Source organism: Avibacterium volantium, assembly GCF_900635775.1.
GTDB classification, from domain to species: Bacteria; Pseudomonadota; Gammaproteobacteria; order Enterobacterales; family Pasteurellaceae; genus Avibacterium; species Avibacterium volantium.
Map to the genome: position 1 here is coordinate 462672 of NZ_LR134167.1, position 57097 is coordinate 519768.

General features: G+C 40.6%; 58 protein-coding genes, 2 tRNA genes, 3 rRNA genes and 1 pseudogene (2 of these 64 only partly in view). 46 read left to right on the forward strand and 18 right to left on the reverse strand.

Annotated features, from left to right (window positions below):
• Window positions 1-246, forward strand: the 3' end of a protein-coding gene (gene rpoC, locus ELZ61_RS02240) for a DNA-directed RNA polymerase subunit beta' (RefSeq protein ID WP_126373548.1). The gene continues 4017 nt to the left of window position 1, outside the view; the window shows 246 of its 4263 coding nt (coding positions 4018-4263); its start codon lies beyond the left edge, outside the window; the stop codon is at window positions 244-246.
• 190 nt (window positions 247-436) lie between these two features.
• Entirely contained in the window at window positions 437-1015 is a 579-nt protein-coding gene (locus ELZ61_RS02245) for an acetate uptake transporter (RefSeq protein ID WP_338418675.1), read from the forward strand.
• A 33-nt stretch (window positions 1016-1048) separates the two neighbouring features.
• Here the strand turns inward: ELZ61_RS02245 and ELZ61_RS02250 are convergent, their stop codons facing one another.
• The 9 genes from ELZ61_RS02250 to rfbB all read right to left on the reverse strand — a co-directional run bounded on the left by ELZ61_RS02250 (window position 1049) and on the right by rfbB (window position 10318).
• Window positions 1049-1975: a glycosyltransferase family 2 protein gene (locus ELZ61_RS02250; protein WP_277870319.1), complete on the reverse strand. Its 927-nt coding sequence runs from the start codon at window positions 1973-1975 to the stop codon at window positions 1049-1051.
• Window positions 1972-3084, reverse strand: a complete 1113-nt coding sequence (locus ELZ61_RS02255) for a mannose-1-phosphate guanylyltransferase/mannose-6-phosphate isomerase (protein WP_126371134.1) — start codon at window positions 3082-3084, stop codon at window positions 1972-1974. Before ELZ61_RS02255 ends, ELZ61_RS02250 begins: the two co-directional genes overlap by 4 nt.
• Window positions 3085-3105: 21 nt before the next feature.
• On the reverse strand, window positions 3106-5313 hold the full coding sequence (locus tag ELZ61_RS02260) for a glycosyltransferase (RefSeq protein WP_126371136.1): 2208 nt from the start codon (window positions 5311-5313) through the stop codon (window positions 3106-3108).
• Between the two features lie 92 nt (window positions 5314-5405).
• Window positions 5406-6122: an ABC transporter ATP-binding protein gene (locus ELZ61_RS02265; RefSeq protein ID WP_126371137.1), complete on the reverse strand. Its 717-nt coding sequence runs from the start codon at window positions 6120-6122 to the stop codon at window positions 5406-5408.
• Window positions 6123-6124: 2 nt separating this feature from the next.
• On the reverse strand, window positions 6125-6907 hold the full coding sequence (locus ELZ61_RS02270) for an ABC transporter permease (RefSeq protein ID WP_126371139.1): 783 nt from the start codon (window positions 6905-6907) through the stop codon (window positions 6125-6127).
• Between the two features lie 14 nt (window positions 6908-6921).
• Complete coding sequence (gene rfbC, locus ELZ61_RS02275; RefSeq protein ID WP_126371141.1) at window positions 6922-7464, reverse strand: dTDP-4-dehydrorhamnose 3,5-epimerase; 543 nt, start codon at window positions 7462-7464, stop codon at window positions 6922-6924.
• A 19-nt stretch (window positions 7465-7483) separates the two neighbouring features.
• Window positions 7484-8365 (reverse strand): dTDP-4-dehydrorhamnose reductase, encoded by an 882-nt coding sequence (gene rfbD / locus ELZ61_RS02280; RefSeq protein ID WP_126371142.1) that lies wholly within the window; start codon window positions 8363-8365, stop codon window positions 7484-7486.
• Window positions 8366-8367: 2 nt separating this feature from the next.
• Window positions 8368-9237 carry a glucose-1-phosphate thymidylyltransferase RfbA gene (rfbA, locus tag ELZ61_RS02285; RefSeq protein ID WP_126371144.1) on the reverse strand — a complete coding sequence of 290 codons (870 nt, stop codon included), beginning with the start codon at window positions 9235-9237 and terminating at the stop codon, window positions 8368-8370.
• A 13-nt stretch (window positions 9238-9250) separates the two neighbouring features.
• Window positions 9251-10318 carry a dTDP-glucose 4,6-dehydratase gene (gene rfbB, locus ELZ61_RS02290; protein WP_126371145.1) on the reverse strand — a complete coding sequence of 356 codons (1068 nt, stop codon included), beginning with the start codon at window positions 10316-10318 and terminating at the stop codon, window positions 9251-9253.
• Window positions 10319-10461: 143 nt separating this feature from the next.
• On the opposite strand from rfbB, the gene ELZ61_RS02295 reads away from it, so the two are divergent.
• From ELZ61_RS02295 to tnpA, 8 genes and pseudogenes are all read left to right on the forward strand, one after another.
• Complete coding sequence (locus tag ELZ61_RS02295; protein ID WP_126371147.1) at window positions 10462-11073, forward strand: hypothetical protein; 612 nt, start codon at window positions 10462-10464, stop codon at window positions 11071-11073.
• Window positions 11054-11707, forward strand: coding sequence for an IS1595 family transposase (locus ELZ61_RS02300; protein WP_126371148.1), 654 nt, complete (start codon window positions 11054-11056; stop codon window positions 11705-11707). Before ELZ61_RS02295 ends, ELZ61_RS02300 begins: the two co-directional genes overlap by 20 nt.
• Before the next feature lie 36 nt (window positions 11708-11743).
• Window positions 11744-12622 (forward strand): annotated as a pseudogene (gene wbaP / locus ELZ61_RS02305) (undecaprenyl-phosphate galactose phosphotransferase WbaP); the annotation flags it as partial.
• A 110-nt stretch (window positions 12623-12732) separates the two neighbouring features.
• Window positions 12733-13533 (forward strand): NAD(+) diphosphatase, encoded by an 801-nt coding sequence (gene nudC / locus ELZ61_RS02310; RefSeq protein ID WP_126373553.1) that lies wholly within the window; start codon window positions 12733-12735, stop codon window positions 13531-13533.
• 11 nt (window positions 13534-13544) lie between these two features.
• Complete coding sequence (hemE, locus tag ELZ61_RS02315) at window positions 13545-14609, forward strand: uroporphyrinogen decarboxylase (protein ID WP_126371151.1); 1065 nt, start codon at window positions 13545-13547, stop codon at window positions 14607-14609.
• A gap of 9 nt (window positions 14610-14618) precedes the next feature.
• Window positions 14619-15209 (forward strand): YjaG family protein, encoded by a 591-nt coding sequence (locus tag ELZ61_RS02320; protein WP_115248625.1) that lies wholly within the window; start codon window positions 14619-14621, stop codon window positions 15207-15209.
• A 157-nt stretch (window positions 15210-15366) separates the two neighbouring features.
• Window positions 15367-15639: an HU family DNA-binding protein gene (locus tag ELZ61_RS02325; RefSeq protein ID WP_017805492.1), complete on the forward strand. Its 273-nt coding sequence runs from the start codon at window positions 15367-15369 to the stop codon at window positions 15637-15639.
• A gap of 187 nt (window positions 15640-15826) precedes the next feature.
• Window positions 15827-16291 carry an IS200/IS605 family transposase gene (gene tnpA, locus ELZ61_RS02330; protein ID WP_126371153.1) on the forward strand — a complete coding sequence of 155 codons (465 nt, stop codon included), beginning with the start codon at window positions 15827-15829 and terminating at the stop codon, window positions 16289-16291.
• A 322-nt stretch (window positions 16292-16613) separates the two neighbouring features.
• Here the strand turns inward: tnpA and ELZ61_RS02335 are convergent, their stop codons facing one another.
• Together ELZ61_RS02335 and ELZ61_RS02340 are read right to left on the reverse strand one after the other, a co-directional pair.
• Window positions 16614-18023 carry a sulfatase gene (locus ELZ61_RS02335; RefSeq protein WP_126371155.1) on the reverse strand — a complete coding sequence of 470 codons (1410 nt, stop codon included), beginning with the start codon at window positions 18021-18023 and terminating at the stop codon, window positions 16614-16616.
• Between the two features lie 19 nt (window positions 18024-18042).
• Window positions 18043-19803 (reverse strand): solute:sodium symporter family transporter, encoded by a 1761-nt coding sequence (locus ELZ61_RS02340; RefSeq protein WP_126371156.1) that lies wholly within the window; start codon window positions 19801-19803, stop codon window positions 18043-18045.
• Window positions 19804-20262: 459 nt separating this feature from the next.
• Here ELZ61_RS02340 and ELZ61_RS02345 point away from each other — a divergent pair, with 459 nt between their 5' ends.
• The 7 genes from ELZ61_RS02345 to ELZ61_RS02375 all read left to right on the forward strand — a co-directional run bounded on the left by ELZ61_RS02345 (window position 20263) and on the right by ELZ61_RS02375 (window position 29023).
• Entirely contained in the window at window positions 20263-21045 is a 783-nt protein-coding gene (locus ELZ61_RS02345) for a DeoR/GlpR family DNA-binding transcription regulator (protein WP_103855029.1), read from the forward strand.
• Between the two features lie 41 nt (window positions 21046-21086).
• Window positions 21087-22919, forward strand: a complete 1833-nt coding sequence (gene glmS, locus ELZ61_RS02350) for a glutamine--fructose-6-phosphate transaminase (isomerizing) (protein WP_126371158.1) — start codon at window positions 21087-21089, stop codon at window positions 22917-22919.
• A gap of 170 nt (window positions 22920-23089) precedes the next feature.
• Window positions 23090-24319: an MFS transporter gene (locus ELZ61_RS02355; RefSeq protein ID WP_126371160.1), complete on the forward strand. Its 1230-nt coding sequence runs from the start codon at window positions 23090-23092 to the stop codon at window positions 24317-24319.
• 149 nt (window positions 24320-24468) lie between these two features.
• Window positions 24469-25119: a cell division ATP-binding protein FtsE gene (ftsE, locus tag ELZ61_RS02360; RefSeq protein WP_126371162.1), complete on the forward strand. Its 651-nt coding sequence runs from the start codon at window positions 24469-24471 to the stop codon at window positions 25117-25119.
• Between the two features lie 279 nt (window positions 25120-25398).
• A complete protein-coding gene (gene ftsX / locus ELZ61_RS02365; RefSeq protein ID WP_126371164.1) occupies window positions 25399-26313 on the forward strand; it encodes a permease-like cell division protein FtsX in 915 nt (304 codons plus the stop codon).
• Window positions 26314-26637: 324 nt separating this feature from the next.
• A complete protein-coding gene (gene asd / locus ELZ61_RS02370; RefSeq protein WP_103854427.1) occupies window positions 26638-27753 on the forward strand; it encodes an aspartate-semialdehyde dehydrogenase in 1116 nt (371 codons plus the stop codon).
• A 280-nt stretch (window positions 27754-28033) separates the two neighbouring features.
• Window positions 28034-29023, forward strand: a complete 990-nt coding sequence (locus tag ELZ61_RS02375; protein ID WP_126371166.1) for an alpha/beta fold hydrolase — start codon at window positions 28034-28036, stop codon at window positions 29021-29023.
• On the opposite strand, the gene crcB is transcribed toward ELZ61_RS02375, so the two are convergent.
• Together crcB and ELZ61_RS02385 are read right to left on the reverse strand one after the other, a co-directional pair.
• Window positions 28983-29366 carry a fluoride efflux transporter CrcB gene (crcB, locus tag ELZ61_RS02380; protein WP_126371168.1) on the reverse strand — a complete coding sequence of 128 codons (384 nt, stop codon included), beginning with the start codon at window positions 29364-29366 and terminating at the stop codon, window positions 28983-28985. The two genes, ELZ61_RS02375 and crcB, sit on opposite strands and share 41 nt — an antisense overlap.
• Window positions 29367-29384: 18 nt before the next feature.
• A complete protein-coding gene (locus ELZ61_RS02385) occupies window positions 29385-30203 on the reverse strand; it encodes a Cof-type HAD-IIB family hydrolase (protein WP_126371170.1) in 819 nt (272 codons plus the stop codon).
• Window positions 30204-30287: 84 nt separating this feature from the next.
• Between ELZ61_RS02385 and ELZ61_RS10655 the strand changes: the two genes are divergently transcribed.
• From ELZ61_RS10655 to ilvA, 6 genes are all read left to right on the forward strand, one after another.
• Window positions 30288-30461, forward strand: a complete 174-nt coding sequence (locus ELZ61_RS10655) for a hypothetical protein (RefSeq protein WP_164550711.1) — start codon at window positions 30288-30290, stop codon at window positions 30459-30461.
• A 94-nt stretch (window positions 30462-30555) separates the two neighbouring features.
• Window positions 30556-32202 (forward strand): acetolactate synthase 2 catalytic subunit, encoded by a 1647-nt coding sequence (gene ilvG / locus ELZ61_RS02390; protein ID WP_126371172.1) that lies wholly within the window; start codon window positions 30556-30558, stop codon window positions 32200-32202.
• A 25-nt stretch (window positions 32203-32227) separates the two neighbouring features.
• The gene (ilvM, locus tag ELZ61_RS02395) at window positions 32228-32446 is read left to right on the forward strand and encodes an acetolactate synthase 2 small subunit (protein ID WP_126371174.1); all 219 of its coding nucleotides are present in this window, start codon (window positions 32228-32230) and stop codon (window positions 32444-32446) included.
• A gap of 48 nt (window positions 32447-32494) precedes the next feature.
• Window positions 32495-34336 carry a dihydroxy-acid dehydratase gene (gene ilvD, locus ELZ61_RS02400; RefSeq protein ID WP_126371176.1) on the forward strand — a complete coding sequence of 614 codons (1842 nt, stop codon included), beginning with the start codon at window positions 32495-32497 and terminating at the stop codon, window positions 34334-34336.
• An 88-nt stretch (window positions 34337-34424) separates the two neighbouring features.
• Window positions 34425-35102 carry a DUF1345 domain-containing protein gene (locus ELZ61_RS02405; RefSeq protein ID WP_126371178.1) on the forward strand — a complete coding sequence of 226 codons (678 nt, stop codon included), beginning with the start codon at window positions 34425-34427 and terminating at the stop codon, window positions 35100-35102.
• Between the two features lie 10 nt (window positions 35103-35112).
• The gene (gene ilvA, locus ELZ61_RS02410) at window positions 35113-36660 is read left to right on the forward strand and encodes a threonine ammonia-lyase, biosynthetic (protein ID WP_126371180.1); all 1548 of its coding nucleotides are present in this window, start codon (window positions 35113-35115) and stop codon (window positions 36658-36660) included.
• A 168-nt stretch (window positions 36661-36828) separates the two neighbouring features.
• On the opposite strand, the gene gdhA is transcribed toward ilvA, so the two are convergent.
• The 5 genes from gdhA to metN all read right to left on the reverse strand — a co-directional run bounded on the left by gdhA (window position 36829) and on the right by metN (window position 41804).
• Window positions 36829-38178 carry an NADP-specific glutamate dehydrogenase gene (gene gdhA, locus ELZ61_RS02415; RefSeq protein ID WP_126371182.1) on the reverse strand — a complete coding sequence of 450 codons (1350 nt, stop codon included), beginning with the start codon at window positions 38176-38178 and terminating at the stop codon, window positions 36829-36831.
• 245 nt (window positions 38179-38423) lie between these two features.
• Window positions 38424-39050: a YchE family NAAT transporter gene (locus ELZ61_RS02420; protein ID WP_126371184.1), complete on the reverse strand. Its 627-nt coding sequence runs from the start codon at window positions 39048-39050 to the stop codon at window positions 38424-38426.
• Window positions 39051-39218: 168 nt separating this feature from the next.
• Window positions 39219-40049 carry a MetQ/NlpA family lipoprotein gene (locus tag ELZ61_RS02425; RefSeq protein WP_126371186.1) on the reverse strand — a complete coding sequence of 277 codons (831 nt, stop codon included), beginning with the start codon at window positions 40047-40049 and terminating at the stop codon, window positions 39219-39221.
• A 38-nt stretch (window positions 40050-40087) separates the two neighbouring features.
• Window positions 40088-40777, reverse strand: coding sequence for a methionine ABC transporter permease (locus tag ELZ61_RS02430; RefSeq protein WP_103854440.1), 690 nt, complete (start codon window positions 40775-40777; stop codon window positions 40088-40090).
• Entirely contained in the window at window positions 40767-41804 is a 1038-nt protein-coding gene (metN, locus tag ELZ61_RS02435; RefSeq protein WP_126371188.1) for a methionine ABC transporter ATP-binding protein MetN, read from the reverse strand. Before metN ends, ELZ61_RS02430 begins: the two co-directional genes overlap by 11 nt.
• Window positions 41805-41973: 169 nt before the next feature.
• Between metN and gmhB the strand changes: the two genes are divergently transcribed.
• The 23 genes from gmhB to rplQ all read left to right on the forward strand — a co-directional run.
• Window positions 41974-42531: a D-glycero-beta-D-manno-heptose 1,7-bisphosphate 7-phosphatase gene (gmhB, locus tag ELZ61_RS02440; protein WP_126371190.1), complete on the forward strand. Its 558-nt coding sequence runs from the start codon at window positions 41974-41976 to the stop codon at window positions 42529-42531.
• Between the two features lie 355 nt (window positions 42532-42886).
• Window positions 42887-44428, forward strand: a 16S ribosomal RNA gene (locus ELZ61_RS02445).
• Window positions 44429-44516: 88 nt separating this feature from the next.
• Window positions 44517-44593, forward strand: a tRNA-Ile gene (locus tag ELZ61_RS02450).
• Window positions 44594-44616: 23 nt separating this feature from the next.
• Window positions 44617-44692, forward strand: a tRNA-Ala gene (locus tag ELZ61_RS02455).
• Between the two features lie 324 nt (window positions 44693-45016).
• Window positions 45017-48136 (forward strand): 23S ribosomal RNA (locus ELZ61_RS02460).
• 134 nt (window positions 48137-48270) lie between these two features.
• A 5S ribosomal RNA gene (gene rrf, locus ELZ61_RS02465) occupies window positions 48271-48386 on the forward strand.
• The 16S, 23S and 5S rRNA genes sit together here with 2 tRNA genes alongside, the layout of an rRNA operon.
• A 514-nt stretch (window positions 48387-48900) precedes the next feature.
• Window positions 48901-49272 (forward strand): 50S ribosomal protein L14, encoded by a 372-nt coding sequence (gene rplN, locus ELZ61_RS02470; RefSeq protein WP_005548786.1) that lies wholly within the window; start codon window positions 48901-48903, stop codon window positions 49270-49272.
• A gap of 10 nt (window positions 49273-49282) precedes the next feature.
• Window positions 49283-49594 carry a 50S ribosomal protein L24 gene (gene rplX, locus ELZ61_RS02475; protein ID WP_103855457.1) on the forward strand — a complete coding sequence of 104 codons (312 nt, stop codon included), beginning with the start codon at window positions 49283-49285 and terminating at the stop codon, window positions 49592-49594.
• Window positions 49595-49614: 20 nt separating this feature from the next.
• Window positions 49615-50154, forward strand: coding sequence for a 50S ribosomal protein L5 (gene rplE / locus ELZ61_RS02480; protein WP_103854527.1), 540 nt, complete (start codon window positions 49615-49617; stop codon window positions 50152-50154).
• A 12-nt stretch (window positions 50155-50166) separates the two neighbouring features.
• The gene (rpsN, locus tag ELZ61_RS02485) at window positions 50167-50472 is read left to right on the forward strand and encodes a 30S ribosomal protein S14 (RefSeq protein WP_103854526.1); all 306 of its coding nucleotides are present in this window, start codon (window positions 50167-50169) and stop codon (window positions 50470-50472) included.
• 36 nt (window positions 50473-50508) lie between these two features.
• Entirely contained in the window at window positions 50509-50901 is a 393-nt protein-coding gene (gene rpsH / locus ELZ61_RS02490) for a 30S ribosomal protein S8 (RefSeq protein ID WP_103854525.1), read from the forward strand.
• 15 nt (window positions 50902-50916) lie between these two features.
• A complete protein-coding gene (gene rplF / locus ELZ61_RS02495; protein ID WP_046098796.1) occupies window positions 50917-51450 on the forward strand; it encodes a 50S ribosomal protein L6 in 534 nt (177 codons plus the stop codon).
• A 13-nt stretch (window positions 51451-51463) separates the two neighbouring features.
• Complete coding sequence (gene rplR / locus ELZ61_RS02500) at window positions 51464-51817, forward strand: 50S ribosomal protein L18 (protein ID WP_046098797.1); 354 nt, start codon at window positions 51464-51466, stop codon at window positions 51815-51817.
• Window positions 51818-51832: 15 nt separating this feature from the next.
• Window positions 51833-52333 (forward strand): 30S ribosomal protein S5, encoded by a 501-nt coding sequence (rpsE, locus tag ELZ61_RS02505; RefSeq protein ID WP_126371192.1) that lies wholly within the window; start codon window positions 51833-51835, stop codon window positions 52331-52333.
• Window positions 52334-52339: 6 nt separating this feature from the next.
• A complete protein-coding gene (gene rpmD, locus ELZ61_RS02510; RefSeq protein ID WP_103854522.1) occupies window positions 52340-52519 on the forward strand; it encodes a 50S ribosomal protein L30 in 180 nt (59 codons plus the stop codon).
• 4 nt (window positions 52520-52523) lie between these two features.
• A complete protein-coding gene (gene rplO, locus ELZ61_RS02515) occupies window positions 52524-52958 on the forward strand; it encodes a 50S ribosomal protein L15 (protein WP_103855458.1) in 435 nt (144 codons plus the stop codon).
• A gap of 7 nt (window positions 52959-52965) precedes the next feature.
• Window positions 52966-54291, forward strand: a complete 1326-nt coding sequence (gene secY, locus ELZ61_RS02520; RefSeq protein ID WP_126371194.1) for a preprotein translocase subunit SecY — start codon at window positions 52966-52968, stop codon at window positions 54289-54291.
• 26 nt (window positions 54292-54317) lie between these two features.
• A complete protein-coding gene (gene rpmJ, locus ELZ61_RS02525; protein ID WP_005548767.1) occupies window positions 54318-54431 on the forward strand; it encodes a 50S ribosomal protein L36 in 114 nt (37 codons plus the stop codon).
• Window positions 54432-54571: 140 nt separating this feature from the next.
• Complete coding sequence (gene rpsM / locus ELZ61_RS02530) at window positions 54572-54928, forward strand: 30S ribosomal protein S13 (RefSeq protein ID WP_017805524.1); 357 nt, start codon at window positions 54572-54574, stop codon at window positions 54926-54928.
• A 15-nt stretch (window positions 54929-54943) separates the two neighbouring features.
• Window positions 54944-55333 (forward strand): 30S ribosomal protein S11, encoded by a 390-nt coding sequence (gene rpsK / locus ELZ61_RS02535; RefSeq protein WP_012072238.1) that lies wholly within the window; start codon window positions 54944-54946, stop codon window positions 55331-55333.
• Window positions 55334-55361: 28 nt separating this feature from the next.
• Window positions 55362-55982: a 30S ribosomal protein S4 gene (gene rpsD / locus ELZ61_RS02540; protein WP_103854519.1), complete on the forward strand. Its 621-nt coding sequence runs from the start codon at window positions 55362-55364 to the stop codon at window positions 55980-55982.
• Between the two features lie 32 nt (window positions 55983-56014).
• Window positions 56015-57004, forward strand: a complete 990-nt coding sequence (locus ELZ61_RS02545) for a DNA-directed RNA polymerase subunit alpha (RefSeq protein ID WP_126371196.1) — start codon at window positions 56015-56017, stop codon at window positions 57002-57004.
• Between the two features lie 39 nt (window positions 57005-57043).
• Window positions 57044-57097, forward strand: partial view of a 50S ribosomal protein L17 gene (gene rplQ / locus ELZ61_RS02550; RefSeq protein WP_103854517.1) — the 5' portion only. The gene runs 336 nt beyond the window's last position; 54 of the gene's 390 nt are visible here — the first part of the coding sequence; it begins with the start codon at window positions 57044-57046; its stop codon lies off the right edge, out of view.

A 57097-nucleotide genomic window follows, 5' to 3' on the forward strand; every position in this document is an offset into this window, starting at 1 on the left:
AAACGCGATGAATTGCGTGGCTTGAAAGAGAACGTTATCGTTGGTCGTTTGATTCCAGCAGGTACAGGTTTTGCGTATCACCAACAACGCCAGAAAAACCGTGCTGCAGGTATCATTGAACCTGAACAGCCAACCAAAGCATCAACCATTTCTGATGAAGAAATTGCATCAGAATTTACCTTCACCGCAGACGATGCAACCGCAAGTCTTGCTGAAATGTTAAATATGGCAGAAGATGCAGAATAATCGCTAAAAGCAACCAAAAGCCCGAACATCGTGTCGGGCTTTTTTATTTGTGCGAATAAATAAGTGCGGTGAAAAATTTGTAAATTTTCTACCGTACTTAAAAATCACCTTATCCAAAGTTTTCCACTTGATTTCTATAAAATTGCTTTATTTTCAAAGCAATATCAAGCATAATCCGCCCTTTGATTTTATTAACAAACTAGGAAAACAAATGACAACTCAAACAACAGAAAAATTGGCAAACCCGGGCCCATTAGGGTTATGCGGTTTTGCTTTAACTACTTGGCTATTAAGTTTAATTAACGCCGGCATTTTTGATAAACAAGATGGCATTTCTATTGTGCTTGCCATGGCATTCGCTTTTGGCGGAACGGCACAATTAATCGCAGGCATTATGGAATACCGCAAAGGCAACACCTTTGGTTTCACTGCCTTTATCAGCTACGGATCATTTTGGTGGTCTTGGGCATTGTTGGTACAATTTATGCCAACAGCCAGCCCTGCATTTTTAGGCTGCTATTTAGCCGCGTGGGGAACATTCACCTTAATGATGTTCATCGCCTCTTTCAGCAAGCCAAAAGCATTGCGTGTAGTGTTCTTTTTCTTAGTATTAACCTTCTACGCACTAGCAATCGGTGATGGTTTTGGCTATCACGGCTTAGTACAAATCGGCGGCTGCCTAGGCCTAATCACCGCACTCAGCGCTTTCTACCTCGCTGCAGCAGAAATGATTAACGAAAATTTCGGTAGAGAGGTTTTACCGATTTAGTTTATTGTATGGAATAAATAATGTTTATTTGCATTATTTATTCCAGTATTGCTTATGCATACTGAAGAGTCGAATAAACGTTTTCGGTAATATACCGTAATAAGTACCCAATTTATATCCAATAAATTTGAATAAGGTTGTGAATATTGCTCTAGGAATCCAAAAAGGAGCATTTTTTGTTAGATATTTCATTTCAGATAGTACAAATCGCCGCCCTTCACCTGTTGGCTTGCCAAATTTTTCTTGTATCCAATTTTCTTGTTTTTGAAAGACTCCCGTATCAAAATAACGTTTAAATTCCTGCCAAGGAGTGTAGTTATGGGAGTGATGTACTGTGGCTTCAGTAGAATAAGCAATCTTATATCCAGCTCCAATAATTCTTGCGGCTAAATGCATATCTTCTGCCATAATTACATTATCGGGAAATCCTCCTAGTTCTCTAAATAAAGAAGCTCGATATGCAGCAAAAGAATTAGAGATAAATACTGTTTTTATCCCTAGCCTAGCAATATCTTCTTGGCTTTTTATTATTGTCTTGTCTGGGTAGTTGAATAAGCGAGCGTGTGTAGCTAATGGATTTGCATCTTTATGTGGAAGTTGACGTCCATACACCGCACCTACTTGAGAATCTGAAAATGGTTCAATAATTTTTTGCAGGCTAAAGGGAGATGAGAGCAGTGCATCTTGTGTCAGAAAAACGAAAATATCAGCATCTTTGGACAAGGAGGCTGATAAATTTCTCGTACCACCATGATTAAACTCACGAGTAGGAATAACAGTTACCTCAAAATTAGCCTGCTCAGATAATTCAACTGTTTTATCGCGAGAAGATGAGTCGATAATAATAACTTTATCTGCTTTTAATTTCTGCTGCTGATAAGTTTGAATCCAAGATTTCCACAGTTCACCAGCATTATAAGTGGGAACAAATAGAGCTATTTTCATAGCAATCCATGTCATTTATATTTGCATTTTCCTAGACTATCCAAGCGTTCTACTACTTGTTTTATTTTTTGAGTACTATCTTTTTCTGCAATTAGTAAAACATCTTTCGTTTGTATGATGATTAGATCTTTAATACCTATCGTTGAAATTACTCCATGTTCTGAAAATATATAATTATTATTGCTTTCTAATGTGATTATATCTCCTTGTAAAACATTACCATCATTATTTTTTTCAGAAATATCCCATAATGAACTCCATGACCCTACATCATTCCATCCAATATCTATTGGTATCACAATTGATTTTTTTGTTCTTTCCATTACAGCATAATCGATAGAGTCCTGAGGACAGTTTTCATATGAACTATCTTTTATTCGTATAAATTTATCATCCTGTATTGCGTCATTAATAGAAAGTTTACAAACATCATAAATATCAGGTCTATATTTTTTTAATTCATCAAGATAAGTCTGAGCTGTAAACATAAAAATTCCACTGTTCCATAAATATCGACCACTATTTATATATTCTTGTGCTATTTGATAATTAGGTTTTTCAACAAACTTCTCCACTAAAAAACTATTTTTATAAAAATAATCTCCTTTCTTAATATATCCATATCCAGTTTCAGGCTTATTAGGTTTAATTCCAAAAGTTAGCAAGATATTTTTTTCTGTATAGTTTTTATATGTGTTAATAGTATCGCAGAAAGTATCCATATCTTGGATAAAATGATCAGCTGCTAATATTAAAATTATTGCTGATTTATTCTTGCTGGTTAAATAAAACGAAGCGAGGGCGGCTGCTGGAGCCGTATTTTTTCCAAATGGTTCTAATATTATACTAGACTCTGTTTCACCTATTTCTCTAAGCTGCTCTTTAACAATAAAGCGATGAGCATCATTACAGATTACTAAAGGAGGTTGGCAATTTTTTATTTTTTCTAATCTTTTTATCGTTGTTTGTAGCATGGATAGTTCGTTATTTCCAAATTTTAAGAATTGTTTCGGATATGACTCCCTAGACAGCGGCCATAGTCTAGACCCCGTCCCTCCTGCTAATATCACTGGGTATATTGGAACAGAAAAATCTTCATTTTCCATATTATTATATTCAAGCATATTATTTCATTTCCTTATTGGTTAATTAGGTTGAGTGGAGTTTAGTGACTCTTTCAATAAAGATAGTAATTTTTTCTCAGTGTTTTTATATGATAAAACATTTTTAACGGTCAGGTATCCCTCTCTTCCATATTTCTTCCTGAGATTAGTATCATAATAAAGTTTTAATAAATAATTCGTAGCCTCTGAGATATTAGGGTCGGCCCACAGCCATCCTTTTTCATATGGTCCCCAATTATCTGGAATTTGTATCATTGAAAAATCTACTTTTAATATTGAGTTTCCTATATAATCTTGAACTCCAGAATAGTTAGTGCAGATTACTGGGGTATGGCTAACCATGGCTTCGGCGATAGTTAATCCAAATCCTTCTGAACGGAATAGAGCTAAGTATACATCAATTATTTCATAGAAATAGTTTATTTCAGCATTTTCCCAAAATGAAGTAAAAACTTTTATCCTAGAGTCGTTGCCAATAATATCCAAAATCTTATTATAATCTTTTATATTGTTATTTATACCAGATATTTTTAATATTAGGCATGCATCATCTTTATCTTTAAAGGCCTCTTTAAAACACTTTATAACACCTTCAGGATTTTTTCGGAAATAATAACTATTTAGATCAAAAATATATCCAGCAATAAATTCATATTCTTCTCTTATTTTTTTTAAGTCTCTTTGTATGGTTTTTGATTCCACTTCAGTTTCATCCACAATATGTTGAAGAACTCCTTTGTGGCATTGCACATCTTTTAATGCTTTCATCATATAGTTACTGATACCCCACACTGAATGCAAGTTTTTTGATGCTTTCCTGAAAGCTAAAATAGGATTATCAGATTCCCAAGCCCAGATCCCAATTACGCAGCTAAAATATTTACATATTTCAAAGAATTCTTTTTCTATAAAAAGAGTCTCAGGAGCATTATAGTGATTGATAATAAATAGTGGAGGATTAGAAAGTAAATTATTTATAACCTGGTTTTTCCAAGAATGATCATTTAAATCAAATTTAATTACATTAAATCCCATTTCTTCCAATAAATGTATGTATCCTCTAGATGCTCTTCCAACTCCAATAGTAGAGCTTAAATAGCCGATATAGTAGATGTTTATATGACGGTAATATCCGTTTAGAAAATTTTCTTTATCTTTTGATAAAGTAATTCTGGCTTCGAGCATTTTGCGGAGATTGGATAACTCATTTCTTTCAATAAGTAAATTCACATCATTAGGATAGTTTATATATCTTTCTATAAGAATATTGTAATTTCTCTCTTGCAACTTCTGTTTTTCTAAGGATGGAAAAGAGCCTCCGTGTTTGTGAAAAACAAATAAGTTAGTTACATGGATATTTTTATATCCTGCAACTATTGCTCTTTGTGACCAGTCATTCTCTTCGCAGTAGCCTTTTCCATATATTTCATCAAACATACCAATTTTCTTTACTAGTTTCTTATTTACTCCCATACAAAAACCTACAGCTGTGGGAATTTCTATATATGTATTCTCAAAGTTTACTGTTCTGAAATATGAATCTATTTGATTGACATCAAGGTCTAAAAGCATTTTATTATCTTTTAGGTATTTAGGAAAACTGCAGATAGTTCCAGCATTTGTGAATGGCGTTGTACTAGCAATATTTTCCATGGTGAAGATAGGATACATCAAACGTTCTAACCAATAAGGAGGAACTTCTACATCTGTATTGAGTAAAACAAAATGATTATCTGTTAATTCTACCAATTTGTTTACTGTTTTTATAAATCCAAGGTTCTCATTATTTTCAATTAGTAAAAAATTTATACCGTAGCTTTCTTTTATACTTTTTAAAAAAGGACTGACTCTCTTATCTGTACTTTTATCATTGCAAACTAATAATCTATAAGGAATACTTGTATTATTTTTAATGCTATTGAATAATGGTAATAAATAATCGAATCCATTATATACAGGAATAATAATGTCAATGGGCTTTTCAGTTGTTAATTTTGGTATTTTTTCTTCATCTAATAAGAAGTATTTTCTGATATCATTTAGTTCTATATTTTCTTTAGTGCTATTATGAGGGATTGCACTATTAAATTTTTTTCTTATCTTATCTATGGTAATTCTAAGTCCGCTGTATCTTACTTCATAGATAACCCTTTTAACTAGATCGGGGTTATTATTTATAGCCTTTATGATACTTTTAATTATCAAATATACTTTGAATATTTTTTTCATTTATAAGGAATCCTTTTATATTATGATTAAATGGATATATAATAATTTAATTACTTTATATAATATAAGTTTAAATTGACTTTTGAATAGTCCTAATCTAGTACGTCAGAAATTTTCCCCGTCATTTTTACAGTTCCTTTTTCTATAAAAGCTATATTGCTACATACTTCTTTTACCTGTACCATAGAATGAGAAACAAATAATAGTGTGGTACCCCCTTTTAATAATTCTGCCATTCTTACTTTACATTTTTCTTGGAAAGCCTGATCTCCCACGGATAAAATTTCATCTATAACCAAAATATCTGCTTTTACCATTGTAGCAATTGCAAAGCCAAGTCTTGCAGACATTCCAGAAGAATAGTTTTTTATAGGAACATCAACAAAATCTGATAATTCGGAAAACTCAATAATCTCATCAAATTTTGATTGCATAAATTTTTTATTATGGCCAAGTAATGCACCGTTTAAAAAGATATTCTCCCTTGCAGTAAGTTCGTAATCAAAGCCAGCACCAAGTTCAATTAAAGGAGCTATTGTTCCTGATACTGATACTGTTCCTGTATAAGGTTGAAGAATACCGCAAATCAATTTAAGCAGGGTTGATTTACCAGAACCATTATTTCCAATAAGTCCCCATGATTCTCCCCTTCTAATCTGTAGATTAATGTCTTTTAGAGCAAAAAACTCTTCAAACATTAGCTGACCTTTAAGAAGTTTTATAACGTATTCTTTTAGGCCAGTTATATTTTCAGTCGCTTTGTTAAATCTAACAGATGCATCTTGTATATCTATAATAATATCATTCATAGTTATATATATAAAATAAATTGATTTTGTTTACGGTTAAAGACCCATAGTCCGATTGCTAACATTACAATAGCAGTAATAGAACCTTGATATAACCAATCCATTGGTAGCGGTTTGGCATAGAGAACAAGATCTCTAAATTGTAATAAATAGCCATACATAGGATTTAGGTTTTGGTAAATTACCTGGTACTCATCGGAAATAATTGAGACGGGATAAAAGATTGGGGTTACATATAACCAGATAGAAATTAAGACGCCCCATAGATACTGTATATCTCTAAAAAATACGGTACTACTTGCTAGTAGTAAACTAAGACCTAAAGTAAATAGATAAACTTCCATAAATACTATAGGGATTAAGAGTATATACCATGAGATAGGTGTAGAAGTAATAAGCATTACTAGCGCTAATGCCACCAGCGAAAATAACAGATTCACTAATGAGCTTGTTACTCTTGATATAGGGAATATTGCCTTAGGTACATAGGTTTTTTTGAGTAATGCTCCATTTCCAGTGATTGAAGATACGGACATATTTGTCGCCTCAGCAACAAAGTTGAACAGCACTTGTCCAGTAAGTAAGTACACTGGATAATTTGGTACATCAAATCTAAATAGACTAGAAAAGACAACTACTAAAACGAGCATCATCATTAGTGGATTTAAGATACTCCAAATATAGCCAAGATAACTATGTCTATACTTTAGTTTTATATCTTTTATGATTAGCTGTTTTAATAATTCTCTATAACGATAGATTTCTGAAATCTCTTTTTTTATCATATTTAAAATACTTTTTACTCAAATAGAACTGCTTTATGAAGAGAGCTACCTAATAAATCTTTATTTGATAAATTAGGCTCTCCAATTATGGGCCATTCAATACCTACAGTAGGGTCATTCCAAATCAAGGAGTGTTCGGCATTAGGATTATAATAGTCAGTACACTTATACACAAATTCGGCTTCATCACTTAAAACATAAAAACCATGGGCAAATCCTTCGGGCACCCATAATTGTCTTTTATTTTCAGCTGATAAAATTTCCCCTACCCATTTACCAAAAGTTGGTGAATTTTTACGGAGATCCACTGCAACATCAAAAACAGCTCCTGAAATTACCCTTACTAGCTTTCCTTGAGTGTTTTCTGTTTGATAATGTAGTCCTCTTAATACACCTTTAGTAGATTTTGAATGGTTTTCTTGTACAAAAGTTCGATTGCACACATTTTCTTTAAACCATTGGTCGCGAAAGGTCTCCATAAAGAAACCACGTTCGTCACCAAAAACTTGGGGTTCTAGAATTTTTACATCAGGAATAGTTGTGTCAATAATTTTCATTATGATGTCCTGTTTTCAATTAAATATATGCTCTTATATTTTTTAACGCATCTTGCCAATTACTTGGGGATATATTAAATGCATTTCTTATTTTTGTATGGCTTAGTTTCGAATTTGCTGGACGTTTTGCTGCAGTTGGGTAACTTAGTGTATCAATAGCTTTAAGATTAGGCATAACATTTAATAGACCGTCTTGATTTGCATTATTAAAGATAGCTTGAGCAAATTCAAACCAATTCACATAGGGATAACCTGAGAAATGGTAAATACCGTAAGAAATGCTTTTTTCGGCAATAATAGTATCCGAAATTTTGATCAGTGCATTAGCGATATCTCCAGCATATGTTGGTGAGCCAAATTGATCGGATACAATACCTAACTCATTATGCGTCTTTGCTAAGCGCAACATTGTTTTTACAAAGTTATTACCGTATTCGCAAAAAACCCATGCGGTTCGTAAAATAATTGTTTTTTGGCAATGTTTTTGGGCGACTATCTCGCCTTGTAATTTTGTTTCACCATAGACACTTTGGGGATTCACCAGATCTTCTTCAGTATATAGATTCGCAAGGTTTTTATTTCCATCAAAAACATAATCTGTAGAAATGTGTAATAAAGCTGCAGATATTTCTTCGCAAGCAATAGCTAGATTTTTTACTCCATCAACATTAATCAATTTAGCTGTCTCTTGATCAGATTCTGCTTTATCTACTGCAGTATATGCAGCTGCATTAATCACAACATCCGGTCTAAATTGTTTAATTGTATGATTTACCGCTTTTATATCGGTTATATCTAGTTGATCACGATCAAGGGCAAGTAAATCTACTTTATCTTTCAATCGTTCAACTAAGCATTGACCTACTTGTCCATTGCTTCCAGTAACTAGAATCCGAGGCATGATTATTGCTCTCCAACTAAATGTAACAAATATTGACCATAACGATTCTTTTTCATCGGAGTGGCAAGTTGAATTAATTGCTCTGTTGTCAGCCAACCATTGCGCCAAGCGATTTCTTCTAAGCAAGCAACTTGTAGAGCTTGAATATTCTCAATTGTACGGACGAAGGAGGACGCCTCATGTAGGCTCTCATATGTACCCGTATCTAGCCAAGCGAATCCACGACCTAATAGTTGCACTGTTAATGAACCATCTTCCAAGTACATTTGATTTAAGGTAGTAATTTCTAATTCCCCTCTCGCAGAAGGCTTAATTTGTTTTGCAAAATCCACAACACGATTATCATAAAAATAAAGTCCAGTCACGGCCCAATTGGATTTTGGATGTTCTGGTTTTTCTTCTATTGATAAGGCTTTGAAATTTTCATCAAATTCCACAACCCCAAAACGCTCGGGGTCCTTGACTTGATAGCCGAATACCGTTGCCCCAGATTGCTGTTCTCTTGCCTGAGAAAGGAGTTGACTGAAATGTTGACCATAGAAGATATTATCACCCAAAACTAAGCAACAGCGATCATTACCTATAAATTCTTCTCCAATGAGAAAGGCTTGTGCCAATCCATCTGGGCTAGGTTGTACTGCATATTTAAGTTTTATCCCAAAATCACTCCCGTCACCTAAAAGTCGTTTAAAGCTTTCGTTATCTTCAGGTGTAGTGATGATTAGAATATCTCTAATTCCTGCTAGCATTAGTACAGAAAGAGGATAATAAATCATTGGTTTATCATAAACAGGTAATAACTGCTTTGATACACCACGAGTGATAGGGTAAAGACGCGTACCTGAGCCCCCAGCTAAAATAATTCCTTTCATCTATTTTTTACCCTTATAAACTTTTGGAACCTAAACGTTCTAAATTATAGGAACCATCTAAGACTCTTTTCCACCATTTAGAATTATTGAGATACCATTCTACAGTTTTACGCAAGCCCGTATCGAAAGTTTCTTCAGGATACCAACCTAGTTCTTTTCCTATTTTGCTAGCATCAATAGCATAACGTAAGTCATGTCCTGGTCGATCTGTCACAAAGGTAATTAAATCAGAATAATGAGTTACACCTTCAGGTTTATTCGGTGCAAGCTCCTCTAATAATTCGCAGATAGTTTTAACAACCTCTAAATTGGTTTTTTCATTATGTCCACCAATATTATAAGTTTCTCCAATTTGGCCTTCTGTCACTACTTTGTAGAGTGCACGAGCGTGATCTTCAACAAACAGCCAATCCCGGATTTGCTGACCATCACCATAAACCGGTAATGGTTTGCCATCTAGGGCATTCAGAATCATCAAAGGAATCAGTTTTTCTGGGAAATGGTAGGGACCATAATTATTTGAACAATTGGTTATAATTGTAGGCAATCCAAATGTGCGATGCCAAGCTCGCACTAAATGATCACTTGATGCTTTTGATGCTGAATATGGGCTACTTGGTGCATAAGGTGTAGCTTCTGTGAATAATTCATCTGTATTATGCAAATCTCCATAGACTTCATCTGTAGAAATGTGATGAAAACGAAAATCTTGCTTTTGGTTTTCGGGCATTGCTGACCAGTATTGCCTTACTGCCTCCAACAGCGTGTAAGTGCCAACAATATTTGTCTCAATAAAGGCGGCTGGACCGTCAATAGAACGATCAACATGGCTTTCTGCTGCTAAATGCATTACTGCATCAGGTTGGTGCTTTTGTAAAACCTTTTGTAATGAGATAAGATCACAGATATCTACTTGTTCAAAAGCATAGCGAGCATTATCTGAAATCTCATCAAGTGACTCAAGGTTCCCAGCATAAGTGAGTTTATCCACATTAATAACGCTATGTGAAGTGTTTTTTATGACATGACGAACGAGTGCTGAGCCGATAAAACCAGCGCCTCCAGTAATCAAAATTTTCATATAAACCTATTGAGAGAATGACAAATATTGAATTTAGTTAGCTATTTTATCTACATTCATTGGCTATAGCAACAAAACTACATAAAAAGATTTTGTTTTAGCATATTTAGAGAGTTATAATCCTATTCAGGCAGGAGACAATTATGCAAAAAAAAGATTTTTACTATAAAGCAACCTTTATGCTGCTTGATTTTTGTTCGGTTTTTGTTCCTTTTTTTCTCGTATTATGTTTGGTAAACATTTTTTATCCTAATGTAACTTCATTAATTCCAGATTATTCTATTTATAAGCAATCATTTTTACATTTTTTTATTACTTTTTTCTGTATTTTATGGTTTTGGCTAAGGTTAAGACATTATACTTATAGAAAAACGTTCTGGGTTGAGTTAAGAGAAGTAATATATACATTATTTTTGTTTTGTATTATTGAATTATCTTTGATTGCATTCTTAAAACTTACCTTTTCTCGTACTTTCTTTATGCTAATGTGGGGGAGTATATTTTTATTATTTCCCCTAGTTCGTTTTATAGTAAAATATATTTTAATAAAAAATGGGAGGTATAGAAAAGAAACAGTTATTATTGGTACGCAAGAAAATGCGATGGAGGCTTATCAAGCTATTAAGAGTGAGTTTTTCTTAGGGTTTGATGTGAAGTATTTTGTTGATGTGAATACTTCCTCTGAAGATTGTTTTAGGGGCTGTAGTAGATTAGCAACAATGCTATACTACAAAAATGAAGATAACATATTGTAAATTAAAGAAATCTATACAGAAAAAACTGCTTGAGTTTTTTGTCGCAGAAGTTACTGCAAGAACGGCAGCAAATTTGCTAGATATTCAACCGAATACAGCCGCTTTGTTCTACCATAAAATCAGGCTTGTGATTGGCTATCATTTATCCCTTGAAGTTAACGAGATTTTTGAGGGGGAAATTGAACTAGACGAAAGCTATTTTGGTGGTCATCGAAAGGGAAAACGAGGACGAGGAGCGGCTGGAAAAGTTGCTGTTTTTGGGTTACTAAAACGACAAGGAAAGGTATTTACTGTTGTGGTTGAAAACACCAAGAGTGAAACATTACTCCCTGTTATTAAAAGAAAAATAAAGCCTGATAGCTGGGTTTATACGGACACTTATCGCAGTTATGATGCTCTTGATGTGAGTGAATTTCACCACGAACGAATCAATCATTCCGAGCTATTTGCGGTGAAACAAAATCATATTAATGGCATTGAAAATTTTTGGAATCAGGCGAAGCGGATACTGCGAAAATATAATGGAATTAGCCGAAAAAACTTTCCTTTATTCTTGAAGGAATGTGAATTTCGGTTTAACTTTGGGACACCAAAAGAGCAGTTAAAAATATTGCGAAAATGGTGTGAAATTTAGGGCTAATCTACTACAGCCCCTTGTTTTAATAAGTATTTAAAGCATTTAAATATTCCTATTTTATATCCTGATACACATAATTTATTTTCTTTGGTAGATAAGAATACTACCCAATTTATTTTGGCATTGGAAGAAAATCAAGCTAATGAACTGGATTATTGGGTTCGGCTGCTAGCAAAGCATCATTGCCGAGCCATTTCCATTGTGCCGAGTTTAAAGGGATTGCCGTTGTGTAACACGGATATTTCCTTTATTTTTAGTCACGAAGTTATGTTATTGCGTGTACAGAACAGGTTAGCTAAACGTAGCTCTAGAATCTTAAAAAGAGCAGTGGATATTTTTATTTCCTTATCTTTAATTATTGTACTTTCACCTTTTTTATTATGGTTATATTATCTTGTGGCAAAAGATGGTGGAAAAGCAATCTATGCGCATAAGCGTGTTGGAATGAATAAAAAAGTTTTTGGTTGTTTAAAATTTAGAACAATGGTGCTTAATTCTGATGAAGTCTTGCGTAATTTATTAAAAAACAATCCTGAAGCACGGGCTGAGTGGGAAAAAGATTTTAAATTAAAAAATGATCCTAGGATCACCAAAATAGGCCATTTCCTGCGTAAGACAAGTTTAGATGAGCTGCCACAGTTATTTAATGTGCTTAAAGGTGATATGAGTTTAGTTGGCCCTCGTCCAATTGTTCGCCAAGAATTAATAAGATATAGAGATGAATTAGATTATTATTTGATGACTCGTCCTGGAATGACGGGACTATGGCAAATTAGTGGAAGAAATAATATCGATTATTCCACAAGGGTTTATTACGATGCTTGGTATGTAAGAAATTGGTCAATTTGGAATGACATAACAATTTTATTTAAAACAGCAAGAGTTGTATTTGAAAAAACAGGTGCTTATTAACAGCGTAAGCAAATGTATTTTTCATAGCAAAATGAGCGTAACCCTGTAAAATAGCCCCAAATCTTAAACAACCAAAACCAAAGTGCGGTGAAATTTTTATGAGTTTTTCAATGAGACCTGTTGAGTCAGCAAGACAAGGTGCTTGGCTTTTAACCCAAGGATCGAATATTTTTCTTATCGAGGGAAAATTGCCCGAAGGAAAGGCGGAAGATTTCCAATTAACGGGGCGTTTGGTGATGGAAATCGGGTGTTGGAATGGCGCGCCGCTTTGGCTTGTTGCCGAGCAGGAAGATGGTCGAGAATATACTTCATTGCGTAGCCAACTTCATTTGCCAGAAGTGCAATTTAATTTGCTCAATCGTGGCGTGGAGATTAATCATTTTCTGAAAACCCATCGCTTTTGTGGGAAGTGCGGTTCAAAAATGGCAATGACAAAAGAAGAATTGGCCGTGCAATGTGAAAATTCCGCCTGCGGATACCGCACTTATCCCGTGATTTGTCCTTCGATTATTGTGGCGGTTCGCCGTGGTAAGCAGATTTTGCTCGCCAATCATCAGCGTCATCAACAGGAAAAAATGTACACCACGTTGGCGGGTTTTGTAGAAGTGGGAGAAAGTTTTGAGCAAACCGTGCAACGGGAAGTGTTTGAAGAAACAGGGATTCAGGTGAAAAATATTCGCTATTTTGGCAGCCAGCCTTGGGCGTTCCCCAATTCTCAAATGGTGGGATTTTTAGCCGATTATGCTGCGGGGGAAATTCGCTTACAAGAAGCAGAACTGCAAGATGCCCAATGGTTTGATTATGATAAACCCTTGCCAAATTTGCCGCCACAAGGCACTATTGCGTTGAAATTAATTAATGCCACACTGGCACTTTGTGCCGATGATGATAAAAGTGCGGTAGAAAAATAAAGGAATTTAAGATGTTTGAATTAAAAAATGATCGTTATTTGCGTGCGCTTTTGCGCGAACCTGTGGATATGACCCCCGTTTGGATGATGCGTCAAGCTGGGCGTTATTTGCCAGAATACAAAGCCACGCGTGCGCAAGCAGGGGATTTTATGTCCCTTTGTCGCAATGCAGAATTGGCTTGCGAAGTGACGCTACAACCTTTACGCCGTTACGATTTAGATGCTGCCATTTTGTTTTCTGATATTCTCACCATTCCTGATGCAATGGGGCTAGGCTTGAGCTTTGGCGCAGGCGAGGGGCCTAAATTTGCGCGTCCTATCGAAAATAAAAGTGCGGTGGAAAATTTGCCAATTCCTGATCCGGAACAAGAATTGCAATATGTGATGAATGCGGTGCGCACCATTCGCCGTGAACTCAAAGGTGAAGTGCCGTTGATTGGTTTTTCTGGCAGCCCTTGGACGCTTGCCACCTATATGGTGGAAGGGGGCAGTAGCAAGGCTTTCACAAAAATCAAAAAAATGCTTTATACCGAACCACAAACCTTGCATTTGTTACTCGACAAATTAGCAGATTCCGTTGCCCTTTATCTCAATGCACAAATCAAAGCGGGTGCGCAATCGGTGATGATTTTTGATACTTGGGGCGGCGTGCTAGCTCATCGTGAATACCTTGAGTTTTCGCTGCAATATATGCAGAAAATTGTGGAAAATCTTATTCGTCATAATGAAGGACGCAAAGTGCCAGTTACCCTCTTTACCAAAGGTGGCGGCTTATGGTTAGAACATATCGCCAATACTGGTTGTGATGCAGTGGGCTTGGATTGGACTGTGGATCTTGCAGACGCCAAAAAACGTATCGGGCATAAAGTGGCGCTACAAGGCAATATGGATCCTTCCGTGCTTTATGCTTCACCAGAGCGCATTGAACAAGAAGTGCGGTCGATTTTAGCGGATTTTGGCGAAGGCAGCGGCCACGTTTTCAATCTCGGACACGGTATTCATCAAGATGTGCCAGAAATCAGCCCGAAAATTTTTGTGGACGCAATCCATCAATATTCTCAGCCTTACCACAAATAAGGATAAACAATGCGAAATCCTATTCATAAACGTTTAGAAAATTTAGCCAGCTGGCAACATCTCACTTTTATGGCGTGCCTGTGTGAGCGAATGTTGCCGAATTTTCAGCTTTTTTGCCAAGTTACGGAACAGCCCGCGCAAAGCCGAATTTATCAAAATATTCTAAATTTAACCTGGGAATATTTAACCGTGAAAGATGCCCACATCAATTTTGATAATCAACTCGAAAAATTTGAGGCGATTATCCCTGATGTGAATAATTATGATTTTTACGGCGTTGTACCTGCGATTGAAGCGTGCGAAGCACTTTCTGAATTATTGCATAGCCTAATTGCAGGTGAAACCTTAGAACACGCCGTACAAGTGAGTTTGATTTCTTTACAAACTGTTATCGGATTATTGGAAACCAATTTAGACCGCGAATTATCCGAGCAAGAACTCAAAGCAAGTGAAGAAATTGAACAAGAATTAGATGTGCAATGGCAGATCTACCGTGCGCTGCGAGAGTGCGAAGAACGCGATGTTTCCTTGATTTTAGCCCTTAAAAATGAAATTCGCGCAGAAGGAATCTCAAATATTGGTATAGAAATTAGTCAATAATGTGATTTAGATTACATTTTTGCTATTTATTGCTTTGCTTTATATAGAAGTTGATTTATTCTTTACCACACTGTGCATACAGTATTTATTATTGAGTTAGGCGTTAGGCGTATCCTAACACTGTTAATTTAATCAAAAAATAGAGAAGGTACAATTTATGAACAAAACGGATTTAATTGATGCAATTGCAAGTGCAGCAGAGTTAAACAAAAAACAAGCTAAAGCTGCATTAGAAGCAACTTTAGATGCTATCGCAGGTAGCTTAAAAGCAGGTCAGCCAGTTCAATTAATCGGCTTTGGTACATTCAAAGTGAACGAGCGTAAAGCGCGCACAGGTCGTAATCCACAAACTGGTGCAGAAATCCAAATTGCAGCGTCTAAAGTGCCTGCATTCGTTGCTGGTAAAGCATTAAAAGACGCGATCAAATAATTAATTGCCCTTATTTTTCTAACCCTGCCTAATGCAGGGTTTTTTATTATAGCTAGACAAAGTCTAGCTATAAAAACCATACGCTATGCGTATGGAATCAAAGAGCTTAAGCGGTGAACAGAATAAAAAAGTCCTCCTATAATGAATAAGGCTGACAACCAAAATTCAGAATATAGGAGGATAAGTCATGGCAAGTAAATCCAATGACGATTCAAGTCTATCACATACAAGATGGAACTGTAAGTATCATATTGTCTTTATTCCGAAGTATAGAAGAAAGGCAATTTATGGAAAATTACGAGTAGATATAGGCGGTATTTTAAGGCAGTTATGTACTTACAAAAATGTAGAAATCCTAGAAGCACATGCGATGAAAGATCATATTCATATGTTAGTCAAGATCCCCCCGAAATTGGCAGTATCGAGTTTTATGGGTTATCTGAAAGGGAAGTCATCGCTAATGATATTCGAAAGACATGCGAATTTAAAATATAAGTATGGAAGTCGGAATTTTTGGGCGAAAGGGTATTATGTAAGTACAGTGGGTCTAAATACGAAGGTAGTAGAAGAATATATCAGGAATCAAGAGAAGGAAGATATGATTTCAGATAGTTTATCGAAGAAAGAATATGTAGACCCCTTTAAGGGGTAATCCATAGAGTTATTGTGCGGTTGTCAGTTTTTCACATGCCCTTTGAGGGGCATGTGAAGTCCTAGGCCCTTATAGGGTAGCCTAAAAACCGCACGTTTTACGTGCGGATTGTTATTGGATCATTTTGTCAACTGCGGTTAATCCAACGTTCCTATTTTTTAAAGAAGGCGTGAACAGTTTGCTTTATTTGATGATATGTTTTAGCGTTTTTGGGGAGGAGAAAGGCGAACCGTAAAATTCTCTAGGTGATGAATAGGGCTTTATTCTACGTAAAACCAATGTACTACTGTGGCGTGACAAACCACGCCACAGTCATAATTTATTATGATGGATAATTGGGGTTAGGTTGAGGGATTTTTGCGTTTACGTCTATTTTCCACTTGTCAAGTTTTTGTTTTAATGCTTTCACAATATCGGGATATTGTTTACTCAGATCGTGCTTTTCTCCGACATCACGATATACATTATAAAGTTCAAGTTTTCCATCTTCAAAAAACTCTAGCAATTTCCATTCACCATCACGGATTGCACAACCGGGGGTACAGCCTTGATTGCTATAGTGAGGGTAATGCCAGTAAAGTTCTCGGTCAAGTGCGGTCTGTTTTTGCAATAAAATCGGCAGGATACTGACGCCATCACAATGTTGTTGAGGAATGAGGGGCAATTCTGCGGCTTGCAGTAGGGTTGGATAAAAATCTGTTGAGGTAACAGGGGTTTCTAGTAAGAGATTTGGGGCAATTTTGCCTTTCCAGCGGATAATTAAAGGTTCGCGTGTTCCACCTTCATACATCCAGCCTTTGCCTTCACATAGTGGGGCGTTGGTAGTAGGAGACCCTTCGGCAGTGGCTAAGCCGCCATTATCACTATAAAAAATCACGATCGTGTTTTCTTCCAGATTGTTTTCTTTTAAGCAATCAAGTACGCGACCAATATTCCAATCAAGGTTCTCGACCATTGCGGCATAAACGGGGTCGCTTTGGATTTTTCGGCGGATGATATAGTCTTCTTTTTTATGTTCACAAGGGAAATGTTCACCTCGTTCAAAAGGGTCTATTTGATCTAAACCGAGCATTCGTGCTTTTTGTCGATATTTTTCTACGAGGTGAGAATGGCATTCTATTGGGGTATGAACTGCATAATGGGATAAATGCATAAACCAAGGCTGGTCGCTTGATTGATGTTCATTGATAAGCTTAATCGCCTCATCGGTTAGGCGATCGGTTAAGTATTCTCCTTCTGGTCCGTCTGGCAGTGTTTCAATGCCATAAGGGGAAAAATACCCATTAAAAGGGTGTCCCCAGTCGCAGCCACCAATATTAACATCAAAACCGTGTTTATCCGGATAAGTTTCAACGCGTTTTTCATTGTGCTTGCTTAAATGCCATTTACCGATATGCCAAGTCTTATACCCACCTTGTTTGAGGGCTTTGGCGAGAGAAAATTCATCCGTTGTTAGATGATCGATATAGGGTACATCAGCTAATTTACCTTCAGAATGTCCGCCGAGCCATTGGGTCATTCCTAATCTTGCAGGATATTTGCCTGTTAAGATACTGGCCCGAGTTGGGGAACATACAGGACAGGCTGCGTAAGCATCGGTAAATCTTGCACTCTCTTGAGCAAATTGATCAAGGCGAGGGGTTTCATAAAATGTACTGCCATAACAACCTGTATCACTCCAGCCATAATCATCTAATAAAATGAATAGAATATTGGGTTTTTGCGTCTTCATAATTTCTCCTTAAAAATGTTTATTTTTTCACCGTATTTTCGTAGCGTTTTTGAATGTAATTCGCATAAAGTGGTTGGATTTTCAGATGTAACCATAAACAAAATACAACGCAGATGAGCAACGTTGTTAGGAAATAAGCCCCAAAATTAGGGGAAACCACGCCATTAGGATAGGCTAATCCGACATCAGAAAAGATGACATAAATTAAACTGGCACAAGACAGTAATGCTCCACTTGTGAGTAATGAATATCGCCATACTGTCATTGGAATTTTAGCGTTCCGTACGGCGAGGGTTCGCTTAGTTGACGCGGGTTTATACATTGCCCAAGCAATTAGTAAACAGATTTCAAGGATAAAGAGTAAGCCGTAAACGTGCATCCAGTGTATGGTGATGTATTTTTTTAAACCGAAAACAAGCAGGTAATACACGACAATATGCAAAATAATCATTAGTTTTGCTGCGTTTTCTGCTACTCGTAGTTTTTTGCCAAATAAGCCAATTAAGACTAAGCTAACAATAGGGATAGCAATGAACCCGGTGAATTGTTGTAAGAAAATAAATAGCCCCTGCGGTGCATAAAACAAGTTTGGTGCAATAACGATGGTGATGATAGAGCATAGAATACCGAATTGCTGGGAAACCTTAATGACCTTTTGATCATCGGCATTTTGATTAATTAAAGGTTTATAAATATCCACGGCAAAGAGGGTTGATGCCGAATTAATTAAAGAGTTATAGGTTGAGAACACCGCTCCTAACAGCACAGCAACAAATAAACCGAGTAATGGAGCAGGTAAGACATTAGCGACTAAATGAGGATAGGCTAAATCTTTGCTCTCAAAGTCTGCCCCATATAAATGGAAAGCAAGCAAACCGGGGAATAAGGCAATAAATGGCACGATCATTTTAAAGAAACCTGCCAATAATAAGCCTTTTTGCCCTGATTTTAGGCTTTCGGCACCTAATGCACGTTGAATAATAAATTGATTGGTTCCCCAATAAAAAGTTGCCGTTACCATTAGCCCCGTGAATACCGCAGCAATAGGAATGGCATCTAATTGAGATCCTGTACCAATAGCATTTAATTTTTCTGTATTGGTGGTTGCCAGATAATGCAAGGTCTCAAGTAAATTGCCTTGAATTTTCTCACCTAATGCCATTAAACCAAAAATTGGGATCAAGCAGCCGATGAGCAGCAGCCCAATGCCATTTAAGGTGTCGGAAACTGCCACCGCTTTTAAACCACCTGCAATGGCATAAATTGCACCAATAATGCCAATGATAATGGTACAAAGCCATAATGCTTCCATTTTAGACAGACCGAGCCAGCTCTCTATGCCAAGTATTTTCATTAAGGCGAGTGCGCCACCATATAACACGGTCGGAGACCATACAAAAATATAGCCAAACATAAATAAATAGACGATTAGCTTACGCGTTCCTTCGCCGTAATGTGAGCTTAAAAACTCAGGCATTGTGGAAAATGCCCCGCCGAGATACATTGGCAAGAAAAGAATAGCAAGTAAAATAATGCCTCGAATTGCCCAAATTTCCCACGCCAGAGCGGTCATATTTCCCGCATAAGCGACTCCACTTTGCCCCACCAGTTGTTCTGTGGAGATATTGGTTAATAGTAATGAACCTGCAATAAATAAAGCACCTAATTTATTGCCAGCCAGAAAGTACCCGCTTGATGTAGATACTGTCCCTTTTGTTTTTTGCCACGAAAACCAAGCCACAAAAAACATAAATGCTAAACACGTGATTAATGCGAACATACCGCCTCCAATAAATATTGATAGGATTTTGTTTAAATTTAGCACTATGTATCTTGAGCTTTTATGATAACGATCATTAATGACCTGTGATACAGTTCACATTTTTAAATAAAAAGTAAATAGTTGCAAAAAGCTTGTAATAACAGAAAAAACAAGATTAGCTTAGCACAATAACATCAAGTGTAGTTTTTATCTGCGGAAATAACCTATTTTCTTTGTATGTAAATCGACACAAATTTACTTGATAAGCATTCAATGTACGCTAAATGAGCAATTAAGCATTCTAAGTTAGTAAAAAATCGCAGCATAGCTGAATCACTATATTTGCTAGAACAGTAAAATCACCGCTCCAATGTGAAAAGTACAAAAGAAAATTTTTGCTTCTTGTTTTTATTGCCTTTACATTCCTGATTTATTTCTATAATATTCCGAACCGAAATTTAGATCTGATTTAAGATTATGAAACGAAATATCCAGCCCAGAAATACGCAACAACGCCGTCATCGCATTGTGCAATTATTACAAAGCCAAGGCGAAGTGAGTGTGGAACAGCTTGTACAGTTATTTGAAACTTCAGAGGTAACAATCCGCAAAGATTTGACCGCACTTGAAGCAAATGGTGTGTTGGTACGCCGCTATGGTGGGGCGATTTTAATGCCGCAAGAGTTGCTTGATGAAAGTCAAGATGAACATCTTTCAAAACGAAAGTTAGCTATTGCGAAAAAAGCGGCGGAACGCATTGCCGATCATAATCGCATTATTATTGATAGCGGTAGCACCACTGCGGCGCTGATCAATCAGCTCAATAAAAAGCAAGGCTTGGTGGTGATGACGAACTCCCTTTCCGTTGCCACCCAATTGCGCGCTTTAGAAAATGAGCCAACGCTGTTGATGACAGGGGGGACTTGGGACACCCGTTCTGAATCTTTTCAAGGGCAAGTAGCAGCGCAAGTGTTGCGTTCATACAATTTTGATCAGCTCTTTATTGGCGCGGACGGTATTGATTTAGAGCGTGGCACGACCACCTTTAATGAATTAGTGGATTTAAGCCGTGTGATGGCGGAAGTTTCCCGTGAAGTTATTGTGATGGTGGAATCACAAAAAATCGGCAGAAAAATGCCAAATATCGAATTAACTTGGCAGCAAATTGATGTGTTAGTCACGGACGATTTGCTCGCCGCTGAAATTAAACAACAAATTGAAGCGCAAGGCGTGGAAGTCATCTGCGCAAGTGCGGTGTAAATTTTTCAACTTTTTTATTTTCTAACCAGAGAGGACATTTTATGTGTGGAATTGTGGGTGCAGTAGCACAACGTGATGTAGCAGAAATTTTAGTCGATGGCTTACATCGTTTGGAATACCGTGGTTATGATTCAGCGGGTATTGCGGTGCTAGATGCAAATCATAATATGCAAATCGTACGCCGTGTAGGCAAAGTAAAAGCCTTAGATGAAGCCCTTGAAGCACACCCAATTTTAGGTGGCACAGGGATTGCACACACTCGTTGGGCAACGCACGGTGAACCTTCAGAAGCCAACGCTCACCCACATCGTTCTGGCAAAATTGCGGTGGTACACAATGGAATTATCGAAAACTATGAAGAATTGCGTGAAGAATTACAAAAACGTGGTTATGAATTCCTTTCGCAAACCGACACCGAAGTGATCGCCCATTTAGTGGAATGGGAATACCGCAGTGCTAGCTCATTATTAGAAGCGGTGCAAAAAACCGTGGCACAATTGCGTGGCGCTTACGGTACGGTGGTAATGCACCAAGACGAACCTGAACATTTAGTGGTTGCGCGTTCTGGCAGCCCATTGGTTATCGGTTTAGGCGTGGGGGAAAACTTCCTTGCTTCCGATCCTTTAGCGTTATTAAGCGTAACACGCCGTTTCATTTATTTAGAAGAAGGCGATGTGGCGGAAATTTCTCGCCGTGATGTACAAATTTTTGATGCGCAAGGTAATGCTGTTGAGCGTGAAATGCACGAAGGGCATTTTGAAGCCGATGCGGCAGACAAAGGGCAATATCGCCACTATATGCAAAAAGAAATTTTTGAACAGCCTGTTGCGATTATGAACACCTTAGATGGCCGTATTGTTAATGGTAAGGTAAACATTGATGCCATTGGCCCTAATGCAGCAGAAATCTTGAAAAAAGTGGAACACGTTCAAATTGTGGCGTGCGGAACGTCATACAACGCGGGAATGGTGGCGCGCTATTGGTTTGAATCCATTGCTGGCGTAAGCTGTGATGTGGAAATTGCGTCAGAATTCCGCTATCGCAAATTTGTTACTCGCCCAAATAGCCTGCTTATCACCCTTTCTCAATCGGGCGAAACCGCAGATACCTTGGCGGCATTACGCTTAGCTAAAGAATCAGGTTATATGACGGCGATGACAATCTGTAACGTAGCAAGTTCTTCTTTAGTGCGTGAGTCAGATTTCGCCTTTATGACCCGTGCGGGCGTGGAAATTGGTGTGGCATCAACCAAAGCCTTCACCACCCAATTAACCTGTTTATTGTTATTAAATGCGGCAATCGGACGCCTAAAAGGCACGCTGAGCGAAGAACAAGAACATCACATTGTACAGGCTTTACAACGTTTGCCTGCGCAAATTGAAAGTGCATTAGTTTACGATAAACAAATTGAAAAATTATCTGAAGATTTTGCTGATAAACACCACACTTTATTCTTAGGACGTGGCGAGTTTTACCCAATCGCAATGGAATCTGCATTGAAATTGAAAGAAATTTCCTACATTCACGCAGAAGCCTATGCAGCTGGGGAATTAAAACACGGCCCACTGGCTTTAATTGATAGCGATATGCCGGTGATTGTGGTTGCACCAGAAAATGATTTACTTGAAAAAGTGAAATCAAATATTGAAGAAGTGCGCGCCCGTGGCGGTCAGCTTTATATCTTTGCTGATCACGATGCAGGTTTTAGTGATGGTGAAGGCTTTAAAACCATCGTGCTACCGAAAGTGGACGAAGTAACCGCACCAATTTTCTACACTGTGCCGTTACAACTGCTTTCTTACCATATCGCCTTAATCAAAGGAACAGACGTGGATCAACCGCGTAACCTTGCGAAAGCGGTAACGGTGGAATAATTTTTCAAACAGCCTTGTAATGATTTGCAAGGCTGTTTTTTATTTGCTTACGACTGCCAAATTAACTACACTATGTGCGCTTTTTAAGGCGTGCTTTTGTAAGGCACGCTTTTAGCAAACTTCCTTTCTTAACACTTTAAAGGCTACCCGTGAGTAGCAAAAGGACATCTATGAACAACAAAGTAAATGATTATGGCTGGAAAGCCTTGATCGGCTCTGCCGTGGGCTATGCAATGGACGGCTTCGACTTACTCATTCTCGGCTTTATGCTCAGCGCAATTTCTGCGGATTTAGCACTCTCAAGCGCCCAAGCTGGCTCTTTGGTTACTTGGACATTAATCGGCGCAGTGGCGGGTGGTATTATTTTCGGCGCATTAAGCGATCGTTATGGCCGCGTGCGAGTATTAACTTGGACAATCGTGCTATTTGCCGTGTTTACTGGCTTATGTGCGCTCGCACAAGGTTATTGGGATTTATTAATTTACCGCACCATTGCAGGCATTGGTTTAGGCGGTGAGTTTGGTATTGGAATGGCATTAGCAGCGGAGGCTTGGCCTGCTCGCCATCGTGCAAAAGCGGCTTCTTATGTGGCATTAGGCTGGCAAGTGGGCGTGCTAGCTGCAGTGTTACTTACACCATTATTATTGCCAATCATCGGCTGGCGCGGAATGTTTATTGTGGGTATTTTCCCTGCTTTCGTGGCGTGGTATTTACGAGCGAAATTACACGAACCTGACGTTTTTACCGAAAAACAGACAGCACTTTCCGCTACGGCACAATCGAAATGGCAGGCATTCCGTCAATCTTTCCAATTATTAGTAAAAGATAAACAAACCGCTAAAGTCAGCCTAGGAGTAGTGGTTCTGACCTCCGTACAGAATTTTGGTTATTACGGCATAATGATCTGGTTACCTAATTTCCTATCTAAACAGCTTGGCTTTAGCTTAACCAAATCTGGCGTTTGGACGGCGGTAACCGTATGCGGAATGATGAGCGGTATCTGGATTTTTGGGCGCCTTGCGGACAAAATCGGGCGCAAACCAAGTTTTCTGCTTTTCCAACTTGGCGCCGTAATCAGTGTGGTTACCTACTCACAACTGACTGATCCAAATGCAATGCTGATTGCAGGAGCCTTTCTCGGAATGTTCGTAAATGGAATGATGGGCGGCTACGGTGCATTAATGGCGGAAGCCTACCCAACTCAAGCCCGTGCAACGGCACAAAATGTATTATTTAATATCGGGCGCGCGGTTGGTGGTTTCGGCCCTGTGGTCGTCGGTGCCGTGGTGGCAAGTTATTCGTTTTCCACCGCGATTGCGTTTCTTGCGCTGATTTATGTGATCGATATGATCGCCACCATTTTCTTAATTCCTGAATTGAAAGGCAAAGCTTTGGATTAATCGGCAAAAATGATGAGTTGTGTGGTTATGCTCATCATTTTTCTTCTGGATTGACAATTCCTTACATTTAACCGATAAATTTCTGCTCAAAAAATAAGAATATCCGTTATAATCATTCGCTTAACGTAAAAAGAAAAGAGATAACAACGATGATACGCTTTGAAAACGTCAGCAAGGCTTATTTAGGTGGCAAGCCAGCCTTGCAGGGATTAAACTTTCATCTTCCAGTTGGGAGTATGAGCTATGTTCTCGGGCATTCTGGCGCGGGGAAAAGTACCCTATTGAAACTTATTATGGGTATGGAACGTGCCAATGGCGGGCAAATTTGGTTTAACGGGCACGATATTACACGCCTGTCTAAACACGAATTGCCCTTCTTACGCCGCCAAATTGGTATGGTGCATCAAGATTATCGCCTGCTTGCCGATCGTTGTATTGTGGATAATGTGGCGTTGCCGCTTATCATCGCGGGGATTCACCCAAAAGAAGCACAAAGCCGTGCCTTAGCAGCGTTAGATCGCGTTGGCTTGCGTGATCGTGCTAATCACTTGCCAATCCATTTATCTGGCGGTGAACAACAACGTGTAGATATTGCCCGCGCCATTGTGCATAAACCACAATTATTGCTCGCTGATGAGCCAACAGGCAATTTAGATAACGCCCTTTCGCTGGATATTTTTAATTTATTTGAAGAGTTTAATCGTCTTGGAATGACCGTGTTAATTGCCACGCACGATATTAATATTGTTCAGCAAAAACCAAAACCTTGTTTAATTTTAGAACAAGGCCATTTACGTTAGGGCTTGTTGATAATTTATTGTGCATTTGAGTTATCGTTTAAAATTAGCGCAATCGCGGCGCCGTTCAAAACTAAGAATGGTTCTCTTAGTGAGAACGGTAACAAAGAGTGCGCTAATTTTAAACCTAACCCGAAGGGCTGAGGCTATTTTTCGTGATAGCAATGTTGAATGTGGTTCGTTTAGCCTAACTAAACGTCCGTGCGTTCGCCTTGTTCTCACAAAAAATAGCCATCAGCTCAAATGTACAATGAATTATTAACGAACCCCAAGGAAAGCCCAATGAGTTCTCGTCCAATCAATGCTTCTTGGTGGGTACAAACCCATTATGTGCTAAGAGCCGTGCTGGCAGATCTAATTAAGAAAAAATATGCGACCTTATTAACCATTCTTGTTATTGCCGTTTCGCTGACTGTGCCAACGGTGAGCTATTTATTGTGGAAAAATATTCATCAGGCCACCACGCAGTTTTATCCTGAAAGTGAACTAACGGTTTATTTGCATAAAAATCTTACGGAAGCCGATGCCAATTTAGTGGTGGAAAAAATTCGCCAACAAGCTGGGGTGGAAAGCCTGAATTATGTTTCTCGCCAAGAGAGCCTTAATGAATTCAAAAATTGGTCTGGCTTCACTGAGGGCTTGGATGTTTTAGATGATAATCCACTGCCTGCCGTGGTGATTATTAAACCCGCCAAAGACTACAACGAAAGTCAAAAACGCAATGAACTGCGGGAAAATCTCGCCAAAATTAAAGGCGTGCAAGAAGTGCGTTTAGACAATAATTTAATGGAAAAACTCACCGCACTTTCGTGGCTGATTGCTCATATCGCAGTGGTTTGCACCATTTTGATGACCATTTCTGTTTTCCTTGTGATTGGCAACAGTATTCGTTCTGATGTGTACAGCAATAAAGCCAATATTGAAGTAATGAAATTGCTTGGTGCAACGGATCAATTTATCCTACGCCCTTTCCTTTATACAGGAATCATTTATGCCGTGCTGGGCGGATTATTTGCCTGTATTTTCAGTGCCATTGTGATTGGTTATTTCACCAGTGCGGTGAAATATGTAACGGAAATTTTCGCCGTAAACTTTGAACTACACGGCATAATGATCGGTGAGTTGCTCTTTCTGCTCGCAATGTGCGCGCTAGTGGGCTACACCGCAGCTTGGCTATCGGCGAAAAAATACAGCTAATCTTTACCTTTTCTTTACGCTTTCTTTTAATCCCCTTTGCTCTATGACAAAGGGGATTTTTCTTTTCCTTTCTAGTTTCTTTCCGATTTTTTCAATGAGCGGTCAGTGAAATTAAAAATTCTTTGTTGAAAGATCAATTATTCGCAACTTTTTTTAGAAAAACGCTTGCTTTTGTTTACGCTATCTTGTACGTTTTTTTGCACGGTTTAACGTAATTAATTTCCTGTGAATTAAAGCTGAATGGTTATTTCTTTTAACCCTTTTTCTGTGCATAATTCACTCAGATTTTATTTTCAACACAACATTACTTATAAGGAAAATTTTATGCAAAACGTTGGTTTTATCGGTTGGCGTGGAATGGTTGGCTCGGTACTAATGGATCGTATGCAACAAGAAAATGATTTCGCGAACATCAATCCTATCTTTTTCACCACTTCACAAGCAGGTCAAAAAGCGCCTGTATTTGCAGGTAAAGATGCAGGCGTGTTAAAAGATGCCTTTGACATCGCTGAATTACAAAAATTAGATATTATCGTTACCTGTCAAGGTGGCGATTACACCAACGAAGTGTATCCAAAATTAAAAGCAACCGGCTGGAACGGCTATTGGATTGACGCCGCTTCTGCATTGCGTATGGACAAAGATGCAATCATCGTGCTTGATCCAGTAAACCAAAACGTAATCAGCGAAGGGCTAAAAAATGGCGTGAAAACCTTTGTTGGCGGAAACTGTACAGTAAGTTTAATGTTAATGGCGCTAGGCGGTTTATTTGAACGTGATTTAGTGGAATGGGTATCCGTTGCCACTTACCAAGCCGCATCTGGTGCAGGTGCGAAAAATATGCGTGAATTATTGGTGCAAATGGGTGAGTTAGAAGATTCTGTTAAAGCAGAATTAGCCGATCCCGCTTCATCAATTTTAGACATTGAACGCAAAGTAACCGCAAAAATGCGTGATGCTTCATTCCCGATTGATAACTTCGGCGCACCGCTTGCTGGCAGCTTAATTCCTTGGATCGACAAATTATTGCCAGAAACAGGGCAAACTAAAGAAGAATGGAAAGGCTACGCAGAAACCAACAAAATTTTAGGTTTAAGCGACAATCCAATTCCAGTGGACGGTTTATGCGTGCGTATCGGCGCATTACGCTGCCACAGCCAAGCATTCACTATTAAGTTGAAAAAAGATTTACCATTAGACGAAATCGAGCAAATTTTGGCTTCTCACAACGAATGGGTGAAAGTGATTCCAAATGACAAAGAAACCACCTTGCGTGAATTAACGCCTGCTAAAGTAACCGGCACATTAAGCGTACCAGTGGGACGTTTACGCAAATTGGCAATGGGGCCTGAATATCTTGCTGCTTTCACTGTTGGTGACCAATTATTATGGGGCGCAGCAGAACCTGTTCGCCGTATTTTAAAACAGTTAGTGGCTTAATTTTTAAGTAACAAAACCAATAGAGAAGTACCGCACGGCTGAAAATAAAGTGCGGTGCTTTTTTTGTGAATTTTTTAAGGAGGATTGAATGGGTAACCTGTTTTATTTCCTTTTGAATGTTGATCTGGTGGCTGGATAAAAATAACGAAAAAACCACCGCACTTTAAAAATGTGAGATTTTATCAACAAGCAAGGAAGTCTGATGTGGCATTAATGTGCTATCTTTCTTGCACGCTTTCCTTTATGATCAGGACATCTTTGTTTTATTGATGGTAAGCTGATGTCAAATTGCCTACACCGAGAACCCCATTTTTGCCGCTTTGCATTGCAGCAATTAATGCCCTTTGTGGATCAATTTCCTATCCAATATTTAACGGGTAAACAGGGTTGCCAAATTGCCTATCGCCATTTTTTGCACGCGGAAACCTCGCCAAGTGCGGCGCGAAAATTGATGATTTTAGTCAATGGACGAGCGGAGAATATGCTGAAATGGTCGGAGTTAGCTTATGATTTTTATCAATGGGGTTATGATGTGCTGCTTTTCGATCACCGTGGGCAGGGCTATTCGCAGCGTTTATTAGCGGATAAAGACAAAGGCTATATTGATGAATTTCGCTTTTACTGCGAGGATATGGACGCGGTCATCAAGCAAATCACTCAGCATTCTGATTATTCGCAACAATATCTGCTTGCTCATTCTTTAGGCTCGCTGATCTCGGCTTATTATTTAGCGAACTATGATCATCATATTCAAAGTGCGGTGCTTTCTTCACCATTTTTTGGCTTGCCAACCAAGCATTTATTGCGCGATGAGCTGATTATTAATTTGATGATATTATTCGGGCAAGGGCAGCGCTATGTGTTTGGCAAGAGTGCCTATAAACCCGCCAATCTCGATCAAAATGAACTCAGTTTTTGCAAAACCAGAATGAAATGGATGAACCGTATTAATCGTTATTTTCCTGAATTAAGCCTTGGTGGGCCAACGTTCCGCTGGGTGCATTTGTGTTTAACTGCAATTAAAGGGCTAGAAAAAATTTTGTCGCGCATTGAAATTCCTGTTTTGGTTTTGCAAGCTGGCAAAGAAAAGATCGTAGAAAATGCACAGTTGGAAAAATTGGTTGCCTGCTTGCCAAAGGGGCAACTCATCACGGTGGAAAATGCCAAACACGAGATTTTGTTTGAACGGGATAAAATTCGCGCCGAAGCCTTAAGCGCGGTGCAAGCCTTTATTTCCAATAACGGTACAACAGCACGCCAAACAGCGTAAACAGCAGACTGCCGCCAAGATGCAAAGTAATAACTGCCAGCGCAGATAGCCATTTTTCCGTTAAAAAATCATTCACCACCTCAGCAGAAAAGGAAGAAAAAGTAGTGAGGCTGCCTAAAAATCCAGTAATCAAAAATAATCGCCACTCGCTAGAAACTTGCGGATATTGCCAAAGTAAGGCGATCAAAATGCCGATTAAAAAACAGCCGAGATAATTGGCGATTAGCGTGCCAAAGGCAAGAAAAGAAAACAGAGGATTTAGCAATTCGCTCAAGCCCCAACGAGTGCAAGCGCCGATTGCAGCACCGCTGCTTATGATCAGTAAAGATTGCCAAATCGCCATTTTTACCTGCTTTCTGATTTAATACACACCAAAGGTAGCACGCAAATAGCTCGCTACTGCTTCGTGGCGGTTCAAGCCAATTTGCTCTAACTGCGGACAAGCCTGCACCAAGCGTGGATCGGCATTGCCCATAATGCAACCTTTGTCCACTTCGCTGAGCATTTCTATATCATTCATACCATCACCAAAGGCAATGCATGCACTCAAACCATATTCACGCCCTTGTACCACTTGGGCAAGTGCGGTGGCTTTTGACACATTTTTATTCATAATCTCTAAACACTGCGGCGTGGAATAGGTGATATAAATCGCATCGCCAAAACGCGCTTTCAAATGCGCTTCAATCGGGGCGAGATCAGCGGGCGTACGGCCAATAAAAAACACTTTTTCCGTGCCACGTCCGTGGTGATGTTTGAAATCCACCACTTGATACATAAAGCCTGAATCTTGATGATATTTGGCTAATTCTGGCATATCAATGCTGATAAACCAGCCATCATCTTGATAACTATTGGCGAACACATTTTTTTCATCATAAGGGGTTTGCATTATTTCCATTGCCATTTCATCAGGCAAACTGTTGCTAAGCAGCAACTTGCCTTGAAGATTATGCGCCCTTGCACCATTTGACGTGATAAGTACCGCATTATCTAGCTTTACCTTGCCGACAATATGCGCCACATCTTCATACTTTCGCCCCGTGGCGAGAATAATATCAATCTTTTCTTGCGCTAATTTTTCAAGGGTTTCAATAGTAAAATCACCGATAACGTGATCCCCATTGAGCAATGTGCCGTCTAAATCTGAAACCACAGCACGAAATGGTCGATTTTGCATAGTCAAACTCCTTCAACAAAACGGGAGTATGATAGCAAATTATGCGAAAAAATGACCGCACTTTTTATTTTCTCAGGAAAACGATTGCGAAATGTAAAAAATTCCTTGATTTCTATTTTGAATGTGGTATCAATAACAGCATTAAAAGCGGAATGCTTAAATCGGATTCAGGCAATGACAAAATTTTATTCTCTTATTGGCATTATTATTAACCTCGTGGTGGTGAACACTGCGGGGTTTTGGCTTGCTAACAAATAGAATAAATTTATAACTCAATTTGTATATAGAAAGCCCCTCGCAGAGATCTTCGAGAGGCTTTTTTTATAGCGATTAATAACCAGAAAGGTGGAATATGAACGGTGCAAGATTAGTAACGGAGTGCTTGAAAGCACACAATGTGGATATTGTATTTGGCTATCCAGGTGGGGCGATAATGCCAGTTTATGATGCCATTTATGATTCGGGTTTGGAGCATTTGCTCTGTCGCAATGAGCAAGGCGCAGCAATGGCGGCTATTGGCTATGCCAGAGCCAGCGGGAAAACCGGGGTGTGTATCGCCACATCAGGCCCTGGGGCAACCAATTTAATCACAGGATTAGGCGATGCCTTAATGGATTCCATTCCAGTGGTGGCTATCACGGGCCAAGTTGCTTCGCCATTGATTGGTACAGATGCTTTCCAAGAGGCCGATGTTCTGGGCTTATCCCTTGCTTGTACGAAGCATAGCTTTATTGTGCAAAGTATTAATGAATTGCCAGAAATTATCGCCAAAGCATTCCAAATCGCACAAAGTGGTCGCCCTGGCCCTGTACTTATTGATATTCCAAAAGATGTGCAATTTGCCGAAACCGATTTGCAACCTTTCACACTTCCTGTGGAAAAACCGACCGCACTTGATCCTGCAGAATTGGAAAAAGCGGTAGAATTATTGAAAAATGCCAAACGCCCTGTGGTGTATGTTGGCGGTGGCGTGGGAATGGCGAACGCCGTGCCAGCCTTGCGCGAGTTTTTAGCCACCACAGAAATTCCAAGTATTTCCACCTTAAAAGGCTTGGGCGCAATTTTACCTGAAACTCCTTATTATATGGGAATGATTGGTATGCACGGCACCAAAGCCGCCAATTTAGCCACGCAAGAATCGGATTTATTGCTAGTGTTTGGCGCGCGTTTTGACGATCGTGTAACGGGCAAATTAGACACCTTTGCACCGCACGCTAAAGTGATTCATTGTGATATTGATGTGGCAGAATTAGGCAAATTACGCCGTCCAGATGTGGCGTTGCGTGGTGATTTAAGCGAAGTTTTCCGTGCCTTAACAATGAAATTAGATTTGGCAGATTGGCATAAAGAAATCAATAAGTTAAAACAAGATTTTGATTTCCGTTATGCTGAAAATCAAGGCAAACAACCCATTAACCCTTGGTGGTTGCTTAACACCGTTTCTAATCAAAAAGCGAAAAACGCCATTGTGGTTACCGATGTGGGGCAACATCAAATGTGGTCAGCACAGCATATGAAACATTATGCACCTGAAAATTTCATCACTTCAGCTGGATTTGGTTCAATGGGCTTTGGCTTACCAGCTGCGATTGGCGCGCAGAAAGCACGACCAAATGATGATGTGATTTTAATCACCGGTGATGGTTCATTAATGATGAACGTGCAGGAGCTTGGCACAATTAAACGTGGCAAAACGCCGGTAAAAATCATTTTATTAGACAACCAACGCTTAGGAATGGTGCGTCAATGGCAAACCCTATTCTTCCAAGCGCGCCATAGTAATACGATTTTAGATGATAACCCTGATTTCGTGACCCTTGCTTCTGCCTTTGATATTAAAGGCGAGCGCATTGAATCTGGCGAAGAAGTGCAAGCGGCATTAGATCGCTTATTCCAAGCGGAAGGCGCTTATTTATTACATATTTGTATTCCAGCAGAAGAAAACGTGTGGCCACTTGTGCCACCAAATGCCTGTAACGTGGATATGCTTGAAGAATAATAGAAAAGGAATTGTGGGGAACATTATGCAACAGTATGAATTATCAATCCGCGCCAACAGACGCCCAGAAACCTTAGAGCGTTTATTACGCGTAATGCGTCATCGCGGTTTTGAAGTGATTAAATTACAAACCGAAAGCCAACAACAAGAAATCACCTTGCACGTTGTAGTGCAAAGCGAAAGAGCGGTGGAATTATTGGTAAATCAATTAGTTAAATTGCCAGACGTGTTGGAATTAAAGTAAACATTCGCTGCGAATGAGAAGTTTAAATGAATAAAAGTTGGAGAGATTATGCCTAAATTACGTTCCGCGACCAGCACACAAGGTCGCAATATGGCAGGGGCGCGTGCGTTATGGCGCGCCACAGGAATGAAAGAAAATGATTTTGGTAAGCCGATTATCGCCGTAGTCAATTCTTTCACCCAATTTGTACCGGGCCACGTTCACTTAAAAGATATTGGACAATTAGTGGCACAGCAAATTGAGCAAGCAGGCGGTGTAGCGAAAGAATTTAACACCATTGCCGTTGATGATGGCATCGCAATGGGGCACGGCGGAATGCTGTATTCCTTGCCTTCTCGTGATTTAATCGCCGACAGTGTGGAATATATGGTGAATGCTCATTGTGCAGACGCCATGGTATGTATTTCTAACTGCGATAAAATTACCCCAGGAATGTTGATGGCTGCGCTGCGCCTGAACATTCCAACAATTTTCGTTTCTGGCGGCCCGATGGAAGCGGGAAAAACCAAACTTTCTGATCAAATCATCAAGTTAGATTTGGTGGACGCTATGGTGCAAAGTGCGGATAAAAATGTGTCAGATTCTGATGTAGAAGCCATTGAGCGTTCAGCCTGCCCAACTTGTGGTTCTTGTTCAGGAATGTTCACCGCAAACTCAATGAACTGTTTAACCGAAGCCTTAGGCTTAAGCCTGCCGGGTAACGGTTCTTGCTTGGCAACCCATAAAGATCGTAAACAATTATTCTTAGATGCAGGCAAACAAATTGTTGAACTTTGCCAAAAATATTATCAGCAAGATGATGAATCCGTATTGCCACGTTCGATAGCCACTAAGCCAGCGTTTGAAAATGCAATGAGCTTAGATATTGCAATGGGCGGCTCAACCAATACCGTATTGCATTTATTGGCAGCGGCGCAAGAAGCGGAAGTGGATTTCACTATGGCAGACATTGACAGACTTTCTCGCCGCGTGCCTTGTTTAAGTAAAGTGGCGCCGAACACTGCCAAATATCATATGGAAGATGTGCATAGAGCGGGTGGAATTATGGCAATTTTAGGCGAGTTAGATCGTGCAGGATTGCTTGATAACCAAACTCGCACCGTATTAGGTTTAAGCCTAGCTGAGCAAATTGCCAAATACGACATTATGCTCACTCAAGATGAAGCCATTCGTGAATTCTATCGTGCAGGGCCTGCGGGCATTCGCACCACACAAGCCTTCTCACAAGATTGTCGCTGGGACAGCCTTGATGACGATCGCGAGAACGGCTGTATCCGCAGTAAAGCCTTTGCTTATAGCCAAGATGGTGGCTTAGCGATGTTATCGGGCAATATCGCCTTAGACGGCTGTATCGTTAAAACCGCAGGGGTGGACGAATCTATTTTGAAATTCACTGGCAAAGCCATTGTCTTTGAAAGCCAAGAAGATGCGGTAAACGGCATTTTAGGCGGCAAAGTGCAAGCGGGACACGTGGTGGTTATCCGCTACGAAGGGCCAAAAGGTGGGCCGGGTATGCAAGAAATGCTTTATCCAACTAGCTATTTAAAATCAATGGGCTTAGGCAAAGCCTGTGCATTATTAACTGACGGTCGTTTTTCTGGCGGTACATCAGGCTTATCTATCGGACACTGCTCGCCAGAAGCCGCAGCGGGCGGGACAATCGGCTTGGTGAAAGACGGCGATACCATTGAGATCGATATTCCAAATCGCTCAATCCAATTAATGGTATCGGAACAAGAATTGAGCGCACGCCGCGCAAAACAAGACGCGAAAGGCTGGAAGCCAGCAAATCGTCAGCGTGAAGTGTCTTTCGCACTCAAAATGTACGGCTATTTCGCCACTTCCGCAGATAAAGGTGCGGTGCGAGATCGTTCCAAATTAGCTGATTGATAAAAATAACTGCACTAATAAAGTGCGGTCATTTTTTCACGAATTTTTATAATTTTTGCCTCAATTTAGGCAAACAAGGGAAGTAAAAATGCTAAAAATGTTAAGGCAACACGCTAAGTTTTTCACCAGTCTAGTTCTGGTTGTGTTGGCTTTTTGGGGCTTTCGCCTACTTTCCCAACGGAATATTAGCATTGATCTGATTTATTCTTGGGATATAGGAATGAGCTTGTATCTGTTTTGGACATTTTGGGCAATTCGTCAGCAACATCGTCATCGTGAACAGATGACCGCTGTTCTGCAAGAACGTCAAGCGGGTACGAAGACAATATTCGTGATCGTAAGTGTGATTATCGGTGCTTGTATTGTGGCATTAGTTCGCTTAGTGAGCATTGCGCAAAATCTTCCACCAATGGAAAAAGCGTGGCATATCACTTTAGCGATTATTTCCATTTTCCTTTCTTGGCTGGTGATCCATATTCTGTTTGCTATTCGCTATGCCCATTTGTTCTATCACGCGAAAGTCAGCGGCGAACCAATGCCACTGCAAATTCCGCAGAGCAACGGGCAAAATGGCTATCAAACCGAGCCAAATTACTATGATTTTATCTACACCGCCTTGATTATCGGTACCTCAGCACAAACGGCCGATGTGATGTTTTCTTCCAGAGCGGGACGAATTTTGGGCGGAATTCACAGCATTGTCGCCTTTATTTTCAACGTAACCGTGCTTTCCTTATTAATTAACATTATTTCTGGTTTTATCTAAGGATAATAAAATGACAACCCTTGCATTTAACAATCCAACCCCAAGCGGGGACGATTATTTAAAAACCATTTTGAAACTGGGATCTGTGGTGTATCAAGCCGCGCAAACAACCCCTTTGCAACCGATGGATAAACTTTCCACGCGGCTGCACAATCAGGTTTTAATTAAGCGTGAAGATCGCCAACCTGTGCATAGCTTTAAATTGCGTGGTGCTTATGCAATGATCGCGGCCTTAAATGATGAACAACGTCAAGCTGGCGTGATTGCGGCCTCAGCGGGCAACCACGCGCAGGGCGTGGCGCTATCCGCGAAATTACTGGGCTTAAAAGCATTAATTGTGATGCCACAGAATACACCGAGCATTAAAGTAGATGCGGTGCGCCGTTTCGGGGGCGAAGTGCTACTTTACGGTGCAAACTTTGATGAAGCCAAAGGCAAGGCGATTGAACTTTCTAAAAGTAAAAATATGACGTTTATTCCCCCTTTCGATCACCCTTTAGTGATCGCAGGGCAAGGGACATTGGCGCTCGAATTGTTACAACAATCGTCCAATATCGACCGCGTTTTTGTGCCAGTGGGCGGGGGAGGCTTAGCCGCAGGGGTAGCCGTGCTAATCAAACAATTAATGCCAGAAATTAAAGTAATCGGCGTGGAAAGCAAAGATTCAGCTTGCCTGTATCACGCCTTAAAAGCGGGGCAACCTGTGGATTTAGAGCGAGTGGGTTTATTTGCCGATGGCGTGGCAGTAAAACGCATTGGCGATGAAACCTTCCGTTTATGCCAGCAATACCTTGATGATGTGGTGCTGGTGGACGGCGATGAAATTTGTGCCGCAATGAAAGATATTTTTGAAAACGTACGCGCAATTGCAGAGCCGTCAGGGGCGGTATCGCTGGCAGGGCTAAAAAAATACGTCAAAGAAAATAATATTCAAGGGGAAACCTTGGTGAATATTTTATCGGGCGCCAACCTGAATTTCCATACGCTACGTTATGTGTCTGAGCGTTGCGAAATTGGTGAAAAACACGAAGCAATGCTTGCGGTAACCATTCCTGAAGAAAAAGGCAGCTTCTTGCGTTTTTGCCATTTGCTTGGCGATCGTGCCGTTACGGAATTTAACTACCGCTATGCGGATCAAGCCCAAGCCTGTATTTTTGTCGGGGTGAGAATTCGTGGTGAAGATGAAAAAAATGAAATCATCGCGCAGTTGCAACAGCACGGCTATTCCGTGATGGATCTGTCTGATGATGATGTGGCGAAAACGCACATTCGTTATATGATTGGCGGACGCTCATCAAGCAAGGCGAAAGAACGCTTATACAGCTTTGAGTTTCCAGAACAAAAAGGTGCGTTACTTAAATTCCTTGAAATGCTCGGCACGCACTGGAACATCTCACTGTTCCACTACCGCGCCCACGGCGCAGACTACGGCAATGTGCTTGCAGGCTTCCAATTAGATGAAAACGATGAAATTCGCTTCAACGCCCATTTGGAAGAATTAGCCTATACTTATCAAGACGTTACCAACAGCCAAGCGTATAAGTATTTTTTGGGATAAGTTAAAACACAAAAAAGAAAAACCACCGCAACGAAAGTGCGGTGGTTTTTTTATGAATTTTTTACGAGTAAAAAGAAAGGGAGGTTTTACCTCCCTTTGCTTGAATAAGCACATTAATGTCCTTTCGCTCTGCTTGCTTAGTCCATAATGTGTTTTGCCCTTTAAGGATTAGTAAACGCCTTGTGCTAACATTGCATCTGCAACTTTTACGAAGCCTGCGATGTTTGCACCTGTTACATAATTGATGTTCGCTTGGCCTTCCACCGTACCGTATTTTTTACAGTTTGCGTGAATGTCGAGCATAATTTGTTTTAATTTTGCGTCCACTTCTTCCGCTGTCCAGTATAGACGTTGTGAGCTTTGCGCCATTTCTAAACCAGATGTTGCCACGCCACCTGCGTTTGCGGCTTTACCTGGGCCGAATAATACGCCAGCTTCAAGTAGGGCATCTGTTGCTTCGATAGTGGTTGGCATATTTGCGCCCTCTGCCACAAGTTGTACGCCGTGGGCGATTAATTTTTGTGCATCAGCAAGGTCTAACTCGTTTTGCGTTGCGCAAGGTAGCGCGATGTCTGCTTTCACGCTCCAAGGACGCTCGCCAGCAACATATTGTAAGCCGAATTTTTCTGCGTAATCTTTCACGCGTCCACGTTGTACGTTTTTGATTTCCATTAACGCAGCTAATTTTTCTGCTGTGAAGCCCGCTTCATCATAAACATAACCAGAGCTGTCAGAACAAGTAACCACTTTCGCACCAAGCTGTAAGGCTTTTTCAATGGCATATTGCGCTACGTTACCTGAACCTGAAACCACAACGGTTTTGCCTTGGAATGATTGATTTTTTTCTTCAAGCATTGCTTGTGCGAAATAAACTAAGCCGTAACCTGTTGCTTCTGGGCGAATTAAGCTACCACCGAATGACAGTCCACGCCCTGTGAACACGCAACCTGCTTGGTTTGATAATTTTTTCATCATACCTGCAAGGTAGCCCACTTCACGGCCACCAACACCGATGTCGCCTGCTGGCACGTCTGTGTCTGGGCCAATGTGGCGATAAAGTTCAGCAATTAATGCTTGGCAGAAACGCATTACTTCGCCGTCAGATTTGCCTTTAGGATCAAAGTCTGAACCCCCTTTACCGCCGCCCATTGGCAATGTAGTTAATGCGTTTTTGAAGATTTGTTCAAACCCTAAGAATTTTAAGATAGATTGGTTTACCGATGGGTGGAAACGCATTCCGCCTTTAAATGGCCCGATCGCGCTGTTGAATTGTACGCGGAAAGCACGGTTTACTTGCACTTGTCCTTTGTCATCAGTCCACGCTACACGGAATTGGATTAAACGCTCTGGCTCAACAAGACGCTCCAAAAGCGCTTGCGAACGATATTGTGGATTTTTCTCTAAGAATGGCCAAATTGAAGTGAATACTTCACGCACCGCTTGTAAAAACTCTGGCTGGTGTCCATCACGTTGTTCAACTTTGGCTAAAAATTCTTCTAATGAGCTAACTTGTGACATAGTTTACTTCCTTTATATGTGTATGATGTTGATAAATTTATTATTAGAATGGCTAAAGTCTGGCGTTGCAGCCTTTAGATAAGCCTCAGAAACTGGCTTGGGAATTACTATGCAACAAAAAGGGGGAATATTGCAAATATTTTTTTATAAAAAAATTATTTTTTATGCGAGATTTGATGATTATCAAAAAATCGCGGTGATTTGTGAAAAATTTCTAAAAAAAGCACCGCACTTTAAGAAATGAATTAGAAAAGATGAAGGTTTTTAATTCCTTCTACAATAATTTCAACACCTAGCGACATCAAAATTAAACCCATAATACGGGTGATAACGTTTGAGCCAGTTTTGCCTAATTTCTTAACTAGCGGTTCAGAATAGCGCAATAAAATGTAACAACACAAGCCAAATAATGCGATGGTGAGTGATGTATAAACATAATCCATTACAGTAGTTTGATTTGAGCCAAACACGATGGTTGCGCTGATTGAGCCAGGGCCCGCCATAATTGGCATTGCCAATGGCACAACGGCGATGTTGTTGTAATCGTCAAAGTTTTCCGCTTTTTCTTCTTTATTGATTTTATGATCACCGATTTTACCGTTAATCATTGTGAGTGCGATCATTGCCACCAAGATCCCTCCCGCAATGCGGAAAGAGTTAATGGAAATATGAAAGGCTTCTAAAATCAGATTGCCAAAGAAGAAGCTAACCAACAAAATTACAGAAACAGAAAAACAAGTAATCAGCCCTGTTCGATTTTGTTGAGCGGGTGTTTGGTCGGTCGTCATTGAATAAAAAATTGGAATAACCCCAATTGGGTTTACCAAGGCAATAAGACTGACAAAAAATTGAATATAAATTGCGAGATCCATAGATAGAATAATATAGTGAAAATAGGGACGCTATTATAGGATTGATTGAGCAAATCAACAAGAAAAGTGCGGTGGTTTTTTACTGAGAAAATACCAAATCCGCAGAAAAAATAACGCCCCTGAATCCTCAGGGGCGATGGTTTAAAATTGCATAAAAGAAGGAAGCGATTACCAGCCTTTAACCACGCCGTCTTTGAAGTGTTTTACCGCTTCTTGATACACTTCATCGGTTTGGTAAGCTTTCACGAAGTTTTTCACGGCATCGCTGTCTTTGTTGTCTTCACGCGCAACGATAATGTTTACATAAGGAGAATCCTTATCTTCCACAAACACACCGTTTTCTTCAGTATTTAAGCCTACTTGACCCGCATAAGTGTTGTTCACCACGGCTAAATCTACATCATCTAATGCACGTGCTGCCACTGACGTATCCACCTCTTTAATTTGGAGATTTTTCGGATTTTCTACGATGTCTAAAGAGGTTGCGAATAGGTTAGTGTTATCTTTTAATTTAATTAAGCCTTGCTTTTCTAATAAAATTAATGCGCGCGCAAGGTTACTTGGATCATTTGGCACTGCGATGATCGCGCCATCTTTTAACTCGCTTACATTTTTAATTTTTTTCGAATAACCCGCTAATGGATACACGAAAGTGTTGCCCACAATCACAAGATTTTTGTAGCCGTGTTCTTGTGAATCTTTATCAAGATAAGGTTTGTGTTGCATTGCGTTAAGATCTAAATCACCGTTACTTACCGCAGGGTTTGGTAATGAATATTCATTAAATTCAACGAATTCCACATCTAAGCCATATTTTTCTTTTGCTACTTTCGCCGCAATTTCAGCCACTTGATGCTCAGGGCCAGACATTACGCCTACTTTAATTTTTTGTGCAGCAGGTTGTGCTGCGGCAGTTTCGGTTTTTTTGTCATCTTTACAAGCCGTTAGCGCTAAAACTGATGAAAGTGCTGCAACAGTGAATAATTTTTTAAAGTTCATTTTACTTTCCTTTTTACTGAGTTAAGTTGATGTTGAGATTAACGATGATCGAAATGATCCGCTAATTTGTTACCGTATTTTTCGCATAACATCACGATAAGTACGATGATAATGGTGGAAACCCAAAGTACATAAGGCATATTACGGTGTAAGCCGAATGAAATTGCGGTGTTACCTAAACCGCCGCCGCCTACCGCGCCTGCCATTGCGGAATAACCAATCAGCGTGACTAAGGTGAGCGTCATTGCTTTAATCAGAATTGGCAAGGCTTCAGGTAAATAAAAGCGTGTTACCAACTGCCAAACGTTTGTTCCCATTGCTTTGGCGGTTTCCGTTAAACCCGTTGGAATATCGCCCAAGGCGTTTACCGTTAAACGTGCGTAAAATGGCAATGCGGCAACACTTAACGGAATGATGGCCGCCGTTGTACCTAAGGTTGTGCCGACTAAGAAACGCGTTACTGGCATTAAATCGAAGAGCAAAATAATGAAAGGAATAGAACGCCCAACGTTAATAATCACTTCTAAAGTGCGGTTCAATTTTTTATTATTTAGGGTTTGTCCTTCTTTGGTTAAGAAGGTGATAATGCCCAGTGGCAAGCCAAATAGCACGGCAAAAAAGGTTGCTACAAGGCTCATATAAACGGTCTCAAATGAGCTATTGGCGATAAGTTGCCACACTTGTGGGGTAAGCTGACGGGAAAATTCCGCACTAAATTCAGTCCACATAACCTAATACCTCTACACGAACATTATTTTCCATTAAATAAATCTTAGCTTGTGTAATGGCATCTTCGTTGCCTTCCACTTCTGCGATGGTAAAACCAAATTTCACGCCACCCGCATAATCAATTTGCGAGGTTAAAATACTTAAATCCACCCCAAAACGTTTAGAGGCTTGTGAAAGTAAAGGGGCGTCCACTGAACGGCCAGTAAACTCAAATTTAATGATCGGCCAAGCATTTGGGTGTTTTGGGGTTGGCGATAATTTTTCCAAATATTCTTCAGGCAAGTTAATGTGGAATGTTGAGCTAATAAATTGCTGCGCCAGCTCGGTTTTAGGATTAGAGAAAATTTCACTTACCGAGCCTTGTTCCACTAAACGCCCTTTATCAATTACCGCCACTTGATCGCAAATGCGTTTTACCACGTCCATTTCGTGCGTGATTAACAAAATAGTGATACCTAAAGTGCGGTTGATTTCTTTTAATAATTTTAAAATTGCTTGCGTGGTAGCTGGATCTAACGCACTGGTTGCTTCATCGCACAGTAGCACCTTTGGATCACTTGCTAATGCACGCGCAATCGCAACACGTTGCTTTTGCCCACCTGAAAGGTTGGCAGGGTAAACATCGCGCTTTTCACTTAATCCCACTAAGGAAAGCAGTTGTTCTACTTTTTGTTTGATGTGGGCTTTACTTTCACCGGCTAATTCCAACGGTAACGCGATATTGCCATAAACGGTGCGCGAACTGAGCAAATTGAAATGCTGGAAAATCATTCCAATATTACGGCGTTCTTGAATGAGTTGGTTGTCGGATAAATGGGTTAATTCTTTACCATTCACCATCACCGAACCAGAAGTTGGGCGTTCCAACAAGTTCACACAACGGATAAGCGTGCTTTTCCCTGCGCCAGATGCGCCAATCACGCCACAAATTTGCCCTTTAGGAACGTGAAGATTGACATTATCAAGTGCGGTGATTTTTTTATCCGCAATGTCAAAAATTTTACTAAGGTTTTCTAGCTTAATCATATAAGCCCTTTCTAATATGCTTAAATTTAAGTTTTTCCGTATTTTAGACGTCTAGATTGCTATGTCAATATTTATTCACAACATTTTTAGAATGTTCAGCTATTAGTTAGAACAAAATTAAGTCATAATTGAGCGAAATAGCAAGATAAAGATAAACAAGGATCAAAATGTGAATAAAGCAATTTTTCTAGATCGAGATGGCACGATCAATATCGATCACGGCTATGTACATCAAATTGATGATTTCCAATTTATCGAAGGAAGTATTGAAGCCTTGCAGCAGTTAAAAGCGATGGGCTATTTATTGGTGCTAGTGACGAATCAATCAGGCATTGCACGCGGTTATTTTTCAGAACAACAATTCCTACAACTCACGGAGTGGATGGATTGGTCGCTGGCGGATCGTGGTGTGGATTTTGATGGCATCTATTATTGTCCTCATCACCCAGAGGGTAAAGGTGAATATAAAGAAGATTGCGATTGTCGCAAGCCAAAATCAGGAATGTTATTGCAAGCGATTAAAGAATTACATATCGATCCCGCGCAGTCTTTTATGGTGGGGGATAAAAAAGAAGATATGCAGGCTGGCAAAGGAGCTGGCGTAAAAACCTGTGTTTTGGTGCGAACAGGAAAAGCAGTAACCGAAGAAAGTGAAAAATCTGCAGACATCGTGATAAATAGTGTGGCGGACTTGCCAGCGTTAATAAAAAACTTAAGAAATAAATAATAAAGTGCGGTAAAAATTTTGCTAATTTTCCACCGCACTTTGTTTGATAACTCAGCGGTGTGATTTCAAAATAATCAGTTGCAATGATTTTTCGCATTTTTTGCCATTTTTTTGCAAAAAGGGGTTGCAAAGATTTTTCAGAAGCCTATAATACGCCGCACGCAACGACGCGACGTTGTAGAAATTAAAAGAATACACATCGCGTCGTTGTTTTTTGCTCTTTAACAATCAATCAGACAATCTGTGTGGGCACTTGTTGATTCTGGAAAAATTTAAAAGATTTAGAACAATTAGTGCTTAACTGAAATTCATAAAAAAAAATGAAGCTTTGTTAGTGTACGAATTGAGAAAGATTAAACTGAAGAGTTTGATCATGGCTCAGATTGAACGCTGGCGGCAGGCTTAACACATGCAAGTCGAACGGTAACGGGTTGAAAGCTTGCTTTCGACGCTGACGAGTGGCGGACGGGTGAGTAATGCTTGGGAATCTGGCTTATGGAGGGGGATAACCATTGGAAACGATGGCTAATACCGCATAGAATCGAAAGATTAAAGGGTGGGACGATTTTGCCACCTGCCATAAGATGAGCCCAAGTGGGATTAGGTAGTTGGTGGGGTAAAGGCCTACCAAGCCTGCGATCTCTAGCTGGTCTGAGAGGATGGCCAGCCACACTGGGACTGAGACACGGCCCAGACTCCTACGGGAGGCAGCAGTGGGGAATATTGCGCAATGGGGGGAACCCTGACGCAGCCATGCCGCGTGAATGAAGAAGGCCTTCGGGTTGTAAAGTTCTTTCGGTGGTGAGGAAGGCGGTAGTGTTAATAGCACTATTGTTTGACGTTAGCCACAGAAGAAGCACCGGCTAACTCCGTGCCAGCAGCCGCGGTAATACGGAGGGTGCGAGCGTTAATCGGAATAACTGGGCGTAAAGGGCACGCAGGCGGTAAATTAAGTGAGATGTGAAATCCCCGAGCTTAACTTGGGAATTGCATTTCAGACTGGTTTACTAGAGTACTCTAGGGAGGGGTAGAATTCCACGTGTAGCGGTGAAATGCGTAGAGATGTGGAGGAATACCGAAGGCGAAGGCAGCCCCTTGGGGAGATACTGACGCTCATGTGCGAAAGCGTGGGGAGCAAACAGGATTAGATACCCTGGTAGTCCACGCTGTAAACGCTGTCGATTTGGGGATTGGGCTTTAGGCTTGGTGCCCGTAGCTAACGTGATAAATCGACCGCCTGGGGAGTACGGCCGCAAGGTTAAAACTCAAATGAATTGACGGGGGCCCGCACAAGCGGTGGAGCATGTGGTTTAATTCGATGCAACGCGAAGAACCTTACCTACTCTTGACATCCTAAGAATCCTGTAGAGATACGGGAGTGCCTTCGGGAGCTTAGAGACAGGTGCTGCATGGCTGTCGTCAGCTCGTGTTGTGAAATGTTGGGTTAAGTCCCGCAACGAGCGCAACCCTTATCCTTTGTTGCCAGCACTTCGGGTGGGAACTCAAAGGAGACTGCCAGTGATAAACTGGAGGAAGGTGGGGATGACGTCAAGTCATCATGGCCCTTACGAGTAGGGCTACACACGTGCTACAATGGTGCATACAGAGGGGTGCGAGCCTGCGAGGGTGAGCGAATCTCAGAAAGTGCATCTAAGTCCGGATTGGAGTCTGCAACTCGACTCCATGAAGTCGGAATCGCTAGTAATCGCGAATCAGAATGTCGCGGTGAATACGTTCCCGGGCCTTGTACACACCGCCCGTCACACCATGGGAGTGGGTTGTACCAGAAGTAGATAGCTTAACCGCAAGGGGGGCGTTTACCACGGTATGATTCATGACTGGGGTGAAGTCGTAACAAGGTAACCGTAGGGGAACCTGCGGTTGGATCACCTCCTTACAAAGACAGGAAAGATGAGTGCTCACACAGATTGTCGTGATGGTTGTTAGACAATAAATAGCAAATGAAGAATAACCCGAATCCTTGAGGGTCTGTAGCTCAGGTGGTTAGAGCGCACCCCTGATAAGGGTGAGGTCGGTGGTTCAAGTCCACTCAGACCCACCACTCAAGTGATGCGGAGAATGATTGGGGATATAGCTCAGCTGGGAGAGCGCCTGCCTTGCACGCAGGAGGTCAGCGGTTCGATCCCGCTTATCTCCACCAAATCATTAGTAAGTTCTTTTAAATTAATTACCTTAATTCACTTAAATATCTAAAGCTAGTTTAGGGAATAGAGTGAAAGGGAAGTAGAAAGAATTTAGTAATGATAAGACGTAAGCGTCATATCTAATTTGCTCTTTAACAATGTAAAAACAAGCTGAAAACTGAAGAGACTTTCAAGCTAATGAGGAAGTGGTGACAGTGATAGAACCATTTTCTTATTAAATTGAAGAAGTCTGAGTAAAAAAGACTTACTTGAACAAAAGCAAGTAAGCGTTCTCAACGAGAATGAAGAGACTTCAGGGAGAAAAATCCTTGAGGTTGTATAGTTAAGTGAGAAAGCGTACAGGGCGGATGCCTTGGCAATCAGAGGCGATGAAGGACGTGCTAATCTGCGAAAAGCGTGGGTGAGTTGATAAGAAGCGTTTAACCCACGATGTCCGAATGGGGAAACCCGATAGGTGAAGAACCTATCATTGTTTACTGAATAAAATAGGTAAACAAGGCGAACCGGGAGAACTGAAACATCTAAGTACCCCGAGGAAAAGAAATCAACCGAGATTCTGTGAGTAGCGGCGAGCGAAAGCGGAGGAGCCAGTAAGTAATAGCATGTGATTTAGGAGAATTAGCTGGGAAGCTAAGCGACACAGGGTGATAGCCCCGTATCTAAAAAATTGCGTGTGGTACTAAGCTTACGAGAAGTAGGGCGGGACACGAGGAATCCTGTTTGAAGATGGGGGGACCATCCTCCAAGGCTAAATACTCCTGATTGACCGATAGTGAACCAGTACTGTGAAGGAAAGGCGAAAAGAACCCCGGTGAGGGGAGTGAAATAGAACCTGAAACCCTGTACGTACAAGCAGTGGGAGCCCCATCACTCAAACACATTGAGTGGTGGAAGAGGCAAAAAGCACCAAAAATAACACCGCACTTTAAAGTGCAGGGTAAGACGAGCAAAGCGAGTCAAACCCAAAAATAGCAGTGTGATTGAGTGATGGGGTGACTGCGTACCTTTTGTATAATGGGTCAGCGACTTATATTTTGTAGCGAGGTTAACTGAATAAGGGAGCCGAAGGGAAACCGAGTCTTAACTGGGCGTTGAGTTGCAAGGTATAGACCCGAAACCCGGTGATCTAGCCATGGGCAGGTTGAAGGTTGGGTAACACTAACTGGAGGACCGAACCGACTAATGTTGAAAAATTAGCGGATGACTTGTGGCTGGGGGTGAAAGGCCAATCAAACCGGGAGATAGCTGGTTCTCCCCGAAATCTATTTAGGTAGAGCCTTGAGCGGACACCTTTGGGGGTAGAGCACTGTTTCGGCTAGGGGCCCATCCCGGGTTACCAAACCGATGCAAACTCCGAATACCGAAGAGTGATACTCAGGAGACACACGGCGGGTGCTAACGTCCGTCGTGGAGAGGGAAACAACCCAGACCGCCAGCTAAGGTCCCAAAATCTATATTAAGTGGGAAACGAAGTGGGAAGGCTTAGACAGCTAGGATGTTGGCTTAGAAGCAGCCACCATTTAAAGAAAGCGTAATAGCTCACTAGTCGAGTCGGCCTGCGCGGAAGATGTAACGGGGCTAAAATATAGTACCGAAGCTGCGGCATCAGGCGTATCACTAATACGCCTTAACGATTACCCACTTGCGAAGCAAGTGGGTAAAGCGAAAAACACGTTGAGTGTAGAGAGAAAATCGAAGAGGGATATTAGTGATACGTCTGTTGGGTAGGGGAGCGTTGTGTAAGCGGAAGAAGGTGATTTGAGAGGATTGCTGGACGTATCACAAGTGCGAATGCTGACATAAGTAACGATAAAATGGGTGAAAAACCCGTTCGCCGGAAGACCAAGGGTTCCTGTCCAACGTTAATCGGGGCAGGGTGAGTCGGCCCCTAAGGCGAGGCTGAAAAGCGTAGTCGATGGGAAACGGGTTAATATTCCCGTACTTGGTAAAGCTGCGATGTGGGGACGGAGAAGGTTAGGTTATCGACCTGTTGGAAATGGTCGTTTAAGTTGGTAGGTGGGTGAGTTAGGCAAATCCGGCTCACCGTTAACACTGAGAGATGATGACGAGGCACTAAGGTGCTGAAGTAACTGATACCACACTTCCAGGAAAAGCCACTAAGCTTCAGGCTTTACTAAACCGTACTGAAAACCGACACAGGTGGTCAGGTAGAGAATACTCAGGCGCTTGAGAGAACTCGGGTGAAGGAACTAGGCAAAATAGCACCGTAACTTCGGGAGAAGGTGCGCTGGCGTAGTGTGAAGTTCTATACGGATGGAGCATGAACCAGTCGAAGATACCAGCTGGCTGCAACTGTTTATTAAAAACACAGCACTCTGCAAACACGAAAGTGGACGTATAGGGTGTGATGCCTGCCCGGTGCTGGAAGGTTAATTGATGGTGTAATCGAAAGAGAAGCTCCTGATCGAAGCCCCAGTAAACGGCGGCCGTAACTATAACGGTCCTAAGGTAGCGAAATTCCTTGTCGGGTAAGTTCCGACCTGCACGAATGGCATAATGATGGCCAGGCTGTCTCCACCCGAGACTCAGTGAAATTGAAATCGCCGTGAAGATGCGGTGTACCCGCGGCTAGACGGAAAGACCCCGTGAACCTTTACTATAGCTTGACACTGAACCTTGAATTTTGATGTGTAGGATAGGTGGGAGACTATGAAGCGGTAACGCCAGTTATCGTGGAGTCGATGTTGAAATACCACCCTTTAACGTTTGATGTTCTAACGAAGCGCCTGAAACGGGTGTTCGGACAGTGTCTGGTGGGTAGTTTGACTGGGGCGGTCTCCTCCCAAAGTGTAACGGAGGAGCACGAAGGTTTGCTAATGACGGTCGGACATCGTCAGGTTAGTGCAATGGTATAAGCAAGCTTAACTGCGAGACAGACAAGTCGAGCAGGTGCGAAAGCAGGTCATAGTGATCCGGTGGTTCTGAATGGAAGGGCCATCGCTCAACGGATAAAAGGTACTCCGGGGATAACAGGCTGATACCGCCCAAGAGTTCATATCGACGGCGGTGTTTGGCACCTCGATGTCGGCTCATCACATCCTGGGGCTGAAGTAGGTCCCAAGGGTATGGCTGTTCGCCATTTAAAGTGGTACGCGAGCTGGGTTTAGAACGTCGTGAGACAGTTCGGTCCCTATCTGCCGTGGGCGTTGGAGAATTGAGAGGGGCTGCTCCTAGTACGAGAGGACCGGAGTGGACGCATCACTGGTGTACCAGTTGTCTCGCCAGAGGCACAGCTGGGTAGCTAAATGCGGAAGAGATAAGTGCTGAAAGCATCTAAGCACGAAACTTGCCTTAAGATGAGTTCTCCCAGTCTATAAGACTGTAAGGGTTGTTGGAGACTACGACGTAGATAGGCTGGGTGTGTAAGCGGTGTGAGCTGTTGAGCTAACCAGTACTAATTGCCCGAGAGGCTTAACTATACAACGCTCAAGGGTTTTGGCTTGTTTTTGATTGGAAAGAAAGAGTAAGAATAAAGACACTTAGTCGGATAATGGAATAGAAATAAGCGAAGTTATCGACTAAGATAAATAAAGTAAAGAATAGAAAGAATTATCTTGGCGGCGCTAGTGCAGTGGACCCACCTAAATCCATGCCGAACTTAGAAGTGAAACGCTGTAACGCCGATGGTAGTGTGGGGAATCCCCATGTGAGAGTAGGACACCGCCAGGTTTTGAATGAGAGAAGAACGCCATTGAGGAAACTCCGTGGCGTTTTTTTATTTGTTTTATTTTATATCTCCTATTTTGGGTTTTATTTTGGGGTGTCTTTTTTTGCTTAATTTAATCTTGTCTGTCTTAATTTATATTTTTTGCTTTTTGGCTTGCTGAATATCGCATTATCGTCGCTTGAATTTTCCCTGGAACGACTGACTTGTTTAGATGGGATATTATTGGTGCATTAATCCATATCTATAAGCATAGATATATAAGAGAATGTAGGCGAATTTGGCTATTTATGTTATTAGCTGAAGTAAATTAAACAAGCTAGGAAATATATAAGAAAAATCTGACAAAATTACACCGCACTTTAGTTTGATAAGTTTAATAGCTTTTTTAGAAAAAATAGGACTTGAAGGTCAGTTTTATCTTGCATTCATAGCATTTTTTATAGTAGAATCCGTTCCCTATCCTATAAGGATAGATTCGTCCCGAAAGGGTGTTATTAATTTTAGCGGAGTACTAAGATGATCCAAGAACAGACTATGCTGGACGTTGCTGATAACTCAGGCGCTCGCAGTGTAATGTGTATCAAGGTTCTAGGTGGATCGCACCGTCGTTACGCTGCTATTGGTGATATCATCAAAATTACTGTGAAAGAAGCAATTCCACGCGGTAAAGTTAAAAAAGGTGATGTATTAAAAGCAGTTGTTGTGCGCACCAAGAAGGGTGTTCGTCGCCCAGATGGATCAGTCATTCGCTTCGATGGTAATGCTTGTGTAATTTTAAACAATAACACAGAGCAACCAATCGGTACTCGTATTTTTGGACCTGTGACTCGTGAACTTCGTTCTGAGAAGTTTATGAAGATCATTTCTTTGGCACCAGAAGTACTATAAGGAGTAAGAAATGGCTGCAAAAATTCGTCAAAATGATGAAGTGATTGTTCTTGCTGGTAAAAGCAAAGGCAAGCGTGGTAAGGTAACTAAAGTGTTACCAAACGGTAAAGTTGTTGTTGAAGGTATCAACATTATCACTAAACACGAAAAACCAGTTCCTGCATTAGGGAAAGAAGGTGGTTTAGTGAAAAAAGAAGCACCAATTGATGCATCAAATGTTGCAATTTTTAACCCGAAAACAAACAAAGCTGACCGTGTAGGTTTTAGATTTGAAGACGGTAAAAAAGTACGTTTCTTTAAATCTAACAATGAAATTATTTAATCAAAAACTGGAGTAATGCGATGGCGAAACTGCATGATTACTACAGAGATCAAGTAGTTAATGAATTAAAAGAGAAATTCAACTACTCGTCTGTCATGCAAGTCCCACGAATCGAAAAGATTACCCTGAATATGGGTGTGGGTGAAGCATTGACCGATAAGAAATTGCTAGATAACGCAGTTGCGGATTTAGCAGCGATTACTGGTCAAAAACCTTTAATTACTAAAGCACGCAAATCTGTTGCAGGCTTTAAAATCCGTCAGGGATATCCAATCGGTTGTAAAGTAACACTACGCGGTGAGCGTATGTGGGAGTTCTTTGAACGTTTAATTACAATTGCTGTTCCACGTATTCGTGACTTCCGCGGTTTAAGCGCGAAGTCATTTGATGGTCGTGGTAACTACAGTATGGGTGTGCGTGAGCAAATTATCTTCCCAGAAATCGACTACGATAAAGTAGATCGCGTTCGTGGCCTAGATATCACTATCACAACGACTGCTAACAGCGATGAAGAAGGTCAAGCACTATTGGCTGCCTTTAATTTCCCATTCCGTAAATAAGGCAGGTTACAAATGGCTAAACAATCAATGAAAGCACGCGATGTAAAACGCGTAAAACTCGCTGAGAAATTCTATGCAAAACGTATGGAATTGAAAAAAATCATCTCTGATGTAAATGCGTCAGACGAAGATCGTTGGGCAGCCGTGTTAAAGCTACAATCTTTACCACGTGATTCAAGCCCTAGCCGCCAACGTAACCGTTGCAACCAAACTGGCCGTCCACACGGTTTCTTACGTAAGTTTGGATTAAGCCGTATTAAAGTTCGTGAAGCAGCAATGCGTGGCGAAATTCCTGGCCTTAAAAAAGCTAGTTGGTAATTTACTACTTTATTTTGGAATCGGAGTAAAAGCACAATGAGTATGCAAGATCCAATCGCAGATATGTTGACCCGTATTCGTAATGGTCAAGCTGCGAATAAAATTGTGATCAATATGCCTTCATCCAAGCTAAAAGTGGCAATTGCCAATGTATTAGCTGCGGAAGGTTATATTGAGAACGTTAAAGTTTTAGAAGGCGCTAAGCCTGAATTGGAAATTACTTTAAAATATTTCCAAGGGAAACCAGTTGTAGAAAGTATTCAACGCGTAAGCCGTCCTGGTCTTCGTATTTATAAACGTAAAGACGAATTACCAAAAGTTATGGGGGGGTTAGGTGTGGCTGTAATTTCTACATCTAAAGGTGTAATGACTGATCGTGCAGCTCGCCAAGCGGGTTTGGGCGGTGAAGTTATTTGTTATGTAGCTTAATAGAGAGGTAGGAAAATGTCTCGTGTTGCAAAAGCACCTGTTAGTATTCCTGCCGGCGTTGAGGTAAAACTTGACGGACAGCTACTAACAGTTAAAGGTAAAAATGGCGAGTTATCTCGCACTATTCATAACTCAGTTGAAGTTAAACAAGATAATAATGAATTAACTTTTGCTCCTCGTGCAGGGGTAGTTGGTGCTGACGCACAAGCGGGTACAGCGCGTGCATTAGTTAATGCAATGGTTATCGGTGTTACTGAAGGCTTCACTAAGAAGTTACAATTGGTGGGTGTTGGTTATAGAGCACAGATGAAAGGCAACGTAGTTGCATTAAGTTTAGGTTTTTCACACCCTGTTGAGCATACATTACCTGCAGGCGTAACTGCTGAATGTCCATCACAAACAGAAATCGTTCTGAAAAGTGCTGACAAACAATTAATCGGTCAAGTTGCAGCAGATATTCGTGCTTATCGCCGTCCTGAACCTTATAAAGGTAAAGGTGTACGTTATGCTGATGAAGTTGTACGTACAAAAGAGGCTAAGAAGAAATAATTAAGGTAACACTATGGATAAGAAATCAGCTCGTATCCGTCGTGCAGCTCGTGCTCGTCATATGATGCGTGAACAAGGTGCAACTCGTTTGGTTGTTCACCGTACTCCTCGTCATATTTATGCACAAGTGATTGCACCAAACGGTTCAGAAGTGCTTGCTGCTGCTTCTACAGTTGAAAAAGCAATTAGTGAGCAAGTGAAATATACCGGTAATAAAGATGCTGCAGCAGTAGTTGGTAAAATTATTGCTGAAAGAGCATTAGCAAAAGGCGTTAAAGACGTTGCTTTTGACCGTTCCGGTTTTAAATATCATGGTCGTGTCCAATCTTTAGCGGACGCTGCCCGTGAAGCTGGTCTACAGTTCTAATAGAGGTAATTTTAGATGGCAAACATCGAAAAACAAGCTGGTGAACTGCAAGAGAAGCTAATCGCGGTAAACCGTGTATCAAAAACAGTTAAAGGTGGTCGTATCATGAGCTTTACTGCATTGACAGTAGTTGGCGATGGTAATGGTCGTATTGGTTTTGGTTATGGTAAAGCGCGCGAAGTTCCGGCAGCGATCCAAAAAGCGATGGAGAAAGCTCGTCGCAATATGATTACTGTGGCTTTGAATGAAGGCACTTTACAACACCCAATTAAAGGTATTCACACAGGTTCTCGCGTATTTATGCAACCTGCGAGTGAGGGTACTGGTATTATTGCAGGCGGTGCAATGCGTGCAGTATTAGAAGTTGCTGGTGTTCGTAACGTTCTTTCTAAAGCATACGGTTCAACTAACCCAATTAACGTTGTTCGTGCAACAATTGATGCACTAGCAAATATGAAATCACCAGAAATGGTTGCTGCTAAACGTGGCAAAACCGTTGATGAAATTTTGGGGTAATGGACAATGGCTAAAACTATTAAAGTAACTCAAGTTCGTAGTTCTATCGCTCGTTTACCGAAGCATAAAGCTACCTTGCGTGGATTAGGTCTTCGCCGTATGCACCATACTGTTGAGTTAATCGATACTCCTGCAGTACGTGGGATGATTAACCAAGTTTCATATATGGTTAAAGTGGAGGAATAAGAGAATGCGTTTAAATACTCTATCTCCGGCTGAAGGTGCTAAACATAGTGCAAAACGCTTAGGTCGTGGTATTGGTTCTGGCTTAGGTAAAACAGGTGGCCGTGGTCATAAAGGTCAAAAATCTCGTACTGGTGGCGGTGTTCGTCGCGGGTTCGAAGGTGGTCAAATGCCTTTATATCGTCGTTTACCTAAATTCGGTTTTACCTCAATGAAATCAGCGGTAACTGCGGAAGTTCGTTTGAATGATTTAGCAAAAGTTGAAGGTAATGTTGTAACATTAGATACCTTAAAAGCGGCTAATGTATTAACTAAAGATATTCAATTTGCAAAAGTTATTCTTTCAGGCGAAGTAAAAGGCGCTGTAACTGTTCGTGGTTTACGCGTAACTAAAGGCGCTAAAGCAGCAATTGAAGCGGCTGGCGGTTCAGTTGAGGAATAATTAATAAATGGCTAAACAACCAGGTTATCAAAGTAGAAGTACTCAAAGCGGTACAAGTGAACTAAAAAGTCGATTATTATTTGTGCTCGGTGCACTTATTGTTTTCCGTATTGGTTCTTTCATTCCGGTTCCTGGTATTGATGCAGCTGTTTTAGCTCAATTACTTGAGCAGCAAAAAGGCACCATTATTGATATGTTTAATATGTTCTCTGGTGGTGCTTTGAGCCGAGCGTCAGTATTTGCATTGGGTATTATGCCGTATATTTCTGCATCAATTATTATCCAGCTACTGACAACGGTTCATCCTGCTTTAGCAGAATTAAAGAAAGAAGGTGAAGCCGGTCGTCGAAAAATTAGTAAATATACTCGTTATTCGACGCTAGTTCTTGCAACGATTCAGGCAATCGGTATTTCTACTGGATTACCTAATATGTTGCCAGGATTAGTGCCTAATTTAGGATTTGGTTTTTACTTTACTGCTGTGATTAGTTTAGTTACAGGTACAATGTTCTTAATGTGGCTAGGTGAGCAGATCACCGAGCGAGGCATTGGGAATGGTATTTCTTTGATTATTTTTGCAGGTATTGTTGCTGGTTTACCATCAGCAATTGGCGTAACAATTGAGCAAGCGCGTCAAGGGCAAATGCACTTATTAGTTCTGTTGCTCATCGCAGCTATTGTTTTTGCTGTAACTTATTTTGTTGTCTTCGTCGAGAGAGGACAACGTAGAATTAAAGTTGAATATGCAAAACGTCAGCAAGGTCGTCAAATTCTTGGCGGTCATACCACTCACTTACCTCTTAAAGTAAATATGGCTGGTGTAATTCCTGCTATCTTTGCTTCAAGTATTATTTTGTTTCCGGCCACTATTACATCTTGGTTTGGACAAGGGGCAAGTTTAGATTGGTTAACTGACTTATCAATGCTATTGCATCCAGGTCAGCCTTTATATTTGATCGTTTATGCAGTAGCTATTATCTTCTTTAGTTTCTTCTATACGGCGATGCAGTACAATCCGCGTGATACAGCAGAAAACTTGAAGAAATCTGGTGCATTTATTCCCGGAATTAGACCAGGTGAACAAACATCACGTTATATTGATAAGATTATGACCCGTTTGACTTTAATTGGCGGTCTATATATTACGTTCGTGTGTTTGGTTCCTTATATTATGACGTCAGCTTGGAATGTTCAATTCGATTTCGGTGGCACATCTTTGCTGATTGTTGTAGTGGTAATTATGGATTTCATCGTTCAGGTTCAAAGTCATTTAATGTCAACAAAATATGAATCTGCGTTGAAAAAAGCAAACCTTAAAGGTTTTGGGCAGTAATGCTCATATAGTAAAAGGGATAAGCAATGAAAGTTCGTGCTTCCGTAAAGAAATTATGTCGTAACTGTAAAATTGTTAAACGTGAAGGTGTTGTTCGTGTATTATGCAGCGACCCTAAACATAAACAACGTCAAGGTTAATTCATATTTTTCTTGCAAAGAACCAGCTGGGCATATATAATGCTCAGCTCATTTATGTCCTTGACATACTGTTTGAGTATCCTGAAAACGGGCTTTTCAAGATCAGTATGTCAAATTAGTTAAAATAATAGGAGTGCATAGTGGCCCGTATTGCAGGCATTAACATTCCTGATCAAAAACATACTGTAATTGCATTAACATCAATTTACGGTATCGGCAAAACTAGAGCAAAAGCTATTTGTGCTGCAACAGGAATTGCTGAAGACGTTAAGATCAGAGAATTGTCTGAAGAGCAGATTGATAAACTGCGTGACGAAGTTGGTAAATTTACCGTTGAAGGTGACTTACGTCGTGAAGTAACACTTAACATTAAACGCCTATTAGATTTAGGTTGTTATCGTGGTTTACGTCATCGTCGTAGCTTACCGGTGCGTGGTCAACGTACTAAAACTAATGCGCGTACCCGTAAGGGTCCACGTAAGCCGATCAAGAAATAAGTCGGGGTAAATTAAATGGCAAAAACACCAGTTCGTGCACGTAAACGTGTAAAAAAACAAGTAGTAGATGGCGTTGCTCACATTCACGCATCTTTCAATAATACAATCGTTACTATTACTGACCGTCAAGGTAATGCTCTAGCATGGGCTACTGCTGGTGGTTCAGGTTTCCGTGGTTCTCGTAAATCAACACCGTTTGCTGCACAGGTTGCAGCAGAGCGTTGTGCGGAAATGGTCAAAGAATTTGGCTTAAAGAACTTGGAAGTTATGGTAAAAGGACCGGGTCCTGGTCGTGAATCGACAATCCGTGCATTAAATGCAGCGGGTTTCCGCATCACAAACATCACTGATGTTACCCCGATTCCACATAACGGTTGTCGTCCACCGAAAAAACGTCGTGTATAAGACGTATTAGGATAGTTGGAGAAAGAAAATGGCAAGATATTTGGGTCCAAAACTCAAGCTAAGCCGTCGTGAAGGTACTGACTTATTCCTTAAGTCAGGAGTACGCGCGATTGATTCAAAATGTAAAATTGATACAGCGCCAGGTCAACATGGTGCTCGTAAACCTCGTTTGTCAGACTATGGTAGTCAGTTACGTGAAAAACAAAAAGTTCGTCGTATCTATGGTATTTTAGAGCGTCAATTCCGTAACTACTATAAAGAGGCAAACCGTCTAAAAGGTAATACTGGTGAAAATTTATTAGTATTACTAGAAGGTCGATTGGATAACGTTGTTTATCGCATGGGCTTTGCTGCAACTCGTGCAGAAGCTCGCCAATTAGTGAGCCATAAAGCAGTTGTTGTTAATGGTCGTGTGGTTAACATTCCATCTTTCCAAGTGTCAGTAAATGATGTTGTAGCTATTCGTGAAAAATCCAAGAAACAAGCTCGTATTAAAGCATCATTAGAATTAGCAGAGCAAAGAGAAAAACCAACTTGGTTAGAAATTGATGCTGCTAAAATGGAAGGTGTGTTCAAACGTGTTCCTGAACGTTCTGATTTATCAGCAGACATTAACGAACATCTGATCGTAGAGCTTTACTCTAAATAATAGTTAAAGCTTCGTAGCAAAGAGAGGATAAAATGCAGGGTTCTGTTACAGAATTTTTAAAACCACATTTAGTTGATATTGAGCAAATTAGCTCTACTCACGCTAAAGTGATCTTAGAACCGTTAGAGCGTGGTTTCGGCCATACTCTAGGTAATGCATTACGCCGAATTCTTCTATCTTCAATGCCAGGTTGTGCTGTAACTGAAGTGGAAATTGATGGGGTATTGCATGAGTATAGTAGCAAAGAAGGTGTTCAAGAAGATATTCTTGAAGTGCTTCTAAACTTAAAAGGCCTAGCGGTTAAAGTACAGAATAAAGACAATGTATTTCTGACACTAAGCAAATCTGGAATTGGCCCTGTTGTTGCAGCAGACATCACCCATGATGGAGATGTTGAAATTGTGAATCCTGAACATGTTATTTGCCATCTTACCGATGAAAATGCATCAATCAATATGCGTATTCGTGTACAGCGTGGTAGAGGATATGTTCCTGCTTCTGCTCGAGTTCATTCTCAAGATGAAGAACGTCCTATTGGTCGTTTATTAGTAGATGCTTGTTATAGCCCGGTTCAACGTATCGCTTACAATGTTGAAGCAACGCGTGTAGAACAGCGTACTGACTTAGATAAGTTAGTTATTGAGCTAGAAACAAATGGCACTATTGATCCAGAAGAAGCGATTCGCCGTGCAGCAACAATTTTAGCAGAGCAACTTGATGCATTCGTTGATTTGCGAGATGTTCGTCAGCCTGAAGTCAAGGAAGAAAAACCGGAATTTGATCCGATTCTTTTACGTCCTGTTGATGACTTAGAGTTGACAGTTCGTTCTGCTAACTGTTTGAAAGCAGAAACAATTCACTATATCGGTGATTTAGTACAACGTACAGAAGTTGAGTTATTAAAAACACCTAATCTTGGTAAGAAATCACTTACTGAAATTAAGGATGTGCTGGCTTCTCGTGGCTTATCACTTGGTATGCGCCTTGAAAATTGGCCACCAGCAAGTATTGCTGAAGATTAGTGGTCATTAGGTTAAGATTTTTCTGAGAAGGATAAGATCATGCGCCATCGTAAGAGTGGTCGTCAACTAAACCGTAATAGCAGCCATCGTAAA

Excerpts from the sequence above, each read along its gene's own strand:
- ELZ61_RS02340 (WP_126371156.1), bottom strand. The coding sequence starts at position 19,803 with ATGTTCGCATTAATCACGTGTTTAGCATTTATGTTTTTTGTGGCTTGG.
- ELZ61_RS02260 (WP_126371136.1), bottom strand. The coding sequence starts at position 5,313 with ATGAAAAAAATATTCAAAGTATATTTGATAATTAAAAGTATCATAAAG.
- rpmD (WP_103854522.1), top strand. The coding sequence starts at position 52,340 with ATGGCTAAAACTATTAAAGTAACTCAAGTTCGTAGTTCTATCGCTCGT.
- ELZ61_RS02375 (WP_126371166.1), top strand. The coding sequence starts at position 28,034 with ATGTCAAATTGCCTACACCGAGAACCCCATTTTTGCCGCTTTGCATTG.
- nudC (WP_126373553.1), top strand. The coding sequence starts at position 12,733 with ATGAGACCTGTTGAGTCAGCAAGACAAGGTGCTTGGCTTTTAACCCAA.
- rpsE (WP_126371192.1), top strand. The coding sequence starts at position 51,833 with ATGGCAAACATCGAAAAACAAGCTGGTGAACTGCAAGAGAAGCTAATC.
- secY (WP_126371194.1), top strand. The coding sequence starts at position 52,966 with ATGGCTAAACAACCAGGTTATCAAAGTAGAAGTACTCAAAGCGGTACA.
- ELZ61_RS02300 (WP_126371148.1), top strand. The coding sequence starts at position 11,054 with ATGAAGATAACATATTGTAAATTAAAGAAATCTATACAGAAAAAACTG.
- ELZ61_RS02265 (WP_126371137.1), bottom strand. The coding sequence starts at position 6,122 with ATGAATGATATTATTATAGATATACAAGATGCATCTGTTAGATTTAAC.
- rplE (WP_103854527.1), top strand. The coding sequence starts at position 49,615 with ATGGCGAAACTGCATGATTACTACAGAGATCAAGTAGTTAATGAATTA.
- rpsK (WP_012072238.1), top strand. The coding sequence starts at position 54,944 with ATGGCAAAAACACCAGTTCGTGCACGTAAACGTGTAAAAAAACAAGTA.
- metN (WP_126371188.1), bottom strand. The coding sequence starts at position 41,804 with ATGATTAAGCTAGAAAACCTTAGTAAAATTTTTGACATTGCGGATAAA.
- ilvM (WP_126371174.1), top strand. The coding sequence starts at position 32,228 with ATGCAACAGTATGAATTATCAATCCGCGCCAACAGACGCCCAGAAACC.
- tnpA (WP_126371153.1), top strand. The coding sequence starts at position 15,827 with ATGGCAAGTAAATCCAATGACGATTCAAGTCTATCACATACAAGATGG.
- rfbB (WP_126371145.1), bottom strand. The coding sequence starts at position 10,318 with ATGAAAATTTTGATTACTGGAGGCGCTGGTTTTATCGGCTCAGCACTC.
- rplO (WP_103855458.1), top strand. The coding sequence starts at position 52,524 with ATGCGTTTAAATACTCTATCTCCGGCTGAAGGTGCTAAACATAGTGCA.
- ELZ61_RS02270 (WP_126371139.1), bottom strand. The coding sequence starts at position 6,907 with ATGATAAAAAAAGAGATTTCAGAAATCTATCGTTATAGAGAATTATTA.
- rpmJ (WP_005548767.1), top strand. The coding sequence starts at position 54,318 with ATGAAAGTTCGTGCTTCCGTAAAGAAATTATGTCGTAACTGTAAAATT.
- hemE (WP_126371151.1), top strand. The coding sequence starts at position 13,545 with ATGTTTGAATTAAAAAATGATCGTTATTTGCGTGCGCTTTTGCGCGAA.
- rfbA (WP_126371144.1), bottom strand. The coding sequence starts at position 9,237 with ATGAAAGGAATTATTTTAGCTGGGGGCTCAGGTACGCGTCTTTACCCT.
- ELZ61_RS02255 (WP_126371134.1), bottom strand. The coding sequence starts at position 3,084 with ATGCTTGAATATAATAATATGGAAAATGAAGATTTTTCTGTTCCAATA.
- ELZ61_RS02405 (WP_126371178.1), top strand. The coding sequence starts at position 34,425 with ATGCTAAAAATGTTAAGGCAACACGCTAAGTTTTTCACCAGTCTAGTT.
- ELZ61_RS02425 (WP_126371186.1), bottom strand. The coding sequence starts at position 40,049 with ATGAACTTTAAAAAATTATTCACTGTTGCAGCACTTTCATCAGTTTTA.
- ELZ61_RS02250 (WP_277870319.1), bottom strand. The coding sequence starts at position 1,975 with ATGACATGGATTGCTATGAAAATAGCTCTATTTGTTCCCACTTATAAT.
- rpsD (WP_103854519.1), top strand. The coding sequence starts at position 55,362 with ATGGCAAGATATTTGGGTCCAAAACTCAAGCTAAGCCGTCGTGAAGGT.
- crcB (WP_126371168.1), bottom strand. The coding sequence starts at position 29,366 with ATGGCGATTTGGCAATCTTTACTGATCATAAGCAGCGGTGCTGCAATC.
- ftsX (WP_126371164.1), top strand. The coding sequence starts at position 25,399 with ATGAGTTCTCGTCCAATCAATGCTTCTTGGTGGGTACAAACCCATTAT.
- rplN (WP_005548786.1), top strand. The coding sequence starts at position 48,901 with ATGATCCAAGAACAGACTATGCTGGACGTTGCTGATAACTCAGGCGCT.
- ELZ61_RS02295 (WP_126371147.1), top strand. The coding sequence starts at position 10,462 with ATGCAAAAAAAAGATTTTTACTATAAAGCAACCTTTATGCTGCTTGAT.
- ilvA (WP_126371180.1), top strand. The coding sequence starts at position 35,113 with ATGACAACCCTTGCATTTAACAATCCAACCCCAAGCGGGGACGATTAT.
- ELZ61_RS02545 (WP_126371196.1), top strand. The coding sequence starts at position 56,015 with ATGCAGGGTTCTGTTACAGAATTTTTAAAACCACATTTAGTTGATATT.
- ELZ61_RS02335 (WP_126371155.1), bottom strand. The coding sequence starts at position 18,023 with ATGAAGACGCAAAAACCCAATATTCTATTCATTTTATTAGATGATTAT.
- glmS (WP_126371158.1), top strand. The coding sequence starts at position 21,087 with ATGTGTGGAATTGTGGGTGCAGTAGCACAACGTGATGTAGCAGAAATT.
- ilvD (WP_126371176.1), top strand. The coding sequence starts at position 32,495 with ATGCCTAAATTACGTTCCGCGACCAGCACACAAGGTCGCAATATGGCA.
- ELZ61_RS02355 (WP_126371160.1), top strand. The coding sequence starts at position 23,090 with ATGAACAACAAAGTAAATGATTATGGCTGGAAAGCCTTGATCGGCTCT.
- ftsE (WP_126371162.1), top strand. The coding sequence starts at position 24,469 with ATGATACGCTTTGAAAACGTCAGCAAGGCTTATTTAGGTGGCAAGCCA.
- rfbD (WP_126371142.1), bottom strand. The coding sequence starts at position 8,365 with ATGCCTCGGATTCTAGTTACTGGAAGCAATGGACAAGTAGGTCAATGC.
- ELZ61_RS02430 (WP_103854440.1), bottom strand. The coding sequence starts at position 40,777 with ATGTGGACTGAATTTAGTGCGGAATTTTCCCGTCAGCTTACCCCACAA.
- rplR (WP_046098797.1), top strand. The coding sequence starts at position 51,464 with ATGGATAAGAAATCAGCTCGTATCCGTCGTGCAGCTCGTGCTCGTCAT.
- asd (WP_103854427.1), top strand. The coding sequence starts at position 26,638 with ATGCAAAACGTTGGTTTTATCGGTTGGCGTGGAATGGTTGGCTCGGTA.
- rpsH (WP_103854525.1), top strand. The coding sequence starts at position 50,509 with ATGAGTATGCAAGATCCAATCGCAGATATGTTGACCCGTATTCGTAAT.
- ELZ61_RS02320 (WP_115248625.1), top strand. The coding sequence starts at position 14,619 with ATGCGAAATCCTATTCATAAACGTTTAGAAAATTTAGCCAGCTGGCAA.
- ELZ61_RS02385 (WP_126371170.1), bottom strand. The coding sequence starts at position 30,203 with ATGCAAAATCGACCATTTCGTGCTGTGGTTTCAGATTTAGACGGCACA.
- rpsN (WP_103854526.1), top strand. The coding sequence starts at position 50,167 with ATGGCTAAACAATCAATGAAAGCACGCGATGTAAAACGCGTAAAACTC.
- ELZ61_RS02325 (WP_017805492.1), top strand. The coding sequence starts at position 15,367 with ATGAACAAAACGGATTTAATTGATGCAATTGCAAGTGCAGCAGAGTTA.
- gdhA (WP_126371182.1), bottom strand. The coding sequence starts at position 38,178 with ATGTCACAAGTTAGCTCATTAGAAGAATTTTTAGCCAAAGTTGAACAA.
- ELZ61_RS02345 (WP_103855029.1), top strand. The coding sequence starts at position 20,263 with ATGAAACGAAATATCCAGCCCAGAAATACGCAACAACGCCGTCATCGC.
- rfbC (WP_126371141.1), bottom strand. The coding sequence starts at position 7,464 with ATGAAAATTATTGACACAACTATTCCTGATGTAAAAATTCTAGAACCC.
- ELZ61_RS02420 (WP_126371184.1), bottom strand. The coding sequence starts at position 39,050 with ATGGATCTCGCAATTTATATTCAATTTTTTGTCAGTCTTATTGCCTTG.
- ilvG (WP_126371172.1), top strand. The coding sequence starts at position 30,556 with ATGAACGGTGCAAGATTAGTAACGGAGTGCTTGAAAGCACACAATGTG.
- rplX (WP_103855457.1), top strand. The coding sequence starts at position 49,283 with ATGGCTGCAAAAATTCGTCAAAATGATGAAGTGATTGTTCTTGCTGGT.
- rplF (WP_046098796.1), top strand. The coding sequence starts at position 50,917 with ATGTCTCGTGTTGCAAAAGCACCTGTTAGTATTCCTGCCGGCGTTGAG.